Here is a 57,671-nt window from a genome sequence, read left to right as displayed (position 1 = left end):
TCAGTGAAACCCCTGCATTTATAAAGCTGAAGATAATCAGGGTCCAAGAGAAGAACTTCTCATTATGTGTACCGAAGCGACGGCGTACACCTTCAGTCGGGGTATCGACTCGCATTTGACGGAAACGGTGTGAGAAGTAGAGATAGCCGACAAAATAGGCGATGGCGTTGGCTAGGAAGACCATAGTAACGGTAAAACCATCGTTAAACGCCTTACCAGCTGCACCAGTAAAGGTCCAGGCTGAAAATTGAGTCATAAAGGCGGTCGAGCCCACCATCCACCATAGCATCTTACCGCCTCCACGGAAGTAATCACTAGTAGAACGATTTGCAAGGCGTTTAAAGGCAAAGCCGATGCCGACAATCAGGGCAAAATAGCCGAGGATTACAAGGTATTCGTATATCATCTGTCTAACTTTCCTAATGGGTACAGTCAGGCCAATTTTCTGCCTGCGCTCTCTGGCAGGCAGATAAATTAACAAGTCAGTTGTTATCACTTAGATAGGAGCAAGGATTACCAGTGCCACAAAGTGCCATCTTCCAGACGACTCACTGGCAGGTATGAACGTTTGTACTCATACTTGGCAGCTTCCTCTTCATCGAATTCAACCCCTAGCCCAGGTGCATCACTTACCATGATCATGCCGTTCTCGAGCTTCATTTCGTGCTTGAAGATCTTCTGTGAAGCCTCGTTACCAAAGCCAACAAACTCTTGGACACCGTAGTTGTGAGTTGAAATATTGAGGTGCATATGTGCTGCAAAACAGATAGGTGATAAGTCCGGCGCACCGTGTGGGGCGGTGCGAACATTGTAGATAGCGGCAAAGTCAGCGATCTTCTTCATACCAGTGATCCCTCCCGCGTGAGTGGCAGCCGCGCGAATGTAGTCAATCAGCTGGTTTTGAATCAAGTCTTTACAATCCCAGATGGTATTGTAGGTCTCACCCAGTGCTAGAGGAGTTGTAGTATGGTGGCGAATTAACTTGTAGTTATCCTGGTTCTCCGCAATAGAGGCATCTTCGAGGAACAGCAGATTGTAAGGTTCCAGCATCTTGCCCAACTTCGCCGACTCAATAGGTGTTAAGCGACTGTGAACATCGTGGCAGAATTGGGCGCGGTTACCAAAACGCGCTTTCGCTTTGGCAAATAGCTCAGGCACCAGATCAAAGTACTTAGTAGTAGACCACTCCTGCTCTGGCGGTAATGGGCGGTTTCCCTGTAGTTCAAAGTAATCTTTACGATCACCCAGTACACCGTAGGTTTCACTCAGTCCCGGGATAGCGGTCTGCAGTCGGATCGCCTTAAAGCCCTGTTCAATGTACTGTTCTGCAATATCAAGAGTATCTTCGATGGTTTCACCATTTGCATGGGCATAGAGCGTAACACCAGTACGACATTTTCCCCCCAAGAGCTGATAAACCGGCAGGTTTGCAACCTTACCTTTAATATCCCACAGTGCCATATCGATCGCTGCGATGGCAGCCATGTTGATTGGACCACGACGCCAGTACACCCCCATATAGAGGTACTGCCAGATGTCTTCAATCTGGTGTGGGTCACGTCCAATTAAACAAGGTCTTACATGCTCTGTTAGATAGCTTGCCACTGCCATCTCACGACCGTTTACAGTAGCGTCCCCAAGGCCATAGACCCCCTCATCAGTGATCACTTTGACCGTGACAAAGTTACGGCCAGGGTTAGTCACATACACTTTAATATCTTCAATTTTCATAACATCTCTCTATAAATCGGGAATACGCTACAAATAAACATAAGCATTCCAGTAAATCGGTTTGGTAAATCGGTTTACTAATTATGTTCAATGATCATAAGGGTAAAAGTCAAACCGGTTAGTGAGATCTGAGCGACATTTTTGAAATGTTTTCCAAAATTCATGGAAAAGAAGAGAGAGGAAGTAGGGGGTAAACTGCTTAAGAGTTTGGGGAATCCCTCGGTAACCGTCTATCGGCAGTAAGTTTCACTTAATTTACTCACCCGCTAGCTTGAAGGGCTATCAAGCAGCTAACCGTTTTACTCCCATACTTGTATTTACTTTTGTTACCTTTTGGTTGGGGCCGCTAGGCCCCTTTTTTTGGCTGTTTAGTTCAACACCGATATCATTTCACTAGATCTGTCGGTTTTTAACATTACGGAGCCAACCCCCACGTAACCTTGGTCAGTTGTCCCACGAACCAATCAAACGCTTTGCCCTCTTGTCCTTTGTGCCATGCGATTAGGATATCTTGGTTCGGCCTTGGGATTGCGCATTGCTTTTCAATTAACGTTCCTCGATCCAATGACTCTTGGGCAATGTGTCTTGGTAGAAAGCCTACGCCTAGCCCTTTCTTTTGTGCCTTCAGCTTGGATTGCATGGTATTGACTCGGAGCACTTGCTTGCTGATAAACATTCCTGTGTCACGAGCAGGAAGTAACTGAGAAGTATCGGACACTACGACGGCTGGGTACTGGCGCAGACAATCTGCATCGATAACAGGCTCATAATCAGCTAAAGGGTGATCGGGAGATACAGCAAAGACAAAAGAGATCTCACCAATTTTGCAGGTATGAAAAGCCCCTTTGGGTAATTCGCCCGTTGCACCAATCACGATATCAGCACGTCGACTGTGTAAGGCATCCCACCCACCGCCTAGTGCTTCAACACCTAATAATACATCGACATTATGTTCAAGCCGATTGAATTGCCCGACCAAATCCAAGATTGGTTCTTCGGGGATAATAGTGTCGCGAGCAATGCGAATTTCTCGTTCCCAGCCGGAATCTAATTGATGTACCGAATCCACCAGTCGGTTGGTGGCCAGTAGAATTTCTCGACCATGTTCTAAGACCAGTTTTCCTGCTGGCGTCAGCTGCGCTCTTTGTTTCGATCTGTCAAAAAGCGCTATCTGCATTTCATCTTCCAGCTTTTTGATGGTGTAAGTCAGCGCCGATGGCACCTTATAGAGCGATACTGCCGCTGCGGCAAAACTTCCTTTTTTATCAATGGCATCAAGAGCCCGTAAAGCCTCAATTGTGATGGCGTTATGCATGTAAAATCCTTTATTCAAAATATTTGAACTAACTCTTCAAATCATTCCGATTTTCTCTTCAATTTAACACACCTAAACTGACTATCAACGGCTGAGGGGAATGCAATGGCATCGCCTCACGCGGATTGAAAAAATTTGAGGAAATAATCATGAAAGTACTAATTAAAAAACTAGCACAATCAAACGCGGGCTTCGGCGCACTGGCTCTACGCGTTCCAGTTGGCATCATCTTTATCGCGCATGGCGCTCAAAAACTGTTTGGGTGGTTTGGTGGTTACGGCCTTGAAGGAACAGGGCAGTGGATGGCGTCGATTGGCCTTGGCCCTGGCATGTTAATGGCACTCTTAGCGGGTAGCGCAGAATTCTTTGGCGGTCTATTTATCCTGCTAGGTTTACTGACTCGCCCTACCGCTATCGCTCTGGCTTTCACTATGGTCGTTGCCATCTTTAGTGTTCACTTTGAAAACGGCTTATTTATGTCGAATAACGGCTACGAGTTTGGACTAGCACTTTTGGCTGCAAGCGTTTCGCTGGCTTTCTCTGGTGCAGGCAAAGCAGCACTTGATGAAGCTCTCGTGAAAAGATTGGCTTAAGTTATCTGTTAACTGGAGGAATTCACTATGATCACACTACGCCCCGCAAACGATCGTGGCCGCGTAAATTTCGGTTGGTTAGACAGCAAGCACACCTTCTCATTTGGTAGCTACTACGATGCCGAGCACATGGGTTTCTCAGCACTACGAGTGATTAACGATGACTCGGTAAAACCTGGGGCTGGCTTTGATACTCACGGTCACCGCGATATGGAAATCGTTAGCTATGTGCTTGAAGGCACTATTGAGCATAAAGACAGCGAAGGTAACATTCAAAGCCTACCTGCGGGTGAGTTTCAGCTAATGTCAGCTGGTAAGGGTATTTACCATAGTGAGTACAATGGTTCACAACGTGAAACGTTGAAGTTCCTTCAGATTTGGATTGAGCCAAACACCTTTGGCAACAAGCCAGGCTATCAACAAAAAGACTTTGGTAAACAAGCAGGGCTGACTGCAATAGCCACGCCAGACGGCCGCGATGGCACGCTGCATCTCAAGCAAGATGCATCGCTACACCAGTTAATCTTAGAACCAAGGCAGAGTGTGGCTTTTGATATCGAGGGTGATAGAAAAGTGTATGTTCACCAAGTAGTCGGCATATTATCTATCGACGGTGTCGATTTAGAAGCTGGCGATGGCGCTAAGATTGAACAACAAAGCAAGATCACTTTAGTGAATAGCCAAACTGAAACGGTCACGGCTCTACTCTTCGATTTGCCCTAGTACCAGATTATCTGATGAAAAATGGAGGCAGCCGTTTGGCTGCCTTTTTTGTTTCTAGGCACTTTTTATTATTGGATGATAATGTGTTGGTGTTGAACGTCTAACGTACTTTTGCCCCAAACTTTGCTACGAAGCTTCGGAGTAATCATAATTACTTTCTTATGCTCAAGCTGATAACAACATGAATAAATTTTCACTCTGCTAGTGACTCACCCTGAAGACCTACAAATAGTTACAATAATTCAATGGCTTAACAAGGAGTATGCTTGTATAAGCATATCTTTCATTTTTAAAACAAATAATACATGGAAGTACATGATGAATAAGGAATTAATTGCTATTACAGCAGCATCAACTATTTTAGCGGGTTGTGCAAGCACACAAACTCATGATGAGATTTTATACTCAAACCAATTCCAACACACTCATTCTGAATCTCACAGTGATGCCATGAATGTAATGATGATGGCATACGATATTGAGCCAAAGAACCCGAACAACCTTGATGAATTTACAGGTGATTATCACAGTCGTTTAGCGCGCAGAAGTAACGTTACAGGTAGTGCTTTTACAGCTATGAGCTTGCTAGGCGGAGCTGGATTAGGAAGCAGTTTATTAACTGGCGCAGTCCACTCACCTACCGACCAAATGGTAACCCCGATTAAATATCACTCTGTTGTTCGTGTTTTACCAATGTCATCACAACGAGAGCTAGAGCAAGTGAGAAAGCAAAACAGAAGAGATGTTCTTCAATCATTGAAAGTTTCTTTAGATAGCTTAGGTTATAGTACAACACACTATCAGCATAACCTTTCAAGATATATGAATGGTATGTCTGGTTCATATTCTGAAAGCATGGATATACTCGTCCGAAATGACCTAGAGCAATGCGTTGATTTTCACAATAAATTGTCTGATGGTAGTTTTAAGAATTCAGATATTATTCGAAGCACTCAACAGCGTAATTTATTTTTCTCATGCTCTATAATCGTTGAAGATACAGGCTCTCGAATTGTTAACTTATACGATTCATCTACTAATGAGGCAAAGCCTCACTTTGTGTGGACTAATTGGACGTTCCTTGATGTTTCTGGTGCCTGGCATGTTGAAGCATATAATGCTCTATCTATGGATAGTAACACTTACCTTTATTCTCCGTCTTTCTACTGGTTAACCTCACGTAATAACTGGGCTCAAGTTGATGTGGAAACAATGGACCGAGCAATTGAGCATGGCGTGATAACTCCAACTCCTCGATTAAAAGTATTAGATGGTTCTAACACAGTTATACCATTTTCGCTTGATGAAGCTTAGCTCTAATTAAAGTATTAACGGTTGCCTCATATGTGTAAGGGGCAACCTGCACATTCGACTGTTTAACCGCGTGTAACTTATGTAGATAGCTACTAGTAAGGTATTTTTGCAATACCTGAGATAATTCACCTTTTGCTAATTTAGCAATATTATTGACTCAGAAATGCCCCAAAGTTTGTTACACAACTGCTGGGTAATCAAAACTAAATATTATGCTTTAACTGATTTTCCCTTGATTCAATCCTCACTCCATTAAATAAAACAGGTGACCCACCTTAAAAATCTACAAATAGTTACAATAACTCAATAGCTTACTGATCATTACGCACGTATAAGCATATCAATTGTTTTTTGATAACTAATAATATATGGAAGTACATGATGTATAAGACATTAATTGCTATTACAGTAGCATCTACTTTTTTATCAGGTTGTGTCAGCGTACAGAACTATGATGATGCTATCACTTCTACAAACTACAGTTACTCACCATCTGAAACTCATAGCCAAGCTATGAATACGATGATGATGGCTTATAATATTGAACCTAAAAATCCAAACAACTTGGATGAGTTTACTGGTGATTATCACAAACGTTTAGCTAATCGTAGTAACTTAACAGGTGGAGCCTTCACAGCTATGAGCTTGTTGGGAGGTGCCGGGCTTGGAAGTAGCTTGTTTAGTGGTGTTATTCACTCTCCAACTGACAAGATGTACTTTGAAGTTCGCAATCATTCTTTGATTAGAGTGCATACATTAAACTCAATTGAAGAGCTTCCTGATATTGTAAAAAACAATCGAGAGGAAGTTGTTAGCTCGGTTAAGGATGCACTCAAAGCTCTCGATTATGATGTCACTCATTACAGATATGGCTTTGAATTGTACTTGCGCAAAGCCAAAGCTAGATACGTTGATGAAGTTGATCTTTTCGTAAGAAACGACTTAGAGCATTGTCAAACATACCATGCACAAATTAATGATGGCTCACTAACTGCCAATGTTGTGTTCAATAACGTAAGAGAGCGCGATAAGTTCCTTTCTTGTACCATAAAGTTAAGTGAATCATCTTCTAGGTTGGTTGTTGATGGCCAAACAGGGCAATTAAACTATGTTTGGTCGGTACTGCGCCCTCACAACGTTAATGATTCATGGCATGTTGAGACATACAATGCTATGTCTTTAGATGACAAAACCTATTTATATTCCCCTTCATTTCTATGGCTTAATGCTCGTAATCATTGGGCTGAAGTAGATGTAGAAACAATGGATCGAGCAATTGAGCATGGTGTAATAACTCCAACACCTCGATTAAAAGTGTTAGATGGTTCTAACAAAATTATACCGTTTTCGCTTGATGAAGCTTAACTCCAATTAAAGCCTTCAGAGATTGCCTCATATTGGTATGAGGCAATCTACAGTATTCAACTTCTGACCGTTTATTACCTATCCAAGTTACTAGTAAGGTCTTTTTGTCATGCAAGAGCTAATTTAGTGATATCACTAACTCAGAACTGTTCATCTTCGAGCCAACCCATGCCTGCCTGATTTATGCCCCAAAGTGAGTTTAAAAGCTAAAGGCTAGTCATAACTTATTCTTGTGTATTGGTTGCAAGGCTTATGCACGCCCTACACGGTGATAGGGAAACCTATAAATCTCCTTAAAGCCCTAAAGTTTTATAGATAGTTACAATAATTCAATCGCTTATAATCTCATGTGCATGTATAAGCTTATGTCTAATAATTAATTATTGAAAATACATGGAAGTGCATGATGAAAAAGACATTTATTGCTATTACTGCTGCTTCGGCCATTTTGACGGGTTGTGCTAGCGTACAAAATTATGATGAAGTTTTAAATGTAAATACATACTCATATGTCAGTTCTGCTGAACATAGTGACGCTATGAATCTTATGATGAAGGCTTTCGATGTAGAGCCTAAGAATCCGAATAATCTTGATGAGTTCACTGGAGATTACCACAGCCGATTAGCCCGCCGCAGTAACGTAACAGGTGGTGCATTTTCCGCAATGAGTCTTATCGGTGGTGCTGGTTTAGGAACCAGTTTATTAACGGGGGCTATCCACTCGCCTACAGATCAAATGCAGTTTCATGTTAAGTTTCACTGGATGTTCCGTGTACTGCCAGTTGAATCCCATGAATCACTACCAATGGTAGTTGCAAATAATAGAGATGACGTGGTCAGTTCAGTAAGATCTACACTTGATGACCTTGGTTATGATACTACTCACTATAAACACACTTTAGACCTATTTTTAGGTACTAATAAATATTCAGATGAGTCTGATTTTTTTGTTCGAAATGATTTACCCCAATGTGAAGTAATTCATCAGCAAGTATCCAACGGTTCACTAACTTACATGGATACTGTTAGAAGCACAAAAGAAAGCCATCTTTTTAACACCTGTGCTTTTTACCTAAATGATTCAGAATCGCGGCTGGTATATCAGCATAACGACGAAGACAATAGTCAAGCTCAAATGTACTATGTATGGGCAGCACGTCCTTTCCACATAGTTAATAGTGCGTGGCATATTGAAACTTTTAATGCACTAGCACTCGATGATAAAACCTTCTTGTATACACCGTCTTATTACTGGCTACCATCACGTAACAGCTGGGCTGAAGTTGATGTGGATACAATGGACAGTGCTATTGAACACGGTGTAATCTCTCCTACACCTAGACTTAAAGTATTGGATGGTACTGGCTCAGAACTACCATTTGGACTTAATGATGAGGTTTAACTGCTAAGTTAATTGAAAATATGCGCTTCATGAAATTGCGAGGCGCATATTTTGCCATTCTAGCAAGTTCTGGCATTGTTCCGTAATCTACAGCTATTGCAAATACTATAACTCGGAAGTGTTCAGGGCTGTCTTAGCTTGGACATTATGTGCTTTTTCCTGCAACCCTGATTGACCAACAACACTGTAATGGAGGTCGTTATGAGGAAGCAGACATCAAAGAGATGTAGTGGAGTAAAAAACCATTTAAGTTAGAGGAAATCTGGCGGTTCAGAACCCGTTTAGAAATAGAAAATGATCTGATGCAGCTTGCGCTACTTAACCTGGCTATAGTCAGTAAATTGCGAGCTAGCGATCTACTCCAACTTCATGTTTACGACGTAGCTTCACAAGGTGTGATTTATGATCGTGTTCAATGCGTTCAGCAGAAAACGGGGACTGACGTTCATTATGAGATCACACCAAAAACACAGCAAAGTATCAGTCGTTTTATTCATTCATTCTCTCTTGAAGCAAACAGTTATCTCTTTCCTAGCGCCCGCAGAAAGGGGCAGTCTATAAGCTACTCGTATTATCGCTCAATCATCAGATGCTGGGCTGGTAAGCTAGGCCTGAATCCTGATTATTATGGGACGCACTCCATGCGTCGTACAAAAGCCACACTCATTTATGCCAGGACGAAGAACACTAGGGCAGTGCAAATATTGTTGGGCCACTCGAAGTTGGATAACACAATTCGCTATCTTGGTGTTGAGTTAGAAGATGATTTGAGGCTTTCGGAGCAAACTGAATGCTAAGTGGGTTTTTCAGGCTTCTTGATACCTTAAGAAGCCTTTGCCCCTTTCCTTCTTAGCGGCTCATGTTCGACATCTTACCTCAACCGCCATTTCCCCTAGCACAGCTTATAAATAGGTAGGCACCAAAAAGCACTTAAACACACATTTGACACTGATTTTATACGACTCTATTCGCGTTTAACGTTGGTAATATTCCAGAATTTATCTTCATTGAAAATTAACCATATATTTCAATGGTTTTTCATGGTAACGACCAGTGATATGATATCATTTTCTTAACGGGCATAGAGTTATGGGGCATGCATTTCTACGACAAGGGCTAACAGCTCTTGCTAATACAGTAAACCAAGACCCTAATGGTTGGTTTCAGGGACATATTGGTGCTTCAGTGATTGCGGGTACTTTTCTTTTAGACTCTGGTGATCTTAACGCTGAAACCCGAGAAGCCCTCCTTATTCGTCTAAATACAATTGTTGAGCAACACCCTGAATTTTTTCGTGAACTACCTGATAGTCTATTAATTTCCCCTCACTCATTGATCGCGCAATTAGACCAATGCGCAAACAGCCTGAGTCGCTCAGGCCATGGAGTGATATACGGTACTCTTACCTTGAAAACCATTACTGAGGCCCCCGAGCTTGCGCAAGAATCCATATTGAATGCAGTTATTCAACTGATGGAAAATACTAAGCAAGACAAGTGGGATCGCTACTACGGTATTAGGGATTACCGCCAATATCTTAGTGAAACAAAATACTCAGATATCACTATTGAACAGGCGTGCGAAAAAGCCATCTATATGAGTGGTCAAAACGTTTTCCTAGATTCCGATGACCACTTCTTCACTGGCGAAAAAATCCACGGTATTACACATGCTCAGGCCGTAATGGAGCTAAAGCGACTCGGATTTGATGAGTTAGCACATAAAGCAGTAAAACAGGTCTTATTACAACTTGATTTGAATGAAAAACATCCTTCAGTAGGGCTGTCACAACCCAAGCCTAAGGAATTTGATCTTAACCTTCCAGAGCTGTGGTCTGAAGGGTTTACTGAGTTTCATCAGATTAAGTTAGCCTACAGTGCAAATGAAATCTTTAAGGGGCTTGGGGACTCCAGTGTAAGGCCGTCAGCTTTGGCCTCTCTTTGGGGGGCGGTCAATCTAATGACCTAAGTCAATGTGCCCCTGATGGCAAATAAAATCTCGCCATCATAGGGCCGCCTCAAGAATGCACGACAAATCTTGCTCTCCTTCTGAAAAACGCTGGTTTCCTTCAAGTGTAGTGGATGAGTAAATTTGACCACATGAATAGATGTTTGCAAAACCTGAATTAATTCGTGAAATACTAATTTAGCAAACTCACTGATACGGAATTGTCCAAAAGTGAGTTAGTACTGTCGGCTCTAGCTTTGTCGGCTCTAGCTCACTTATACCTCAAACGTGCCCAATCAAAAATTGATAGTTGAGTGAGCTGGCTACTCAATTCAATGATGCTGTGAGTACATGGAATTGTTTGAAACCAATCGACAGTCCGTCTATATCCTGTCTCTATCAATATGATAGCACTGTCAATTAAGATGTTTACTTGACGACTGCAAGCACGTCTCTGAACGAATTATCTCCTAACTATCAATGACTTTTCGACATTTAGCGCCAGTGATCTGCCAAGAAAATTGATAAAAGTGTAATCGTTGTCATCTTTGTTTTAGCGGAATAGAACTTGCTGTGAGAGGGAGTACAGGAAGGCTTTACAGGTAGTAAATAACAGTTCTGTTGCTTCATAAAGTAAGGAGTACTTTTATGGCAGGTAATACAGTAGTTTTAATGATTGTTGTGGGATATTTGTTTTTTTTAATTGGAATAGGCATTTATTCATCAAAGAAAATTGGTGACTCAGAAGATTTTCTGGTTGCAGGAAGAAGGCTTGGACCTTTTTTGATTGCTGGTACTTTGGCGGCGACTGAAATAGGTGGTGGCTCGTCATTAGGGGTGGTCGAAAAGGCCTATGGTGAATGGGGTTTCTCTGCGTTGTGGTATGTTGCGACGATGGGGGTGACATTTACCATCATAGCGTTGGTGGCACCGATGCTAAGGCGGGCAATGGTAAAAACCATCCCTGAGTTTTTCCGAAAGCGATATGACAAACCGTCGGCGCTTTTCACCTCGGTGATTATGATATTACCCCTGATTGGCTTAACGGCAGTACAGTTCATTGCCTCGGGTGTCATTCTATCTGTCATTATGGACTGGGACTACACAACATCCGTTATTGTCATCTCTTGCGTTGTCATCATTTATTCCATGTTGGGTGGTTTATGGTCCGTCTCATTAACTGACTTCACCCAGATGCTAATGATTGTGTTCGGCATGCTTGCTGTCGTGCCTTTTTCACTTGATCTTGTCGGGGGCTGGGATGTTGTTGTTGCCAATACAAGTTCCGAGAGGTTGTCATTTACCCAAGGGATCGGTGTACCCACTATTGTGAGCCTCATATTAATTTACGCCGCTTCTTTTATTTGCGGTCAGGAGGTGACTCAACGCTTATACGCGGCCAAAAATGGTCGGACTGCTTTGGTAGGTAGTTTGCTAACAGCATTGGTGTTTTTTGCTTTTGCTATGATTCCAGCAGCGCTTGGAATCATTGCTCGAACTATGGTTGATTTGGGTATGATAGATGGCTCTGCCATCGTGGAAAATGGTGCGCGCTACGCCCTCCCAACCTTAGCCGTACAAGTGATGCCACCAGTATTGGTTGGGCTTTTATTTGCGGGGATTTCTTCGGCGACGATGTCATCGGCTTCATCTGACTTATTGGGTGCTGGGTCTATTTTTGCCAATGATATTTACAAGGTCTACGTCAATCCCGATGCTGATCAGGCGACGCTGCTGAAAGTGGCACGGTTGACCATACTTGCGATTGGTCTTTTTTCTATTGCCGTCGCTGTGCTAAATACCGGCGCCATTATTTCAATATTGATGTTCTCGTTTAGTCTTCGGGCAGGGGGGACATTAGTTCCTTATTTACTTGGCCATTATTATCAAAAAGGCAGTAAGCAAGGTACTTGGGTATCATTAGGACTAGGCACATTGGGTATTCTTGCCGTGAAATATGAATGGGTAAATTTCTTTGGATTAGATGGTATCTTCCTTGGTTTGTTACTCAGTGCTGTTGGGTATTTCTTGTTCAGCTATATATATCCTAATACAAAACCTATCTCAGACTATAGAGTTGAGCAGCCTGAAGAGTCGGTTGAAGATACTGAGAAGGTTAGCCAACATACAACCAAACACTCCTAATAGCGATTTAAGGCATTCGTGATAAAAAATAATGTTCTAGCCATTGAAGGGGGAAGTTAAGTCTTCTCCCTTATCTAATTAGCTGTATTCTTTACACCGATATTGCTGTCACCTCCACCAATATCATTTTGATAGCCCAAGATATTGTTTTGATATCGTCTTTCCACTTAGTGATACCCGTTATTATCTAGTTGATAAAGCAGGGGATTATTCGGCATGAAAAAAGTGACATGTGTCCCGACGGTGATCCCACTTTTGATGAAAATCCCGACTGCGCTCACGAATCTTTGTCTTAGCCGATCCGTTTCAGCAGTTTGGCGTGTTTGTTGCCTTTTAAGTATTCAAGACATCAATAACGTTCCGTAAAAGCCATTAGGTCGAACGCATGGTGCAGGAATAACAATGAGAATGCGAAAAGGCAAATAACATGATTGAACAATATCTAACGCCTGATACCCCTGCTCAGGCACTTGAATTCAAGCAGCAGCATGGCAGTGAAGCCATCTGGTTTGCAGGCGGATCCAAAATCAATGCAGCACCAACCAAAACCGACAAAACTGTTGCTATTTCTTTGGGCAAACTGAATCTCTCCCATATCGAGCAGCATGGCGATAGCTTGCATATCGGTGCAATGTGCCACATTCAGCAACTGATAGACCACGAACTGGTCCCGGTGGCGTTGAAACAATCTGCAGCCTTTATCTACTCCCGTCACATCCGTAACCAGGCCACTTTGGGCGGTGAAATTGCCGCACGCCAGCCAGAAGCTTTGCTGGTGCCAAGCTTGATTGCCCTGAAAGCCAAATTGAAGCTGGCTAACGGCCAAGAAGTCGATGTTGAAGATTACATCAATAGTGAAGAGCGCGAGCTTATCGCTACCATCATTATCCCAGACAGAAACCTGACTTGTATCGGTTACAACATTGCCCGCTCAGCGGCAGGGTTAGCGATTGTGACTGCTGCGGTATCCATTGATAAGCAAGGGAATAAAGTGATAGCGCTTGATGGCGTGTCACCGTTGCATCAAGGTGCTGCCCGCCCGGTACGCCTTCGTGATGTTGAAGCGCAAGATTTGAAAGGGGAGCTGCTAGAGCAAGCAGTTGCCGATGCCATTTACCCGGAAGCCGATATCCGCGGCAGTGTGGAGTACAAGCGATATATCGCAGGCGTTGTAATCACGGATTTGATGGCTGAATGTCAGCACTTGGTAGAGGAAGCATAATCATGACGATTCAATTTACCTTAAATGGCCGCCCTCAATCTTTGGATTGCCGTCTTGGTGAAAATGTTCAGACATTGCTTCACTCTATGGGCTATCACTCGGTTCGCAACAGTGATGATGGCTGGGGATATGCTGGATCCGATGTGATCTTGCTCAATGGTGAACTGATCAATGCCTCACTATTGATTGCCGCCCAGCTTGAAGGTGCGGAAGTGAAAACCGCGGAGTCTTTGGGTGAGTGGAACCAATTGAGCTTGGTTCAACAGGCGATGATCGATGTGGGTGTGGTGCAATCTGGCTACAACGATCCAGCACTGGCGTTGATCTTGACTGAAATGCTGGAGCGTATTCCACAGCCGAACCGCGATGAAATAGATGATGCGCTATCAGGCTTGTTTAGCCGCGATGCCGGTTATCAGCAGTTCTATGAAGTGGTCGAGTTGGCGGTGAAACGCCTTGGCGATCCTGCCTATACCCAGCAATTTGCCCCAGAATTCCGCGATGACTTGGCTGTGGTCGGCAAGAACTGTCCGAAGATTGACTCGGCGAAGATGGTGCAGGCCAAGCCTTGTTATGTTGAAGACCGCATCCCAGCCAATGCTTGTGTTATCAAGATGCTGAGAAGCCCGCATGCCCATGCATGGATCAAGCATCTGGATGTTTCCAAAGCCGAAGCGCTGCCAGGCGTGGTATCGGTGATCACCCATAAGAACTGTCCAGATATTCCTTACACGCCAGGTGGCCAGAGTGCCCCTGAGCCGTCACCGCTCGATCGTCGCATGTTCGGCCAGAAACTGCGCCATGTGGGTGACCGCGTTGCCGCAGTAGTGGCCGAATCGGTGGAAATTGCCGAGCAGGCATTGAAGCTTATCGCCGTCGAGTACGATGTGCTTGAACCTGTGATGAGTATTGATGAGGCGATGGCTGCCAATGCCCCAATCATTCACAATGAGCCTATCGAGTACGGTGTCGGTGCGCCGGATGACTTGGAAGAGCAGAACCGTCATGCCGATCCGCGTGAAGGTAAGCTGATTGTGAACTTCCCGATTGGTTGCTTCCCGCGCAAGAACATTGCCGCCAGTGTTCGCGGTCATATCGGTGATCTCGACAAGGGCTTTGCCGAAGCCGATGTGATCATCGAGCGTACTTACGAGTCGAAGCAGGTCCAGCAATTACCGGTTGAAACCCATATCTGTTATAGCTACATGGATGGCGACCGCATCGTGATGCACGATTCGACTCAGGTGCCTTGGCACGTACGCCGTCAGGTTGCCAAAATCCTTGATGTGAAGCAGAACAAAGTACACATCGTCAAAGAGCGTGTTGGTGGTGGATACGGCTCGAAGCAAGATATCTTATTGGAAGATGTGTGTGCGTGGGCAACTTGGACCACAGGCCGTCCGGTGTATTTCCATCATACCCGTGAAGAAGAATTCATCTGTAACTCGACCCGCCACGTTGCCAAAGTGACGGTTAAACTCGGCGCTAAGAAAGACGGTACGTTGACCGCGATTGATATGGACTTCCGTGCCAATACCGGCCCTTACGGTAACCACGCGTTGACGGTACCTTCAAACGGCCCTGCTTTGTCACTGCCACTGTACCCGTGTGACAACGTCGACTTCAGGGTAACGACGTACTACTCCAACATTTGTCCAACTGGAGCCTATCAGGGCTACGGTGCGCCGAAAGGTAACTTTGCCCTAACCATGGCGATGGCCGAAATGGCAGAAGAGCTCGGTATCGACCACCTTGATATGGTTGAGAAGAACCGTGTAGTTGAAGGCCAAGAGCTGAAGATCCTTGCGGCTATCGGTGAAGGTAAAATGCCGACCTGTGCTCCGAAAGTTCACAGCTGTGCACTTGAACCTATTCTGCGCGAAGGCCGCAAACTGATTGAGTGGGATAGCCCGAAACAGGATAGCGGTGAGTGGAGAGTAGGCCGTGGTGTGGCGATTATCCAGCAGAAATCCGGTATTCCAGATATCGATCAGGCTAACTGCCAGATCAAGATGGCATCGGACGGGACCTTCATTGTCCACTCAGGTGCTGCCGATATCGGTACCGGTCTCGATACTGTGATCAGTAAACTGACCGCCGAAGTGCTTTGCTGCCCGATGGATGAAATTACCGTTCACTCTGGTGATACCGACCATGCACCGTTTGATAAGGGCGCCTACGCCTCATCAGGGACTTGTTTCTCTGGTAATGCAGCCAAGCGTGCTGCTGAAGCGATGCGCGAGAAAATCCTTAACTACGGTGCGGAAATGCTGGGTGAGCCAGTTGAAGATGTCACCATCGTCGCGCCGGGCCTTGTAAAAGGTAAGCAAGGTGAGGTGAGCTATTTCGATATTGCCCACAAAGCTGAAAGCGGAACCGGCTGGGGACAATTACTGGCTTCAGGCTGTTTCACTACACCGGAATTTGCTTTCCCATACGGCGCTAACTTCGCCGAAGTGGCGGTCAATACCCGTACTGGTGAAATCCGACTTGATAAGTTCCATGCCTTGCTCGACTGCGGTACCCCGGTTAACCCGGATTTGGCCCTTGGTCAGATTTATGGTGCCAGCATGCGAGCCATCGGCCACAGCTTATTTGAAGAGCTGATTTACGATGAGCAAGGTGTGCCTGTGACCCGTGATTTGAAGAGCTATGGCGCGCCGATGATTGGCGATATACCTCGCGACTTCAAAGCGGTGTTGGTACCAAGTGACGATCCGGTTGGCCCTTACGGTGCAAAATCGATTTCTGAAATTGGTGTTAACGGTGCAGCGCCTGCCATAGCCAGTGCGATTCATGATGCATGTGGTGTTTGGATGCGAGACTGGCACTTTACCCCAGAGAAAATTTTACAAGGTCTGAATAAGCTTTAATCAATGCATAAGCGGCTGTTTCCAGGGGATGGGAAATGGCCGTTTTGTTTTTCAGCCACGGTTTACCGGGCTGGTGATATGGCAATTACGCCGTCATGACTTGGCGAGTATCGACTGGTTTCCACTAACTGGAGGCAAGTCAGGGTATCAGCGGGTAGGCAGGCACAGGCTCTGGTAGAGCTTGTTGTAAAGGGCCCAGGAGTTTCTGGCTAGGTTATCGATTCATAGATTACGGATGGAACTGAAATGAAACTGCTTTATAACGTGGAAGACAGGCCTCCTATGGGCGCAGCGATCCTCCTTGCTCTTCAACATATGCTTGCCGCAATGGGGGCGATCATTGCCGTTCCTTTGGTGGTCGGTAGCGCAATTGGCCTACCTACCGATCAAATGGTGATCTTGGTCAATGCTGCCCTGATGGTATCGGGCGTGGTGACTATCATCCAGTGCAAAGGGGTAGGTCCTGTTGGGATCCGGCTCCCGGTGGTGATGGGAACCAGCTTTACCTTTGTCGCCATCTCTATTTCCATTGGGATGGACTCAGGCATTTCCGGGATATTTGGCGCATCACTGATCGGTTCGCTGGTGATGATTATCGGTAGCCGTTTCATGCCACAAATCCGCAAGCTGTTTCCGCCAGTGGTATCCGGCACTGTGGTCGTGTTGATAGGTCTGACAATTTTACCCGTATCTGTCGACTGGTTCGCGGGTGGCTTTGTCGGGCAGGAGCATTACGGTCAAATTAACAACTTGATGCTGGGGTTACTGGTGTTAGTGGTTGTTATCGTCTTGTCGCAGTTGGGAAAAGGGTTGGTCTCTGCCGCCGCCATCGTGATCGGTATGATGGTTGGCTACATTGTAGCGATCTTCATGGGTGTGGTTGACTTTACGCCGGTAAGAGAAGCCAAGTTCTTCTCCTTGCCAGAATTAATACCGTTCGGATTGAGCTTCACCGTCAGTGGCGTTATCGGGATGTCTATCGCTTATCTGGTCACTATCATGGAGTCGACCGGTGACTTCTTGGCCTTGAGTGATGCAACCCATACCAAATTGACCGGGAAGAAACTGTCTAAAGGGATCTTGTGTGACGGTGTTGGTAGTGCCCTTGCCTCTGTATTTGGTGCAACCCCATTTTCATCCTTCAGCCAGAACGTCGGTATTGTATCGATTACCGGTGTAGCCAGCCGCCATGTGGTTGCGGTGACCGGTGTGATCATGTTGATTGCCGGTATGTTCCCGAAACTGGGCGGTATTGTGGTTACGATACCTTCTCCGGTACTCGGGGGAGCTGGACTTGTGATGTTCGCCATGATCATCTCGGCCGGTATCGGCATCCTGTCACGAATTAATTTTACCAAACGCAATATGCTTATCATCGCTGTCGGTGTGGCCTCGGGAATGGCGGTTACCGTTCGTCCTGAAATCTTGACCTATATGCCAGATTCAATGCGCGTCATCCTAGGCTCGGGCATTACTACGGGTTCTTTGGTGGCACTGGGCCTCAATATTGTTTTGGGCATTAACCGTGCTGATGAAGCTGAAAGTGCGAATGAAAAACGTGAAGCGTTGAAAGAGCAAATCAAAGAGTGTGAAGAGTGTGAAAAAGCTCTGGCCGAGGAAGAGGCTGTGCAGTCACGCGAACAACAAGTTTGAGCCCTACAACAGAACGAATTTAATAAAAATAAACGCTGGAAATAACGGTGTCCCTACCACTGACCAGCACAGAAAGATAAGAGGTAATCATGGAATATACCCAATCTATTAAAGCAATTAGAGCGTCTATCATGGATATCGCTAGAGTTGTCGACAAACCGGAAGACATAGAGCAGAACATCCGCTTTATTGAAGATGGTTTGATGTTAGTCGACAACGGGCGTATCGAGTGGATTGGCGAATGGGAGGAGGGTAAAGATAAAATCCCATCGACAGTTCGTATTCGCAGCTACCCTGGCAAGATTGTCATGCCAGGTTTTGTCGATACCCATATCCACTACCCACAGGCCGAAATGGTTGGTGCCTATGGCGAACAACTATTGGAATGGCTGAATAACTACACTTTCCCGACTGAAGCCCGTTATAAAGACAAAGACTACTCTCGCGAAATGTCGAACTTCTTTATCAAGCAGCTATTACGAAACGGTACCACAACCGCCTTGGTGTTTGGCACGGTACACCCTGAATCGGTTGATGCGTTGTTTGAAGAAGCCGAGAAGATAAATATGCGGATGATCGCCGGGAAGGTGATGATGGACCGCAATGCACCGGAGTACCTGCTTGATACCCCAGAAATTGGCTATAACCAAACCAAAGAATTGATAGAGCGTTGGCATAAACGAGGCCGTTTATTGTATGCCATCACGCCGCGTTTTGCGCCGACATCGAGTCCTGAACAGCTAGCCATGGCCGGGCGCCTAAAAGAAGAATATCCAGACACCTATGTTCATACCCATTTATGTGAGAACAAAAATGAAATTGAATGGGTGAAAGAGCTCTATCCTGAGCAAGATGGTTATCTTGATGTCTATCACCACCACGGTTTGACCGGATCAAAGAGTGTGTTTGCCCACTGTATTCACCTTGAAGACGAAGAGTGGGATTGCCTGCAGGACACAGACTCGGCGGTTGCGTTCTGCCCAACGTCGAATCTTTATCTTGGCAGTGGCTTGTTCAAGTTACAGGAAGCCTGGAAACGCAAAGTGAAAGTGGGTATGGGCACAGATATCGGTGCGGGAACAACTTTCAATATGATGCAAACGCTCAATGAAGCCTACAAGGTCATGCAATTACAGCAACACCGCTTGTCGGCATTCGAGGCGTTTTATCTAGCGACGCTAGGTGGGGCGAAAGCACTATCTCTTGATCACCTGATTGGTAACTTCGAGGCAGGAAAAGAGGCTGATTTCGTCATTATCGACCCGTGCTCGACACCATTGCAGCAGCTGCGCTACGACAGTTCTAAAAATCTAGCGGAGAAATTGTTCATGCTAATGACCTTGGGCGATGACCGCAGTATCTACCGAACCTATGTCGATGGCCGCTTAGTATACGAAAGAGGTTAAATTTTACGCAAACGGTTTCGGTGGAAAATAATTTTTTGACAATGCAGGGTGAGTGAAGCGTATAATCGCCGCCAATTTACCTTGCCCAGCCCCGGTTATTTACTCTAGGGATATTCCTATATGGACATTGATGGGTTCTGTTAACTGGGGTTGTGTCGATAAAAGTCAGCAACATTTATTACGTGACGGAGATGTCACAGCCCCTAAAAAGCAATCGATTGCGACGGGGCGGGTTGAGAGGAAGCTCAACATTTTTCAGGTGATTAGGCTAAGTGCCTGACACTAAATTTTACAAGGAATCACATCATGTCTGAAAATAGTTCGATTCATCATGAATCTACAGTAGTAGCAGAAGACACACCCCGAAAAGGCGGGTTGGATGGGTATTTTAAGATTTCCCAGCGCGGCAGTAGTGTAAAGCAAGAAGTGGTTGCCGGTTTGACGACATTCCTGGCAATGGTTTACTCAGTCATTGTTGTACCGAGCATGCTAGGTGCTGCTGGGTTTAACCAAGGAGCGGTATTTATCGCGACTTGTTTGGTTGCCGCGTTTGGTTCGCTGTTAATGGGGCTTTGGGCAAACCTGCCGATGGCTATTGGTTGTGCGATCTCCCTTACTGCGTTTACCGCATTTAGTTTGGTACTGGGGCAGGGGATCAGCATTCCCGTTGCTCTGGGTGCCGTATTCTTAATGGGTGTGGTGTTTACCGCCATTACCGTCACAGGTGTACGTCAGTGGATATTGACTAACTTGCCGTCCGGTATTGCGCACGGGACCGGGATCGGTATTGGTCTGTTCTTGCTATTGATTGCCGCTAATGGTGTTGGCTTGGTGGTGCAGAACCCTCACGCGGGCCTGCCTGTAGCACTGGGTGAATTTACGTCACTGCCTGTAATAATGTCGATTGTTGGTCTAGCTGCGATTTTCGGTCTTGAGAAGCGCCAGATCCCCGGTGGTATTCTGCTGGTGATTGTGGCTATTTCTATCTTCGGTCTGATCTTCGACCCGAACGTAACCTATCAAGGTCTGTTTGCGATGCCATCGTTTGGCGCGGAAGGTGAATCGCTATTGGGCACCATGGATATTATGGGCGCATTGAACCCAATCGTGATCCCAAGTGTGTTGGCATTGGTGATGACCGCTATTTTCGATGCAACCGGTACTATCCGTGCAGTTGCTGGTCAGGCGAATCTGCTGGATAAAGACGGTCAAATCATTGATGGTGGCAAGGCACTGACTTCTGACTCCGTCAGTAGTATTTTTGCTGGTTTTGTTGGCGGTGCGCCAGCGGCTGTATATATCGAATCTGCTGCAGGTACTGCAGCGGGTGGTAAAACGGGCCTGACCGCAACGGTTGTTGGTGGTCTGTTCGTATTGCTACTGTTCTTGTCGCCAATCAGCTATTTGGTCCCTGCTTACGCAACGGCTCCGGCTTTGATGTACGTTGGTCTGCTGATGATGAGCAACGTGAGTAAATTGGATATGGCTGATTCGGTTGATGCATTATCTGGCCTGATGTGTGCTGTGTTCATCGTTCTTACCGGTAACATCGTCACCGGTATCATGCTGGGCTTTGGCTCATTGGTTATTGGCCGTGTTATTTCAGGTGAAGCGAAACGCCTGAACGCGGGTACCGTGATTATCGCTATTGTGCTGGTGGCCTTCTACGCTGGTGGCTGGGCAATTTAATTACCGTCACATCGCGTAACGTTTTAGTCGATATAAGTAACGCCCCTCATTGAAAAATGAGGGGCGTTTTTGTTATCTGACTCGTAAAACGAAAAATCACTTAATTGCGATAGTTATTTATTCTATAAAGTAAGACGTTATTAACTATGTGATGATGAGGTGGGTAGTACTGTATTTATATTATTTATTTTCTTAGTGATGGAATAGGATATCTTCATTAGTTGAGGTAAATAGTAGAGCCTTCTCCTCTTTTATTAATTGTGCCGCAGAGGAAGGCGTCACTGCGCCAACTTCACCTTTTGATCTTAACGTTAATGATTCCCATGCGTAATCTTTATATTTTATTGTCTGGGTGTATTGAATTAATACTTTCACTTTCCCCTCACTTTGTTGTTTTGTTTGCGTGTTGTTATTGTGTTGTTAATCCTAGCGGGGCTAACGGCATTTAGCATCAGGTAAAAATGAAATGTTAGTTTTATGTTGTGATTATTGAGCTTAAGTTGGAGCGGTGTTATTGCTAATGGATGGTAAAAAGGGTGGCGTTGTCGTTTTTCTCGGTATTTTTTTCCCTGTATGTTTTATTGCTGGGATTATTCTTAAGCCGCCAACAGCTGATATGGAAGGGTTTCGTTGGACGCAAACGTCAAATCAAAATGATTGGGAAGTTACTCTACCTAAACAAGAAGGTTTCAGCGATGAGATATTAGTCGATCTGCACAAACAGGTAACCTTGCGAAAAACCAAGAAAGTGCAGTCTTTATTGATAGCGCGGAATGGAAAATTGGTGTTTGAGCAATACTATCCGGTACAAAGTTCTGCGGATGGTACGCCGATGCCAATGTATTATCCTGCCTCGCCTGATACCTATCATCAAATGCGGTCTGTCACTAAAACTATCACCTCAACCTTGATCGGTAATCTGCTCTATCAACAAGCGATACCGAGCAAAGATGTACCATTGTTTGATTATTATCAGGATGAAGTGGTGGCCGATGTTGAGCGCAAGCAGCCCATAACTATAAGACATGCACTCGATTTCAACAGTGGATTAGATTGGAGTGAATGGGGCGCCTATCCAAGTGATGCAATGGGGATGTGGTTATCGCAGGATCCTTACCAGTATATATTTGATAAACAAATGGCCTACCAGCCCAATGAAGTGTTTGTGTATCAAGGTGCAATGAGTGTATTGCTCGGTGGTGTTGTTGAAAACATTACGGGAATGAACCTAAGGCAATATGCAGAACAAGCGTTATTTACTCCGCTTGGTATCAATCATTATGATTGGTTTGCCCATGAAGTGACCGGTGAGTATTTAGGCTCCTCTGGATTGTATTTACGTTCACGTGATCTAGCCAAACTTGGACAGCTTTATCTCAATAAAGGGGAATGGCATGGGCAACGCATCTTTTCGGAAAACTGGGCGGATGCGAGTTTACAACCGAGAGGAAAGTTTTGGCCCAACAAAGCGATAGAATATGGCCACAATTGGTGGTTTCCATTAATTTCCGTTGATGGAGAGAGGCTGACTGTTGCTGGGATGCGCGGTTACGGCGGTCAGGAGATGTTTATTATTCCAGAGTTGAAGCTAGTTATAACGATGACATCCGGGGCTTTTATTGGCCAAGATGAAGATTATCCATTCAAGTTAATCGTCGATTATATTTTGCCCTCACTCGGAATAAAGAAAGCAAAATATATAGGGCTTTTATAGGTTAACGCCAAGAGGTGAAAGATGAATAAGGGGCTGTATATCGCCATGGCTGCTGGCGTGTTGTTTTTTATGATCATTACATTAAGCAGCAAAGAAAGGCAGCCTATTAATGCGGCTTTACCTGATCAGCCTTCGTTCGTGATATCGACCGCATTTGATGGCCGCTGGGAAGGCAAAAGGATTGATATTAGCGGTGATAAAATTTGTTTGGAAACCCGAGTGATCGGCACAATAGAGCAGGGCGAGGTCAAGTTGACCTTGATGTATAACAACACCTTACTTCGCGGTTGGATCTCAGAAGATGGCACGTTGGAACTCTATGCGGATAGTCCGCGCTGGGGGTACCGTTTTACCGGTATGGCACAAAATAACCGTATGACGGAGAATGGAGAGTGACAAATGCACCGTGTAACGGTGAGTGGAATATAGAGAAAAAGGCGCCGTAAATATTCATTTTGTACAGACATTTAGCTTTACGGAAAAGTTATTGGTTTCATCCGCCAGACAAACTGTTTGGCTCAATATCACATTTTCCTTTATTTTGGTGCTTGGCATTAAATACTTTTCACCCCTCGTCGTTTTTTAATATCAGTCATTTTAATTATTAAATGTAATCGACGGGAAGGTATATATGGTATTTGAGAAAGTGTGGTCATGGGTTGGCATAGTAATATTGATATTTGGTACATCAGTCGTGTTTGCGCAGGAATCCGAAAATGAAATTTTAGAGCTTTTTGTCGTTCCTTATCATGTTCAAATTAGTGATGGCGAAACACGGAAAATGTCAGCGAATGCATTTTATGCTGATGGCACCTATGTTCGAGACGTGCAAGGTGTTGAGTGGCGCAGTAGTGATCCCGAGAGTGTTTCGATTGCTCGGAATGGGACAATTTTTGCTGTGAAGCCTGGCGCTGTAAGCATTTATGCAACTTTAAATGGCTTTGAATCAGCCCAGCCCGGAACGGTTATTGTCGGTGAGTCATCGGTTGAACAATTGGATATTGAAATGAACAACACCAATGTCATGGTGGGAAAGACGGTTGATGTTAAGGTGATGGCGACTTTCAGCGATGGTGAAGTAGAAGATATTACCGGCGCTGTGACTTGGCAGCGTGTGACCAATGATGATGCGTTTGAAGTGGATGGGCGCCAGCTGACAGGTTTAAACCAAGGTTATGGGTATTTGATAGCGCATTTTGATGGTAATAAATCAGATGCGGTTCGCATCGATGTTAATGATTCCGGGTACTTGGACTTGATGGTGTTGCCGGGAGCGACGACGATGGCTGTTGATTCAAGTTTCACACCGACCCTTAGAGCGTTTACCTCATCTGGAATGGTTAATATTGATGCTAAAGAGGCAAGCTATGAGATGAGTGTCCCTGGCATTGTCAAAGCGAATAGTGATGGTTCTTTAACGGCAATTGCGAGTGGTGAAGTCGCTGTTTACGCTATTGCGGGCAATATTAAAAGCAGCCAGCCAATGTCAGTGACCGTAGAATAATCCTGCTATCCCCAAGTAACGCTCTAATCGGTACTTGGGGATATGATAGCCCCATAGGCTCACTAAGATTTGAGTCTGTTGTGTTGACTTGACTGCTGTTTTTTATCATTCCTTATTTTAGTGCGTTTGTCGTAATAGCATTGAGTGCTTTACTGACTTTCTCTATCACAGAGCGACACTTTTCATCTTCCATGTGAATGACATGACGGCCTGACAGATAGGTCGGGTTGTTGTACATCACCCAGACATTTTTGCTTTCATCCTCAAACACCAAAAATTTTTGCGGCAGGTCGATAGCCGCTGTTTGTTGGCAGGACATAATGACCGAGCCGACTTTGGGGTTACCGAAGATCAATAGCTCTGTTGGTCGTAAATCAACGCCTACTTTCTTTGCCGACTTGCTGTGCTCTACATGGGCAAAGAGGGTCATGCCTTTATCGTTTAAAACCTGTTTTAGCTTGGCAACGGTTTCTGGGACTGTATAGGGGCTTTTTATTGAAACTAGCCCGTTGTCTGCCAATGCGGGGTAGCTAACATTAATGAAAAATAAAAAGAGTAACAGTTTGATTTTCATTTGTTTATTCTCCATTAATAGAATTATCCGCGCACGTTTTTAACGAAATGAACTATAGCCAAGTACCTTGTAGTCATTTGGGTATAGCTGTGAAGACTAGATTTAGCAACAAGGTCAAGAAAGGACGTTGAGCAAGGGAAGGGGGATCCATGTACATAGGTGAAGCGGCGAAAAAATCCGGTGCTTCGGAACGGGCAATTCGGCTGTATGAGTCCATGGGGCTGCTGAAAGTATCGAGATCAGGAAACTATCGTGTTTTTTCTGAGGCTGATATTGAATTTATTCGTCTGATTAAAGAGGGGCAATCTCTCGGGCTTCATCTTTCAGAGTTGAAAGAGCTGGTTGATGGCGAGCAGGACTTTAATTGGGCCAAAGTGTTGAAGCTTCTTGAAGAGAAGCAAGAGAGCATAGCATCTCAAATAAGAATGCTTGAAGTGCAATATTCACGTGTTGGTGAATACCGCCAAGCGATTAAGCAGTGTGACTCTTGACTCTGACCCTAGGGTCAAGGTTTAAGATGCCTCTAGCCCAAAAAAGGAGGTACTGTGATGAAAAAAGTCTTGGTTATCAACGCGAACCCAAAGCAAGAAAGTTTATGCCAGTCTTTGGCGGAGCACTATGCCAGCATTGCCGGCAAAAAACATGAAATCAAACAAGTGAATCTTGCTGATATGTCGTTCGAGATGGATCTTCAGCAAGGTTATGATAAGGAAACCCTGCTGGAAGAGGATTTGAAAGGCTTTCAGCAAAACGTGACTTGGGCTGAGCACATTGTCATTGTTAGCCCGGTTTGGTGGGGCACGGTGCCAGCCAAATTTAAAGCGGTGATTGATCGGACGTTCCTGCCTGGCTTTGCGTTTAAATATCAAGAGGGCAAATCGATACCGCAAAAGCTTTTGAGCGGGCGGACCTCAGAATTGATCATTACCCTCGATACGCCGCCATTTTGGTATAAGTACGTTCAGGGCAATCCGATTTATAAACAATTGAAGCACACGATTTTGAGTTTCACGGGCATTAAAAATCAAACATCGACCTATTTGGGACCGGTGTTAACTGCAACCGAACAACGCCGTCAGTCGTGGTTTGAGGTCGTTTCCAAGCGGGCGGCACAGCTTTAAAGCTCTTGCTTAAGAGCTCCTGCTTAAGAGCTCTGTAACCACTTTACAACGAAGTCAGCGATGCTATGAGGGGTGTTTAAATCCAAGTAAGGGAGTTGGCATCCTTCTGGTGCAGGCTGATCACTGGCAAAGGCAATAATGTTTTCATCGTTTGGGTAGAAAAGCGGTTTGCCGTAGCTTGGGCGGTGCACTTCTATCTTTGCGATAGGTTGGTCGCGAAACCCTTCAACCAAAATCAGATCAAGCTGGCTGTGATCCAATTGCGATAGGCACTCATCAAGTTGAGGTTCTTCCCGCTCAGGCTCTGGGTATTCGAAATACAACATGTGCCTTTCTTTCGTTGCGAGCAGTGTTTGACTACAACCGGCATGGCGTAAACGATAGCTGTCTTTACCGGGTTTGTCCGAATCGATATTGTGGTGGCTGTGTTTAACTAAGCCAATACGAAACCCCTTAGATTTCAACAGGGGAATGAGGTTTTCGAGAAGGGTTGTTTTACCTGAGCCACTATAGCCGGCAAAGCCAATTACTGGTGCCATTTTGATGTTGAATCGCTTAACAATAATCCCCTGAGTGTAATACTAAACGGAGTCATAGTCTGCCTATATCAGCGCTAACCCAGCCATAAAAGAGCAATACCGAATGATGATAAAATCGGGCGGCAGTGTTTCAAACGGTGTATCAAAGTTAAGCTTATTGAGTTTTTTCTCCAACAACATCATGTTTCCTACTACATTTATTGAGTACAACGCAGGCATCTGCTATTACCTTAAGTAAGGTAACCAAATGCCTTAATCGCTTACCATACAGTTTTTTGACAGGAAGTCGTGGTATTGGTGGTAAGTACTCATAATCGCATCAGGGAGAGTGCAATGTGGGCAACATTGGATTTTGAAGCATCCGGCCTTTCCGGCCAGTCCTACCCAATTGAGGTGGGATACTCATTACCAGACGGTTCTGCAAACAGTCTGCTTATCAACCCGCTCACCGCAGGTGATCCTTGGCAACATTGGGATGATTATGCTGAGCTCGAGATACATCAAATTTCACGCCAGAAGCTTCATAATGAAGGGCTTCAGGTCGTTGATGTATGTCACCATCTCAACGCGGTTTTAGGAAAATATGAGCGTGTTTTTTGCGATAGCCAGTGGGACTTGTTCTGGCTCGGTCGGTTATACCATGCGGCTCATATGAGGCCCTCGTTTACCCTGACGGAAGTTGGTTTGTGGCTGTTGCAGGAAAACGGCATCGATAGGGCACACTTCCAACAGGCGATGGCTGAGCTTGGCCCGGTATCGCATAGTGCTGAATCGGATGCCAAACAGATAAGGATGGCGATCACTCAGCTGACCGAATAAGCCTTTTTACTCAGTAAGGTATTTCAGCTTTCTTCAGCGCCGACAATCCCATTTCTGGTGTGTGAATTATCAGAAGTGGGTATACTGATTGCCAATATTCATTTTTGAGTGAACCTCTTGCACACCTCATCATTTCATCAAGCATCGGCAAGTACATTGTCGCCATCTGTTCGTGCTGCTGTGTTTAATATTTCGATGTCAGACCCTGTGGCCGGTGAGATTCGTGGGCAGTTGGCGCAGTCTAGCAACGAGCGTTTTTCTAAGCTCGCCGCTATTATTCAGCATGCCAGTCCTGATGTGTTGATGTTGTGTGAGTTCGACCACCCCGGAGAAGGCGGTGATGATGGGGCGTTAGAGCGCTTTTGTCAGCATTACTTGGCTTGTTCCCAGTATGGTCAGTCAGCGGTATCTTACCCCTATCGATATTGCCCGCCCTCGAATACCGGGTTGGCAATGGCTAATGATCTTGATGGTGATGGTAAAATCACCTTGCCCAATGACGCCCAAGGGTTTGGGGTGCATCATGGCCATTTCAGCTTTGTGATCCTATCCCGTTTTCCCATTATTGAAGACGAGATAAAAAGTTGGCAAACCTTATTGTGGAAAGACTTACCGGGTCATCAAATGCCAGCAGGTTACTACTCGGATGCGGCCAGCGCTGAATTACGGTTATCTTCTAAAAATCATGTTGTGGTGCCGGTGGATGTCGATGGCAAACACCTTCATCTACTATGTTGCCACCCAACACCGCCGGTGTTTGATGGCCATGAAAAGCGCAATGCCCGCCGTAATCATGACGAGTTGGTATTGCTCAAAAATATTATCGATGGGGCCGATCACCTACTCGATGATAATAACCTTCCGGGAGGCCTGTCACCGGATAGCCGTTTTGTGGTATTGGGTGACTTGAATGCGGATATGGCCGATGGTGATGGCATGAAGAAGGCCATTCGTGATTTGCTACTGCACCCTAAAATTCACCGTACCGTTTCATCAGGCCGAATGACGGCTAAAAGTTTAGGAGGCCGTTTTCATCGACCTTGGCAGCAGCGTCGGGGACGTCCAAGTGAATGGACCCATCTTTCAGGGCTACGTCTTGATTATGCTTTGCCTTCGGCCAACTTGGATGTACTGCAAAGCGGGGTTTTTTGGCCAGACAAGAAAGATCCGCTGCGGTATTTAATTACCGATGAACGCGGCCGCGAGCGCTCGCAGGCAGGTTCAGATCACCGTTTGGTGTGGGTAGATATCGCTCTTAAATAGACTCTTGGGTATAAACCGCCACGAGTGGTTTTATGATGCTTCCTGTCCTAGGCTTTTGAATAAAGGTTGATTCGACAGGGAGATGCACCATGCCTGATTCACACAAACCGCTGGGCGGTGAAGGTTTACGCGGACAAACTGCTGGTAGCACGGCACTGTGTACGGTGGGTAAAACCGGTACAGGCTTGACCTACCGTGGTTATGACATCTCTGACTTGGCAAAGCATGCCGAGTTTGAAGAAGTTGCCTATCTGCTATTGAAGGGAAAACTGCCGACTCGCACTGAGTTGGCGGCATACAAAACCAAGCTGATTTCTTACCGCGGTTTACCGTTGGCATTGAAGTTGGTGCTAGAACAAATTCCTGCCGATGCCCACCCGATGGATGTAATGCGAACAGGCTGCTCTATGCTAGGCAACCTAGAGCAGGAACATGGTTTTACCGAAGAGTATGATAAAGCCGATAGGCTACTGGCTTTGCTGCCGGCCATCATTTGTTACTGGTACCGCTACAGTCACCATGGGGTGAAAATAGAAACCTACTGCGATCAAGACAGTATTGCCGGTTATTTCTTGAAAATGTTGACCGGTGAAACGCCTCCCGATTTACACACCCAGGTGATGCACTGCTCGCTGATCTTATACGCCGAGCATGAGTTTAATGCCTCGACCTTTGCTGGGCGAGTTTGTGCCTCGACGTTATCTGATATCTACTCATGTGTGTGTGCTGCTATCGGTACCCTGAGGGGGCCTTTGCATGGCGGTGCCAATGAGGCTGCCATGGACATGATTGAACAATGGCAAAGCTCGGATGAAGCGGAGGCGGGTATTTTGACGATGCTGGCAAACAAAGACAAGATCATGGGTTTTGGCCACGCTATCTACCGGGAGTCTGATCCCCGTAATGCCTTGATTAAGGTTTGGGCGGAAAAATTGGCTAAAGGTGCCAGTGATCCAGTTCTTTATGATATTTCAGTCAGGGTGGAAGCAGTGATGAAGCGGGAGAAGAACCTGTTCTGTAATGCCGATTTCTTCCACGCTTCCGCGTACCATTTTATGGGGATACCCACCAAGCTATTTACTCCGATTTTTGTGATGAGCAGGGTGACCGGTTGGGCTGCGCACGTGTTTGAGCAACGGGATCATAACCGGATCATTCGGCCGAGCGCTGACTATATAGGTCCTGAACATCAAGATTGGCTACCGATCGATGAGCGTTAATAGTTTGCATTATTCCCACAATGGTTATTGGCAAACCTTGCCCCAAGGCAGGGTGTATTGGCAACCGAACTTTCTGGATTCCAGTTTGGCTGCTCAGTGCTACCGCCAGCTTGACAGTGAGTTGAATTGGCAGCAGCAGAAAATCAGAATGTTCGGCAGGGAAATACTGCAACCGCGGTTGCAAGCCTGGTGCGGTGAGGCGGAGTATACCTACTCAGGCTTAACCATGCAGCCTGACCCTTGGACGCCAACGTTGCAGGCCATTCGCCAGCAGTTGTCTGCTCTTTTGGGGGGCAGCTTCAACTCTGTGCTGGTCAATCAGTACCGCAATGGTGACGATTATATGGGGTGGCATCAGGACAACGAACCGGAACTGGGTGAAGAGCCGGTTATTGCCTCGATCAGCTTAGGGGCGACACGGCGTTTTGTATTAAGGCATAGGCAAAGTAAAGAGAAGAAAGAGTACCTGCTTACCAATGGCTCGCTGCTGGTGATGGCGGGCGAGCTACAGAGATTCTGGCAACATACGGTGCCGAAAACGAAGCGGCCAACAGCGCCTCGCATCAATTTAACCTTTCGGCAGATAATGTGCTAATGCGATGCGCAGGTAACTTCAAGCGGTAGGGTTCAGGGGCTTATTGAAGCACGTTCTTTTTTGCTATTGTTATGGCGATCACAGATGAAAGCATAAATTTACAGTTTCCTGACGTAATGGATTCAATGCTTTGCTAGCGTTCTGGCTAAATGTTTACCGCAATGAGCAGGGAGTCTTCAATGGGTTGGGTTAGCAGTCGGTTACACAGGGCAGTTGTTTCTTCGCTGGTCGCAGGGGCGATGGTCTCCTCACCTCTGCTTTGGGCTGATGTTCAATCAGCCGCAGAGCAAAAATTAACCCTCAGTGCTGGCGATGCCAATGTTATTTCTAGTCGCGAGCAAGCGAGCTTCCAGCAAGATGCCGAGCGTATTCGCCAAACTTATGAAAGCCAGCTTTTTACCCTCCCTGCTTTTAAGATGGGCCACTATGGCTTGCGGATGTATCGCCAGACGCAAGACCCTAAATATCAAGCTGCAATTTGGTCTGATATGGCACGGGTTGCCAGCCGGCTGAATTTCTTCGCGACAGAAGTGTATACCCCCGAGCAAATTGACGCTTATTCCGCAGAGCGACTTGCGCGCTATGACCGCAAAGAAGATGTCAGAAGTGACTTGCGCTATGAAGCGACCAAAGACAAACCAGAATATTACTACCTAGGCGTTGATCTACTGGGTTCAATGGCCCGTGCCAACGAATATGGGTTGAAGCACCGTGAAGATGGAAAGCTCAGAGAAGTGATCCGTCGCTATGATTTCAAAGCGTACGCGACCGATCCTGAAATGATCCGAGCGTGGGCGGCACAGCTGGCCAATCAGGTGTATTGGCTGCGTCAGTTAGGGGAGCAGGATGTGGTTGACGAGTTTACCGCAGCCTTTAAAGAGACTTATCCCGATAGCCAAGATAGCAAGCTGACTGATCAGCAATTTATGAATAAGGTCTATGGCTTAACCCATATCATTTTTGCGGCGACCGAGTATTACCAGCATCCGGTAAAAGAGTCTGACTATCAATGGATCTATGATTACTACCGCGACAACATCGATACCATCATTGCACGCTCGAAAGAAGACGTGATTGCCGAGGTCGGTATTAACTTCCTATTGGCCGGGTTGGAGACTGATCCTGTCGTCGTTAAGGCCCGAAAGGCCATCCAGCGGTCTTTGAACCGACAAGCAGGTATTGTGCCTGCGGTAAATGGCAGTACCGATTTGCTTGATGGCGAACACCGTAATGTGTTGGCGATTATGCTGCTCGATTGGCAAGGGGCGAATGCCGTGCCAACGATCCAGAAGCAGCCGGAAATTTTTACCGGCAAACCTTATGGTTTGATTACGAAGTAAAACCTAACCGCAGAGAAAACGTTTCTAACAACAACGCCCCTTTTGATAGGGGCGTTTGTATTTTAGCCTGATGTTAAAGTAGCTAATAGCCTAGTAGTGATACTTGCCACTGATGCTGTTGACGTTGAAGACCTGTACCTTCATGGATGGTGACCAGTAAACACTGTTCCAACCTGCCTTTAACTTAAGCTGGCGAATAAAATCTTCAGGCTTAGGTAGCTTTTCCCATACTTGTGGCAAGAACAAGGCTTGCAGATGTTGGTCTGATAGGATCACGCCGACTTTTTTATTTTTTAGGTAGTTAATAAGCGCTTGCTCAGAGTCGACGGAGAGATCTTTCGGTTGGGTAAGCACAGACACTTCCACGACCAAGCTATCAAGTTGTTCTTCGACCAGCGGCATAAAGCGGCGGTCTTGGTAAGCACTCGCTCTGGCTTTGTTGTGGACTTCCATCACCAGCGGTGAATGCGCCACGGTGGTACCTAGGCAGCCCTGAAGCTCGCCATCAACAGTAAGGGTAACAAAGCAAGCGCCGGGTTGGAGTAGCTTCTTGCTGTATAAATCTAAACGGGGAGGTTGGGGAATAGTATCCGAAAAGTGGCCACGAATAGCATCGCGAGCCACATCTAAAAGCTGGGTTAACTCACCTTTATTGAGGTTCTGAAACGAGATAGCTGACATATCCTACGACTCTCTCCTTATCTCCGGCGTCGGTGTCGCCTGAGTTTATTAATGTTTTACGTATAAGTGTGTATCCCCTTTGTTTGGCTAACAAAAGCAATGTATTAATGCCTGTCGAACCACAGGCTTGTTCCGGAACGAGCGCAGGCTCGTAGTTATCGATCATTGTGCAGGTTTGGTGGTCTATGCGCTGTGCTTCCGAATAGGAGTGGAAGTGGCTTAGATCACTACTGACAACAAGCAGACAGTCGTCACCTTGCCAGAGGGAATCAATTAGCTTGGCGACATGAGCCGGATGTACATTACTGGTTAAAAGCGGTAACAGGGTGAAGTCATGTAAACATGACTGCAGGAAAGGTAATTGCACTTCGAGGCTGTGCTCAAGGGCATGAACCTGATCCGATACTTCAATATCATCTATTTCCTTCAGCTTTTCAACAAATTGTGTGTCAATTTTTATTTTACCTAATGGCGTTTCGAAATGATCCACAGCAGGGATGGCGCAGCCTTGGAAATAGTAGCGGTGACTGGGGCCAATAAGGATCACTCGGCGAATACGTTCAGCTTCAGGAATAAGGTAACGGTAGGCATCAGCGGCGACATTGCCTGAAAATACATACCCAGCATGCGGAACAATCAAGGCCCGAATAGGGGTGCTGAGTTGGGATGACTTAAGCCATTCATCCATTTGGCTTTTCAAATACTCTGCTGAATGAGAATAGAACCGTCCAGCAACTGCTGGTGGACGCGTATTCATAACATACCTACCGATATAAAGTCTTAAAATCTGGACTAATCTTAAGTATAGGAACAAATACTCACTTGGGTGATTATCATGCGCCAACCTCCTGAATTTTATCTCACAAAATACTGGCATCGGCTTGATGACGGTAGGGTGGTGTGTGATCTTTGTCCACGGCAGTGCCGGTTGAGAGAGGGGAAGCGTGGTGCTTGTTTTGTCAGGCAGGCCCACGAGGGTGAAATAGTCCTGACCAGTTATGGCCGTTCCAGTGGGTTTTGTATCGATCCAATCGAGAAAAAGCCGCTTAATCATTTTTACCCGGGCAGCTCAGTCCTGTCTTTCGGTACTGCAGGGTGCAACCTAGGTTGTAAGTTCTGCCAAAACTGGAATATCAGTAAATCCCGCCAGATAGATACCTTGGGTTCATCGGCGATGCCAGAACAATTAGCTTTGGCCGCGCAGCGTTATGGCTGTGACAGTATTGCCTTTACCTATAACGATCCGGTGATCTTCATGGAGTATGCAGTGGACGCCGCGCAGGCATGCCGTGAGTTAGGTATCCACAGCGTGGCGGTGAGTGCCGGCTATATCTGTGATAAACCACGGGTTGATTTTTACCGCCATATGGACGCGGCCAACATTGACTTGAAAGCGTTTACCGAACGGTTCTATCACAAGATTTGCAGTGGTCATCTTGCACCTGTGCTCGATACCTTGTTATACCTGCGGCATGAAACTGATGTGTGGCTTGAAATTACGACCTTGTTGATCCCTGATGAAAATGACAGCCCGCAAGAAATCGATGCCTTGACCCGTTGGGTGTACGACAACCTAGGCCCTGATATCCCCATCCATTTCAGTGCGTTCCATCCGGATTTTAAAATGCTGGATAAAGCGCCTACACCACCAGAAACGGTGAAGAGAGCACGGGAAATCGCCGTGGCCAATGGACTGCATTATGCCTATGTGGGGAATATTTTCGATGAAACTGGAGACAGTACGTATTGTCCGGGCTGTGGCAAAAATGTCCTTTCCCGTAACTGGTATCAATTGGGAGACTGTCACCTGACCAGCCAGGGACAGTGCCATTATTGTGGCTACCAGTTAGCCGGGCGGTTCAAGCCTATCGAGAAAGCATTTGGACGGCGTCGGATCCCTGTGCAAATTGCCAGCGGATAATGACAGATCTTCGCATAACCGGTGGTCTGGGCTTGTCAGCAGTATAAGCAATCCGATATCTTACCTACCTAATTACAAACACCCGAATGAGAAAGTAACATGTCTGATATGACGATGGAGCAGCTTGCGAGCTACCAGAACCTTGTGATCACCCAGCCGAACTGCCCGTTTTGTGTAAAAGCCAAAGCGATCTTGGATGAGCGTGGCACCGAATACGCCACATTGGTATTGGGCACTGATCTTGCCAAAACCATGATGGTTGATTTCATCGAGCAGCAAACGGGTAATGTTGTACGCACTGTTCCGCAAATCATTTTGGATGGCCAATATATCGGTGGCCACGATGACTTGGTTGCTTTCGTTGAGCGTCAGGTAGAAAATGACGCGTTTGGTGGTTTTGAGCTGTAAGCTCAAGGGGATAGACTACCTCACTCACCAAATGTGATAGAAAAGGCAGCGCAGTGACGCTGCTTTTTTTTGGTTTGATCTAGGCTAAATATCCTGCATTCTTTTCAGGCACGGTTGCTTGGCTCTGGTAAACTGGTATTTCAATTACGTTATATGGATTTATTGGAATGCTCAGTGACCAAGGCTTTTTCTCTCAAGGTTTCAGCGACCAAGGATTGTTCTTCCTGTTGTTGTTAGCCATGGCATCCGCATTGATTATTGGTCATTCGTTTCGATACAACCGTAAAGTCACGCCGGTTTCTTTGATGATTATTGGTGTGCTTTCTGTGATCTCAGTGACCAGCTATACCTTCTTAGGGCATGAACCTAAAAATGCCGTCAAGCGGCCAGCGGTCCCAGAGGCATTGCCTGAAGAAATGCTGATGAGTGCTTCAGAGTTGAATCAGAAACGTATCGAAGAGATCCAAGACAAACTCAGAGAAGATACGCAAAATGGCGAACTGTGGTATGCGCTGGGTAATGCTTATATGTACAGTACTGAGTTTGAGAACGCCGGTACCGCATTTCTTTACGCATTACGGCTAGCTCCTGAGCCCCAATCCAATATCTACTCGGCAATGGCAACGGCCAGTTATTACCAAGAAAAACAGTATTTCACCGTACAGAGTAAGGCTTGGTTGGATCGTGCTTTAGAGTTGGATGAAAACAATATTTCAGCGCTGATGCTATTGGCTTCAGACTACTTCCTCAATGCCCGTTATCAAAAAGCGATTGATACTTGGCAGCAGATCCTTGATACCGAACGCACTGATATTGACAGGGTCGAAGTCATTAATGCGATTAATCGGGCAAAGAATTTTATTTAGTCGCAATTCTTGTTTTAATTACGCCGGATATTGCCATAAAAAAACCAACAGAAAGACTGTTGGTTTTTTATTTCAACAAGCTTGGTTTATATTCCGTTAAGAATATCTTGGTAGATCTTAGAGGCTTCACAACTGTCGCCGGTGCCGTGTGCACCGTCGTAGCGTGAGATCAGCATCATTTTATTGATGTTGCTTTGGTTCATAACAAGGCCTTCAGAGGCTTTTTCTACGTTCAGAGCATTACCGTTGAATACGGTTGCTACAACTTCAATATCTTTAATCGCATCTGGATTATTTGCTTCCACTTCGTATGGGTGCTCAGCCAGGATGGCGAAGTTTGCGTGTTTCCCGAGGTCGATACTGCCGACCTGATCTTCCAGACGAGCTGCGTAAGCGGCATCAATGGTGATGGCGCGCATAGACTCTTTCATCGTCATTTTCTCGGACTCACCGAGCGTTTTACCACTGAGTCCTGTGCGATTTACGGCTGTCCATGCCAGTGCCAGCGGGCGGCCTGGTGCCATTGGGGCATCAGAGTGGAAAGATAGCGTTGCTCCTGCATCGAGGAAAGAGCGTCCGCGGGAAGTGTATTGCGCCCGTTCAGGACCGATCCCATGTAAGCTGTATTGCTCACCCAGTACGTGTAGATAAAATGGGTTAACCGAGAAGTTGGCTCCCAAGTCTGTTGCTCGCTGGATATCTGCCGGATCGGTGTAAGCAAGGTGGTGGAAGCTGGTGCGGTGATCGTCACGTGCCTTCTCTTCATTCAGCTTTTCCATGATATTTACGGCAACTTCTAAGCCGTAGTCACCGTTTGAGTGTACTGTCACTGTGTAGTCGTTGTTCCAGTATGGGCGCATGCTGTTTTCCAGATCTTCTGGGTACTGGATCCATGCCCCTTCGTGACCGTCAGTGTAGCCGTCTTTCATCATCATCAGCTGGGCGTATGCCGCACCATCGGAGAACAGCTTAACTTGGTTTGGCAACCAGCGGGCATATTCGCCGTTGGTCGTAGGGTTTTTAACCGTCTGTTTGACGATGTCAAACGCGACATCTGCATCTTTACCGCTATGGTCATAAACCGTGTTGCCCGCTGGGATCATAAAGTAATCCATCGTAGGTACACCTGAGTCAATGATATTGACCATAGCCGCAGTCATGTCAGCTGGCAGCATTATTCCCGGATCTACAACCGTTGTTACACCGCCGGCCTGGAAATACTCTTTGACACGCTCAATGCCCTCGGCGAATTTCTCTGGTGTTGCAACCAGTTGGAAAAGCATAGGTACGGCAACGTATAAGCCGGTTTCATACGCGTGGCCTTTCTCGTAGTCCATGTAGTTGAAGTGGTTTTCGTCACCTTCCCAGTCTTCAGCTTTTACATCGAACATGTCTAGAGCCGCGGTGTTAAAGAACAGCTCATGGACAGAGCGCTGCCACACCACGATAGGACGATCGGTGCTGATTTCGTCTAGCATCGAACGGTCTAGCTCACCGTGGAAGTAACGATGCCAGCCCCAAGTGACCAGTGGCTCGCCTTCAGGCAGTGATGCTTCAAGCTCTTTTAGGCGGGCAAGGTAGGCTTCTTGACCCACCACACCCTTAACGTCGCCCCATGGTAGGCTCCAGTCAGCGGGTGTGATGAAATGTGCATTGGACACCGCTGCGAATAGCCAAGCATGTGCATGCGGCTCAATCAAACCTGGGGTCAGGATATTTTCAGCGTAGTCGGTATTGTGAGTAAAGCCGTTTGTATTTTGGTACTTTGCCAAAATATCATTCTCTTCCCCGACAGCAATGATTTTACCGTTTTGAACAGCGACAGCATTTGCCTGCTCGATAGCATCGGACATAGTGATGATGTCTTTCGCGGAATAAACAGTGATGGGGGAGCCGCTAGCTTGGGCAAAGAGAGTTGATGATCCTGAGCTACTGTTACTTGAACAAGCCGCCAATCCTGATACCAAGGCAATAGCTAAAGCGGAGAGTTTAATTGTTGTTTTTATAGACATAATTGTTCCACGTGGATAAACAGAGAGTGTTTTCGTGGGTAATTATATTAAAGGTGGGAGATTTCAATGAATCACTACATGCTTGTTAGCGGGGGGAGCTCCCCCGTATAGAGGTAATGTTACGGTTAAACTCGGTAAAAGAGTGACTAACTTAATTCTGACAATAGGGTGGTCAGTTCTGAAATCAACCATTGTTTCGCTTTGCCAAAGCTTTCATTGTGGTGCCATAGCGTGATTCTACGTACACAAAGAGGATCGTCGGTATCAATATTAAATGCTTGGTAGCCGCTATATTCATTATTGAGCATTTTGCGGGGGACTACACCCCATGATGGCTTGTGGCGAATGATCTCTAAGGCCGATTGTGGGGAAAAGGTCTGTTGAACCAATTCAAACCTGTCAGTACGCATAACAATATCGAGGTCAGGGTAGCTGACCATAGGCAGTTTACGTAACTCTGAGTACCCTCGTGTCGCGGGTAATTGTGCTGAGACGTCACTGTTCATCACACAACACATCGTGACATTATCGATGTGCTGAGGGTGGAATTCTTCAGGTAGGTCACGGTTTTGATAAAGGCGCAAAGCGATATCGATAGTCCCTTTTTCCAGTAACAAATCGAGATTGTTGGTTGGGTGGTTCTGCCAATGTACGGCTAGTCCCGGAAACCGAGTGGATAAGGTTTGATCGATGTGGCTTATTTCTTCGAGGGTAGTTAGAAAATCCACCCCGATAACGAGTGAAGATTCAATGTGGTTGGCAACATTTTGGCTGAGTTGGCAAAAAGACTGGTAATTCTGCACCAGGGTTCTGGCTCGGACGTATAGGCTTTCTCCTTCGTCAGTCAACGAAATGAGCCGGCCATTGCGATGAAATAGCTGTATCCCAAGGTCTATTTCTAGGTTGGCGATGGCTTGGCCGATAGAGCTTCGATCGCGGCTCAGCTTACGCCCGGCAGCAGTAAAGGAGCCCGTCTCGACGACAGTCGTGAAGTAATGCAGGTGTTCTATATTTGGGGTGATCATCAAGTCTTCTTTGGTATTGCTAACCATTTCTGAGGGTAGCATAGAGGAAGCAAAAAAAAGCGACATGCCCAGCACGGATGGCTGAATGTTTGAGCGGGTGCAAAGTATTTCGTGAGTGAATGAGGGAAAAAATGAAAAGTTGATACTTTGACGTGATATTTCGCAATCAGTAAATATATCAGTTGATATTCGGTTCTGCTTGGCCGAATGTTAATTCAAATTACTTTTTAACCTGTAAAATTAATCACAAAATCCTGTGCGTAAGATGAAGTTAGAATAGTTCAAGTAGCACCTATTATCCCCCTTATTTATTTGACGCTGCTCTCAGTATCTAAAAAGTAAAAGTACCAAATCAATAGAAATGGGTGATAAGCCCTATTTATCATGAAGTGAGTGATATTGGACATCCTATAATCGACTTGTTAATAATTTGTTTAATATGTTAACTAAAAGGTGTTTAATAAAATGCGACAATCAATTTTTACTCGACTAAGCATATTGCTGATGACACTCAGTTTGTGTTGGAGTGCGGCAGTACAGGCTATTTCACCGTCCAAGACAACGCAGGTTGTGATGCTAGGTACGGGGACACCATTTAATGACGCGAAGCACTCTGGCCAGTCGGTGGCGATAGTCGTGAATGGGGAAGTCTATTTGGTTGATTTTGGGCCCGGCGTGGCGCGTCAAATTGATGCGGCAAGACAGAAAGGCTTTGAAGGTTTTCCCGGAAATACACTGCGCCCGACGTTTATTAAAACCGCTTTTCTTACCCATTTAGACTCTGATCATACAATGGGGATTGCCGATATTATCTTGACGCCCTGGGTACTTGGACGAAAAGAGCCGCTCAATCTATATGGCCCGCCGAATACTAATTTCTTGGTCAACAATACCATTAAGGCGTTTGAGAAAGATATCTCTCATAGAATGAATGGGGCACAGCCTGCCAATCCGAATGGCTATAAGGTGAATACCAATATTGTCCGAGAGCCAGGGGTGATTTATAAAGATGAAAATGTCACGGTAGAAGCCTTCAATGCGCGTCATGGTGACTGGCCTGATGGCTATGCGCTGGGCTACCGCTTTACCACCCCAGATCGAGTGGTTGTGGTGTCAGGAGATACCACTTATGACGAGAAGGTGATCGAGAATTACCGTGGAGCCGATATTCTTATCCATGAAGTCTATAGCATGGAAGGACTCGCCAAGCGTACACCTGACTGGCAGAAGTACCACCAAGCGGCGCACACATCGACCAAGGAGTTGGCAAAAATTGGTGATATTATCAAGCCGCAACTGATGGTCCTAAATCATGTCCTCTACTTTGGTGCCAGCGAATCATCGGTTGATACCGAATTCAGCCAATACTACCAAGGCAAGTATGTTATGGCTCAGGACTTGGATGTGTATTGATAATCGGTGTTTAGATGGGTTGCCAGCATTAGGGTACTGGCAACCATGAAAATAGCTTTACTCAGCCTACAGCTAGCTTTGTTTCTGCATAGCGCAATTTTAGGCTTCTTGGGCTTGCTAAGAAATAGGCTAGGGTCAGTGGTCCCAATCGTCCTATGTACATCAGAATAATGATAATAACCTCGCCTGAGCTTGAAAGACTCGTTGTTAACCCACGAGAAAGGCCGACGGTTCCAAGTGCTGATACCACTTCAAATATCACGTCGAGCATTTGGCCATTTTCACTCAGTAATAAAATAAAAATGGCGAGCCACGTTACTCCGAGGGAGAACATAGTGAGTGCAACGGCCTTACTAATGGTTTCTCTGGCAATTTCACGTTTGAAGACGTAAACCTGTGCATCGCGTCTCAAGTAGCCATAAGTTGATAATATCAGCACCATAAATGTGACCACTTTTATGCCACTTGCGGTGCTTAGGGATCCTCCGCCAATAAACATCAGGGCAAGCACAATCACCGTGGTCGCATCTTCGAGCTGATCTATCGGCAGAGTATTAAAACCTGCTGTTCTCGGTGTGACAGCCTGAAACCAAGACGCGAGCCATTTTCCTGTTTCGCTCAATGGTGCTAACGTATTTGGGTTGTCATATTCAATGAAATAAATGGCAATGAGTGCAACAGTATTAATGATGACGGTACCGACAATCATCATTCGGCTGTAGGTGGTTAACTTCGTCCAACGACGGTGCCGTTTTAAATCCATCCAAACAGAGAAACCGAGCCCGCCAATAATAAATAGTCCTGTAATCGTTAGGTTGACGACGGGATCATCGACGTACGGCATCAAACTGTCGGCGCTTAATGCGAATCCAGCGTTATTGAATGCACTAATAGTGTAAAAGAAACCGTGAAATAGACTAGTTTGCCAACCCAGTTCTGAACTCCAGTAAGTCGCCAATATGCTCATTCCGACGGTTTCTACAACCAGTGCAAACATAAGTACTGATTTTGCCGTCGACACGAGTGTTGAAGAGTCTGTTTGGTTGAACGCTTCTTTGGCGACAGTTCGCTCTAGAAAGCCAATCTTACCGCCAAGTGCGATGAGCGTAACAATCGCAAAGGTCATCAAACCTAGCCCGCCACATTGGATTAGCAGCGCGATAACAGTTTGGCCAAACAGAGTGAATTGTGTTCCTGTATCAACGACGCTCAACCCTGTTACAGTGACGGCTGAGGTGGCGGTGAACAGGCTGTGAATCCAACTGATAGGCTCATGAGTCGCTATTGGCAGTTTGAGTAGTGCAGTGCCAAATAGAATCAATAATAGAAAGCTACCACTTAAAATCAGCGGTGGCGCTGCGAGCCACTTTTTCCCCGCATTGGGTTTACGTTCAAGCGGTGAAAGGGAGGGGTGCCACAACACCATCCTACACCAACCTTGCCGCTAAATACTTTAGCTCAGCCCGGGTACCGCAAAGTAAAATGATATCACTGGCTTGTAAGATAAAACTGTCTGTGATGTCCGTTAAGATACCTTGCCCGCGCTTGACTAATATGGCTTTCACGTTACCTTTTGTATTCCCCAAAACCCGGGAGAGGGGGGTATTATGTAAGGTTTCCTTGATATGAATTTCGACCACATAGAGGTCATGTCCAATGGAAATATAATTGTTGACCATTGGGTAGTTGAGAGCCTGCGCTACTCTCATGCCCATTTCTTCTTCAGGATGAATAATACGCTGCACGCCAAGTTTTGACACAATGGTATGATGGGCCTTTGAACTGGCCTTCACCCAGATATTTTTTACCCCTAAGTTTTTTAGCGCCAAAGTACACAGAAGACTGGACTGCATGTCTTCACCGATAGCGACGACAACGGCTTCACTGTTGGTTAAATCTAATTCTTTGAGCACACTTTCGTCGGTTGAATCGCCAATTATCGCTTGGGTCAGGTCTTCAACATATTTTTCGACAAGTTTTGGGTCTTTATCTACCCCTGTTACAGTATGACCAAGGTGGATCAACTCAAGACTAGCGGCAAGGCCGAATCGCCCTAAGCCAATCACGGTAAAATGAGACATTTCGTCGCCTTATTTTTGCAAAAACGAGGGAGCAGAAGTATCTGAACAATGTGTATTTTCAGCGCTCCCGATTAAGGTGGGTGTAATAACCCGCTCTTCTTAGAGCTGGTCAGTTATGGTTCCTTATTTATATCGGCTGAGACTAATCGGTACCCCAGGCCCAGCTCCGTTTTTATCACCTGCTGCTCATCGGCATTATCATTGAGTTTTTTTCGTAACTGACTCACGAGGATGCGCAAATAATGAGTATCCTCAATATGGCTTTTCCCCCAAATCTGTTCGAGCAAGTCCGTTTGTTTGACGAGTCGTCCTGGTTGGCTAAGAAGCTTTTCCATGAATGCGAACTCTTTTTTGGTGAGCATGACTTCTTGCGCCCCAAGCCAAACTTGGTTGGTACTCTTTTGTAACCTGATTTTCCCAAAGCATTGTGTGTCAGGCTGAATACTGTCATCGACTAAATCACGGACCAAGACCTTAATGCGCACGATTAGCTCTTTAATACCAAAAGGCTTACTCAAATAATCGTTAGCGCCAGCTTCTAATAGGCGAATTTTTTCTTCTTCTTGATCACGGGCTGTTAATATCAACACCGGGGTCTTGCTTGATTGGCGTACCGTTTTGAGTAGGTTTATGCCATCACCGTCAGGCAAACCTAGATCTAAGACAATGACATGTGGAGAATGAACATCAATTTGCTGTTTGGCCGTATTAAGGGAGTCTGCCCCTAGGTATTGAAATCCTTCGGCGGCTAGCGAGATACGTATAAAGGTATGTATTTGTGGTTCATCGTCTACCACAAGAATTTTATAACTCATAGTTAATATCCTTTTTCGGGTTGGGTAAGCAGATGCGCACCATACAACCTTCCGGTACCGCAATAGACGCAATGGTGCCGTTATGGGCATTGATAATCCCTTTGGCTACGGCAAGTCCAAGGCCTGAACCTGAGTCTGTTGTTTTTGTCTTTTCTCCGGTATAGAAAAGATCAAACATACGTTCAGCTTCTCCCGGCATGAGTGATTTTCCCTTGTTTGAAATATCGATCACGACAGTATCTCTTTGCTGGTATACAGCGACTTTTACGGGTTTCTCTTTAGGTGAGAAGCGTAAAGCGTTATCTAATATATTAAATACGGCTTGCTCAACGAGCGAACTACTTACAGAGACAAAAATAGCTTCGCTATTTAGCTCGACACTCGCGTGCCCTGAAGTCTGAGGGCAACGAGCAATGGCGTTATTGATGATAGGGATGAGCGATTCGTGTTTTTTCCGGACCATCATTGAACCATGCTGTAACTTAGTCGCATGAAGAAGGTTCTCAATATACTGGTGTAAGCGGTGGCTTTCTGTTGTTGCGCTATCGAGTAGTTCAGATTTCTCAGCCTCGCTCAACAGAGATAGATACTCCTTCAGCGTCGTTAGATTGCCAATAATGCCAGCAAGGGGAGTGCGTAGATCATGAGATACAGACAGTAAGATCTGGTTGCGTAGCTGGGTTTGCTTTAGTTCATCTTGTTGACGGCGGTAGCGCTCGGCCAATTGGCTGGTTGTGAAAGCAACAAGAATGAAGACAATAAGGTTGATAATATCATCCAGATGGAGCATCTGGAGAGAATAGCGGGGCGTCGTAAACAGGAAGTTGAAGCTCAACGCTTCAATCACAGCAAAAGAGAAGGCTATACGCGAATGGCATTGGAGCGCAATTATCACAATCGATAGCTGTAGTATCAGCAAAATTGCGATGGTAAAGCCTAACTGCGTATCAATCCCCCAAGATACTAGCATTGCAGTGGAAAAAACTGCGAATGACACAAAGTATCGGTTCTGGTGCCAAGATGGTTTCATAAAGAAAAAGTAAAAATGAGTAACATGGAGATACTCTAGCAAACACTGCTCTTGCCTTCGCGTTAAAAAAGCGTAAAAAAACGCCCCGACATGTCGGGGCGTTGTTCATCCACTTAAGACTTTTACATCTTACTGGTCCTCGTTTTTGTAAATGGGTAAATAATCGGTGTAACCCTGCTCATTGCCACCAAATAAAGTAGCCCCATCGAGTGCCGTGAGTTGATGTCTATTCTTCAAACGTGCGACCAAGTCTGGGTTTGACACAAATGGCCGGCCAAAGGCTATGAGGTCAGCGTAGCCTTTATCTAGTATCTCGTCAGCGCGTTCTTGGGTGTAACTACCCGCGACAATAATGGTGTTGGTGAAGTATTCGCGTAATTCAATACGGAAACTTTCAGGGATCACGGGGGCATCATCCCAATCGGCTTCGGATAAATGCAGATAGGCAATATCTCGCGCTTGAAGTTGTTTCGATACTTCAAGGATGGTCGGGACAATATCGGGGCAGTTCATATCTTTGAAAGTAATAAACGGTGCCAGTCTAACGCCGACTTTATCCGCGCCTATTGCGTTAATGACAGCATCAACAACCTCTAGTAAGAATCGGGTTCGGTTCTCACGGGTACCGCCGTAATTGTCGGTGCGGTGATTCGAGTTGGTACGGAGAAATTGGTCGATGAGATATCCATTACCACCATGAATTTCAACACCATTAAAGCCCGATTTAATGGCGCTTTTCGCCGCGTTGGCAAAATCTTGGACCACTCTATCGATATCGGCTTGGGTCATGGCGCGTGGCTGAATGCAATCAACCATGGCACCGTTACCTTGCTCATCGGCAATCCAGACTTGCGTTTCCACTGGCGCTAATGCCGATGGCGCAATGGGCAATTCACCTTGTTGAAAGGTAGGGTGGGAGACGCGACCCACATGCCAAAGCTGACAATATATTGCGGCACCTTGCCGTTTAACGGCTTGGGTAACAAGCTTCCAACCCTCAATCTGTTCGTTGGTGTAGACGCCCGGTGTGAACGAGTAACCTTGTGAATCATCGGAAATTTGTGTCGCTTCTGAGATGATCAACCCAGCGCTTGCCCGCTGCTGGTAGTAGTTCGCCATCATCTGGTTGGGAATATTCCCCGGTTGACTGCTACGGGCGCGTGTCATCGGCGCCATTACCAAGCGGTTTTGAAGTGTCAGGTCTTTTAGTCGGGTTTGTTCGAATAGCTTGCTCATGTGTTTTCCTTACTTCAGTAATGCCACGTTGGTTTTCTTGCTGACGGACTCCATCCAGTTTTTTACCGCCGGCCCCCACTCAATGTCAGGCTCACTAAAGAAGCCACGGAGAATCGAGAAAACAATGGCTTCATCAACAAGGCTTACATGCTGATAAGACGCTAGATTGAGCACTTTACTGACTTGCTGGATAAGCAATTCCACGTCTTTGGCGATAGCCGGGGTATTTTTGAGTAGTGCGTCAAAGTCCAGTTCATCGGTTTCCTTTTTAGCTCGCCATGCTTTTCTTGCCGATTCTGTGTTGAATTCAGCGAGTCCCATACCGGACCAGCGAGGGTAGCCCACTTTTTGTAGCAGAAGAAAAGCACTCTGTTGCCATTTAAGAACGGTTTGTGATGGAAGGTGCGACTCTGTTGAGCTTGCTATCTCTTGGAAGTATTTGATGATATCAAGACTTTCGGCCACAGCTTCGCCATTATCTTTGACCAACACAGGCACTTGCTTACTGCCAATGATGTCGGTGGTGGTTTTATCATCGTCGTAGTCGATGTTGACGATATCCAATGGAATGCTGAGCATACCTGCAACGTAGCGAACTCGGGCACTGAAAGGGCAATGTTCATAGATATAGAGTTTCATGATGTATCCTAATACTCTGCTTGATGAATAATTTGAAATTAGTGGTTGAGGGTTGGTGCAAGCGCAGGCTGGGCGCTTTCGCGGCGATTGGCTTGTGCAATGAACAGTAAGCCAATCACAGGGATGACGATTGCCGCATAAGGGATCAGGCCAAAGGCGGCAACGGTTAAGAAGGTGGCGTGCCAACCAAATTGCAAGCCAATCCAAGTCCCTCCGGGTACACCTAACATGTTGGCCAGAGTGAGGCCTGCGAACATTTGGCCCACCGCACGACCGGCCATTTTTTCAGATACTAAGTTGGTCGCAACCACGGCACCGATACCGTAGAACGGTCCTTGAACTAAGCCGGTAATAACGCGGCTTACCATCAGCACAAAGTAGGTCGGGGCAAATGCAGACAGCACATTACCAGCGATGAACAGCACCATCAGGCCGGCCAGTACAGCTTTCTTGTTAAATCGTGCAAGATAAATGGTGAGCAACGGCCCGCCAACAACGATTGCGAGTGCATAGGCGCTGATCAGGTAACCTGCTTGGCCTTCGGTAATCAAAAGGGAATTTGCAACTTGTGGCAGAATACCGGCGATAACAAATTCAGCAGTGCCAATCGCAAAGGCTGCAAGCGTCAAAATCCATACCTGCAGCGGCATTTTTTCTGTTTTCATGAGGGAGCTCTTTTTTCGTTAAATGTTTGATGCGCCAACGTGGAGAGATGCACATTGGCACACGAATCAGTCTTGCTGAGGGCCCGTTAGCCGAGGAGGGCACCGCCATCAACATCGATGATTGTTCCTGTCATGTAGGTATTATTAATCAGTAATCTATACGCATCGGCGATGTCACTGGCTTGGCCGACTTTTCCAACGGGTAGGGCACGTTGCGTGCGTTGATACATGGCATTTTGGTCTTCTACACTCATGCTTTGATACGCTTCGGTTTTGGTTAAACCTGGGCTTACCGCGTTGATACGAATGGGGGCTAGCTCTTTGGCAAGCACTTTCGTTACAGCTTCGATAGCTGCGTTGACCGCCGTTTTGACATAGGTACTGGTGACCACTTTGCGTGACAGCATGCCTGAAGTGAGGGTAATGGTACCGCCTTGTTTGATATAGCGTGCTGCTTGCTTGGTCGCATTGATTGATCCCCAGAACTTGGTGTCGAATGCGGTTTTGGCTTGGGAAATATCGACATCAACTACTTTGCCTGATGGTGCGTAAGAGCCTGCGGTGATGATGAGGTGATCAAATGCACCAATCGATTCAAAATAGTGGTAAACCGACTGCTCATCACTAATGTCTAGACCTGTCTTTCGGCTTGCCACGTGAACAGTGGTGCTCTCATTTTGAAGTTGCTTGGCAAGCTCTGCGCCAATTCCAGATGTTCCACCGATAACCACATAGACGGTTTTGTCTGATTTCATGATGTCTGTCTCCAGTATTGTTTCGATGGAGTCAGTATATTGGTTCGAATAAATTTGATAATTGGGTAAAATTCAAATTGATTATTCGGCTGAGGTGAACAATCTCGCATTAAGGAGTGATAGTGGACAAGTTTTCGGATATGACACTGTTTGTCAGCATCGTAAAAAACCAGGGCCTTGCGGCGGCAGGAAGAGAGTTGGGCTTGTCGCCAGCCACGGTAACGGCAAGGCTGCAAGCGCTTGAAGATCGGTATGGGGTAAAGCTGCTCAATCGCAGTACACGCCATATCTCGTTGACCGATTCTGGTGTGATGTATCATCAAGCGTGTTTAGAGATCTTAGACAGCGTGAAGGAAACGGAGAACTTGCTGCAAACCGGTACTAAAGAAGTACGTGGTACGTTAAAAATCTCTGCACCGCGGGATATCGGGAAGCAGTATATTTCGCCCATTCTATCGGCGTTTGCCGAGCAGTATCCTGATGTAACCCCTTATCTTTACTTGAACGATAACTTGTCGAATCTGGCTGAGTCTGGATTGGATGTAGTGATCCGCTACGGTGAGCTTGCAGATAGTAATCTGATCTCTCGAAAACTTGCTTCTAGCCGCCGGGTATTGTGCGCCTCCCCGGATTATTTGGCTAAAAAGGGAACGCCAATCACACCGCAGGACTTAGCGGCGCACGATTGCCTAGCGATGGTGCGTAGCAATGAGGAATTGAAAACGTGGCACTTCCAAGACAGCGAGCAACACAACGTCATCACCGTTGTGCCAAAGCGGTTTTCGGATGATGGGGAGGTTATACGTCAATGGGCATTGGATGGGGCTGGTATTGCCCTGAAATCGGTTCTGGACGTACAACAAGATATCAAACAGCAGCGGCTAGTCACGATTTTAAATGGCTATATGAAGAACTTCAATGCGTCCACATCCGCTGTTGGAGCGGATTTGAATGTGATTTATATGAGTCGGCAATATCAACCTAAACGGATTCGTTTGTTCTTGGATTTTCTGATTGAGCATTTTGATAAAGCGATCTGCTCCTCTCACAAATAAAAAAACGCCCCGACATGTCGGGGCGTTGTTCATTTAATTAAGACCTTTAAATCTTATTGGTCGTAGCTCGCTTCACGGGCTTCTGCTTTCTTGTCCCACTCTGGTACGACGGTTTTCAGAAACTCTTCTTTCTCTTGGTTCATTCCATCCATATCCATGCCTAGCGCTTGCTGGGCTTTCAGCTTGGTTGAAATGTCAGGAATTTGAATTTCTTCCGTAATGCCTTTGGTGGCCAGTAGGCGAACCACTTTGGTACGGGCATCACCGGCTTTATCCAATGCAGTACCTAGAACGCGTAGGGCAACTTCTGGTGCGTGCATGTGAACACCGTGAGAGGCAATCGCGTAGTCCCAGCGCCATTGTGCGTGGCGGATATCAGTAAGGATTGGCTTCATTTCCTCTTCGGTAGCCCCTGCATCCCATGCTGCTTTGGCTTCAAAGTGCGCAGCGACAATCTGCTTCTCGGCGCGCAGTTTCATTTCTAGCACTTGCGCTTTACGGGTAGAAACGATGCCTTGTAGTGTTTCTTTGTCTTGGGTATGACAGTTGGCACAGGTATCTTCGAAGCGGTCAAATGGGTTGCCGATCTTGTGATCAGTAAAGACGACGCCGTCTTCGTTCTGTACCTTCGGCATGTGACAGTCGATACAAGTGACATTGTTCTTGCCGTGGATGCCGTCACGCCATGTTTCGTACTCTGGGTGCTGCGCTTTGATCATCGGTGCTTTAGACAGGCCGTGGGTCCAGTCGCTAAAGCCGATTTCATCAAAGTACACTTCCATTTCATCAACGCCAGTGCCTTTATCCCATGGGAATTTCACTGCATTCTTGTTGTGTTTTTGGAAATAGTATTCAACGTGACACTGGCCACAAACTTGTGCCTGCTGGTCAAGGCGAGAGCCATCTTCAAACTTCTTGTCAATGGCTTCCATCGCACGGGCGGCATATGGACGTGACAAGGCCAGGGCTGGTTTACCCTGCTTGAAGTCTTCGCTATTGGTATTGTGGCAGTCGGCACAGCCGATAGCATTGTTGATTTCTGAGCCTAGACGGGCCCATTTACCTTCGAAATAGCCATCTTCGCCACGCTCGTCAATGACACGGGCAACGTCAGGGCTCTTACAGCTCCAACAGGCCATTGGCATTGGGCCAGAGTTTTCGTCTTGTGGGCCGCCGGTACGTAGGGTTTGGCGAACGTCCGCTACCGCATAGAAGTGGCCTCGGGCTTTGTTGTAATCTTTGGCAAAGCCATAGCCAGCCCAAAGGATGACCATATTAGGGTCGCCTTCAAGGGCATCTTCGATCTCTTCGCTTTCCTTAGTTGCTTCCCAAGTTTTGTACTGGTCTGCATGCGCAGCGGAAAAAGCTTCGTTGCGTGCTTCAATTCTTTCTTTTTCAGCAGGTTGTTCTTCGTTTGCTAACGCATTGCCAGAAAGAAATATTGCAGACAGTAATGCTGCAACAGCGGCAGTATTTCTCGTCCATTTATTACTCACGATGTGCACTCCATAATTCTTGTTGTAAATAGAGCCAAGCGTTGTGAAAGCGGCTTTACGATGCAAACAGAATCAGAGTTCTAAATAAGGATATCAGAAAGGGGAGATAACGAGATAAAAGCGATTTGTTTTTTGCTTTGGATCAAAAGCGAAAAGTGAATAACGCGAGGTAGATTAACAATTTACCGATATAACCCTAAAGGGGTATTTACATAACCCTTTAGAGTAGCGCTGTGAATTTCTCATAATGTTATTGTAAAACAACACGTTAGCGTGTTTTTAAGGATTGATCTAAATCAGGAAAAAATCATATTCAATGCTACTTTTGGTGTATTTGTTATTTGTCGCATATTTTCACATCTTGAAATATAGTTTAATACGTTTGTTGAGCGTTGTGGCTTAAGTTGATGCAAATAAGAATTGATTTCAAATGCAATGGATTATTAATTGCGGAAATCAAAGGGGCACTATTGTGCCTAATTTGTAATATCAGCACCGGTTACTTTTTGATTTTAATTAAAAGTAATTGTGGAAGATGAAAAGGTGAAAAATGGGCAATCATAAAGTAGCCCTGAATAGCATGCTGACATTGTTTGTCGCTATGTGTATTTGGGGTTTCTCAATCAATGTTGCCGCAGACTCCCAGAATACAGAAGCCACAGCAGCCAGCTCTTCTGTGACTACTTCGGAGTCCGGCAGACATGTCGTCGAATTCAACCGGGACAGGGATTACGCATGTACCCAGTGCCATAAGGATGAAAAAGACGTTCTCAAAGGTGCGCACAGCGCCGCTATTAACCCGCACACAAATCGTGATGTAACTTGTGTAGATTGCCACAGTAATGTGGGTAACGATCACCGCAACGGCGCATCAGAGGTAACGAAATTTGCACCGGCGCAATCTGTTGCCGGCAGTGAAAAACCGGCGGCTGATGTCGCTTGGATCACGCAGCAAAATGAAACCTGTGTGAATTGTCATGAGCCGGAGAATCTGCGTGAAGTGAACTGGACACACGATGTTCATGCGCTCGATCTCTCATGTGCTTCTTGCCATAACATCCACCCAACGTCTGATCCAATGAAAGGTATCGAGAGAAAGCCAAAAATCAAGCTTTGTGTCGATTGCCACTCTGATCAGATAAAAGCTAAAGAGTAGGGGAGAGATTATGACGTGTTCAAGACGTAACTTCCTGGCCGGCGCCGGGGCAGTCATCTTCACTACAGGGGTGGGAGCCTCTAATTTAGTTGGCGGTCGTAAGACGTTGGCTGCAACCATGGAAGATGGTGTAAAGCGTTATGGGATGGTCCATGACGAAACACTGTGTATCGGTTGTACCGCATGTACTGATGCCTGCCGTGAAGTAAATAATGTCCCTGAAGGGGTTTCACGACTGGAGATTGTCCGCAGTGAGCCGCAGGGCGAATATCCAGATGTTGACTATCAATTTACCCGTATCTCTTGTCAGCATTGTGATAACGCCCCATGTGTCCATGTCTGTCCGACTGGCGCGGCCTTTAAGGATGAAGAAACAGGTATTGTCGCGGTCAACAACTTCAAGTGTGTTGGCTGTGGCTACTGCCTAGCGGCTTGCCCGTATCAGGTTCGCTTCTTCCACCCGGAAACCAAGTCTGCAGACAAGTGTGACTTCTGCCGCGAAACCAACCTCAAGGAAGGCAAGCAGCCAGCCTGTGTGGAGTCGTGTCCGACCAAGGCACTGACATTTGGTGATCTGAATGATCCTAACAGTGAGATCAGCCAGCTCATTACACAGAAGCCGGTTTACCGACAAAAAGTCGAGCTCGGCACCCAGCCTAAGATGTACAAGGTGCCACATGGAAAAGGGGAGATAAAAGGATGAGTACGACATTTGCAGATGCCTTTTATTTTGACTCGCTGGTCTGGGACTGGATCATTGCGGTCTACCTGTTCCTAGCAGGGATGTCAGCTGGTGCCGTGATGATTGCTATTTACCTAAAGCGTAAGGTGATCGAAGGCTACCCAGCTAGCAACGGTATCATCAAGGCAACCGCGATCCTGGCACCATTTGGGATCATTGTTGGTTTGTTGATCCTGGTTTTCCACCTGACCAAGCCATGGTCGTTCTGGAAAATCATGATCTTCTATAACCCGACGTCAGTGATGTCGATGGGTGTGGTGCTATTCCAAGTCTATATGGTTGTATTGTTCGCTTGGATTGCCATCATCTACAAGAACGAGTTGCTGTCACTGCTGGGTGATAGATTGCCTATTGTTGGCAAAGTCATGAAGGTATTGGACCGCTTCGAAAACAGTATTGAGCTGTTCTTGGGCTTCTTGGCATTGGTACTGGCAGCCTACACCGGCTTCCTGTTATCGGCGCTGCAGACCTACCCGATGCTGAATAATCCAGCATTGCCTATCTTGTTCCTGTTCTCGAGCTTGTCCTCCGGTGCCGCAGCTTGTTTGCTGTTTGGCGTGGTATTCTTCAAAGAGTCGGCGAAGAGTGCCAGTGTCAGCTGGGTACACAAGTTTGAGCGTCCCGTGGTGATGTTCGAGCTGTTCGTTATCTTTGCTTTCTTCTCCGGTTTGTATTTCGGCGGGGGGCAAAGTCAGGTCGCAGCACTGTCGGCGATAGGTGGCGGTTTCTGGGCCAGTTGGTTCTGGTACGGAGTGATCGGCATGGGCATGTTGGTGCCGTTAGGACTTAATGCAGTTAGCCCTGCGGGAGTTAAGCACAACAAAGCCTTTATTATGCTGGTGACCACACTAAGTTTGATCGGTGTACTGATGTTACGTACGTTTGTGCTGTATGCTGGGCAAATGACAACCTTATAGGTTGATGTAACAAAGAATAGAATCGCCACAGTTAGCGCTGTGGCGATTTAGTAACAAGGAATATAGATGCTCCCTGAAGTTGGACATTTTTCGTTAATCCTCGGTATGGTGTTTGCCTTGCTTGGTGCCACCATCCCTGCAGTAGGATTAGTCAAAAAGGATTCATACCTTACTCGCTACGCTTGGCCATTAAGTTATGGCGCCTTTGGTTTTATTGGTCTATCAATTGCCTTATTGGGTGTAAGTTTCGCGCTTGATGATTTTTCAATCGCCTATGTTGCTCATCACTCCAACACCCAGCTGCCGATTTTTTTCAAGATTGCTGCCGTCTGGGGGGGCCATGAAGGGTCATTCCTGTTTTGGTTATTTTCTCTGACGTTGTGGACAGCCTGTGTTGCCAGGGCATGTCGGAAACTGGATGAGGCCTTTATCGCCCGGGTACTCATTACGCTATCTGGCCTGATCCTCCTCTTTAGTTTATTTGTATTGCTCACATCAAATCCGTTTGAGCGGTTGTTCCCGACGCCGCTTGAAGGGCGTGATTTGAATCCGATGCTGCAAGATGTCGGATTGATCTTCCACCCGCCAATGCTTTACTTGGGTTATGTCGGTTTTGCGGTCAGTTTTGCTTTTGCCATTGCGGCGTTAACTGGCGATCACGGCAGAGGTGAATGGGCGAAGTGGAGCCGGCCATGGACGTTGGCTGCTTGGGTCTTTCTTACCGGCGGCATTGCGTTGGGCTCTTGGTGGGCATACTACGAGCTAGGTTGGGGAGGCTGGTGGTTCTGGGATCCGGTAGAAAACGCATCCTTGATGCCATGGCTGACTGGTACAGCGTTGGTCCACTCTTTGATGATCACGGAATACCGCAAGGCATTGTCGGGCTGGAGTCTTTTGCTTGCCATTTCTACTTTTTCTCTGAGCTTACTCGGCACCTTTATTGTTCGCTCCGGGGTACTTACGTCTGTGCATGCCTTTGCTGTTGACCCGACTCGTGGTGTGACCTTACTGGCCATGTTGGCATTGATCCTTATTGTTGCCTTGTCACTGTTTGCCATTCGATCTGGTCGCTACTTTGTTGCTGCTAAATTTGGCTTCTTTACCAAAGAAGCCATGTTTATGGTGGGGAACAGCTTGTTTGCAGTCGCGATGCTAACCGTGCTGCTGGGTACATTTTATCCCTTAGTCTTCCAAGCGTTGGGGCTAGGCAATATTTCGGTCGGCGCGCCGTATTTCAACTCGATGTTTGTTCCGATGAGCTTTATCTTATTCCTGTTTATGGGGCTAGGCGTCGTCGTACGTTGGCATAAGGTTGGGCTAGACGATGTGATCACCCGCTCATTGGCTCCGATGTCGGTATCCATTGTTTTGGGAGTCGCTTTATCAGTGATGTTTGAACGAGGGGTGAACATCACGGTGTGTTTGGCCTTCATGACTGCGATTTGGATTACATCAACCGCAGTGCAAGCCATGTACATCAGAATCCGTGCTAGACGTGCGAAAGGAATGAAAGGGGTTGTGTGGAAGCAGGCGGCTATGGTCGTTGCCCATACTGGAGTTGCTGCGACAATCATAGGTGCGACCTTGGTCAGCTTCTATGATCAGGAAATTAGCAGTAAAATGGGGCCTGGAGACAGCGTCACTCTTGATGAATACCATTTCACCTATCAACAGACAGAGTTGCTGGTGGGGCCGAACTATACGGCAGAGCAAGCGAATATCATTGTGACCAAAGAGGATGCGTTGATTGCGACCATCCGCCCTGAGCGTCGCCACTACACCGTACGTACCATGAACATGAGTGAACCGGGTATCGCTTGGTTCTGGCATGGTGATATCTATATTACGCTGGGCGAAAAGCTCAACCGTACTGACTATGCGGTGCGGATCCAATATAAGCCCTATGTTCGCTGGCTATGGCTGGGTAGTATCTTAATGATGATTGGTGGGGCAATGGCGGTGCTTAGCCTTGCTGGCAAGCGGGTATCGCACAAGCTGCAGCAGCCCAAAAAGATTGAAATGATCATGGTTTGGAAGTAGTGATTTGAAAGTACTGGCTTGGAAATAGTGATTTGGAAGTGCTGGTAGGTAATAAATCAAGGTGTACATGCAATGAAAGTAGCTAGCCGTTATCTTCCTTTGGTTGTCGTGGTGGTGATGCTAGTGATCATCAGTTTGGCAATGAAGTTCAGTCAAGAAGGGCATGCCCCCCAGCTTGAAGAAAAGCCAATGCCAGCGTTTAGCTTGCAGCAGTTTGGCTCCTCCGTTGCGGCAGATGAAACATTATTTACCGGGAAATTGCAGCTATTGAACGTTTGGGCCTCTTGGTGTGCGATCTGTAAAAGCGAGCACGGGTTCCTGATGCAGTTGGCGCAACAAGGCGAGATGTCGATTGTTGGGCTTAACTATCGTGATAACCGTCAGTCGGCAATGCGTGAGCTGGCCCAGAGCGGCAACCCTTATCAAGCTGTGTTGTATGATCCCAAAGGATCGTTAGCATTAGATTTGGGCGTGTATGGGACGCCGGAGAGTTATTTGATCGACAGCTATGGCATGATCCGCTACCGCTACCTAGGGGCATTGGATGAAGACGTATGGAAACGGGAATTCGTACCCGTGATCGAGTTTTTGCAACAGGAAGTGCAACAGGAAAARAGAACGAATGGGTAAGGAAGTGATTAGCCGAATGAAGTCATTGTTGGTGGCTATCAGCATGTGTTTATTGGTCGTGAGCGTATCGGCAGTMGCACAAACAGATCAAATTTTTGTAGCTGCTGATACGGATCTAGTTGAGTCAGTCGAGACCTTCCAGTTTCGCTCTTCAGCCGAGCAGCGGCGGGCTATCGAACTGTCGCGTCGCTTGCGTTGTCCTCAGTGCCAGAACCAGAACCTGATTGAGTCTAACTCTCCGGTGGCGAAAGACTTGCGACTCAAGGTCTATCAAATGGTTAATGACGGTGACAGTGACGAAGATGTGATTGAATACATGACATCCCGATTTGGCGATTTCGTGTTGTACAAACCACGTTTAAACCCGCAAACCTACCTGTTGTGGGGAGGCCCCTTCTTATTGCTTGGTTTATTTGGCTCAATCATTTGGGTAACAATTCGGCGCCAGCAGCGAGAGCGATAAATTTGAAGCATGTTACCAATATGGCTAACGTGGGGGGGAATCTTTAAAAGAACAGAGAAAGGTATTGAAGACCATCATGAACTCCCAAAAAGGGAGTAAATGGTTATATTTAGTCATGGCCGTCAAACGGGTCTAATTTGTTCGAAAAAAGTTCGTTATCTTGCCAAGAATTGATACGTGTTCAAATGTTTGGCTTTGTTTACCTTATTAAGTTTTTTACTAGCTTAACTCGGTAGATAAAATGCTTATTTAGAATAACTACAAGAAAGTAATATTTAAAAGAACTATAACAAACGAGCCGTAAAAGTATGTCATTCCTTGAAGGTTTGGTAATAGGTTATCTATTTCTTTTATACTTTTACTCAGTAGTAGCTTTGAGTTTTTCAGTAAAAAAACAAAGAAAAAACTTCCGGATAATAATATTAAAGATAATCTTAAATTTTGAGTTGAAAAATAAAAGCTCAATAGAAAACTTAGAACAGTCATTGCTTTAGCTAAGGTTATTGCGTGTTTTTCACTAGTCATTAAAAAACCTATCTAATTGATGTCTGGATTACTTTTATATAGTAATCCAGATATTTTGTTAGTTACAATGGGTATACATTAAATGCTTACTAAATCTAATATTCTATCGACCAAAAGCATATTGGTACATTAATGAACCAACCTCATAACCTAAACCAGCTGAAAATCCTATTGCCCCCCCAATAATACCACCTCGTGTTGCTCCTATAGATGAGCCTGTCCAAACGGCTCCACCAACAGTGCCAATTGCAGCTCCCCAGTTAAAGCCCTCTAAGGCATTGCCACCATTTACTTGTTGAATTTCATTCATGTTTAATTCACGCATTTTTACTCTCCATATATCTGACATTTTTGTCGGGTTATTGATCTTATATCTTTAATTAGTATCGGTTAATATTTCTGGTTGCACCTATCTCGGTAAAGATAATTGAAGTTAGCCTTTACGATTTTCTGACAAAGTTTATATTTATAGATTTGTCAGTGTGTATTATTAATAATCGCTGGCTAAGTTTACTGTCTCTACGGTTATAGAGTGGAACTATTTATGGCCTCTCAAGGTATCACTTAGTCTTCCAAGCGCTGGGGCTGGGCAATATTTCTGTTGGCGCGCCGTATTTCGACTCGATGTTTGTTCCGATGAGCTTTATCTTATTCCTGTTTATGGGGCTAGGCGTCGTCGTACGCTGGCATAAGGTTGGGCCTCTTGGTGTGCGATCTGTAAAAGCGAGCATGGGTTCCTGATGCAGTTGGCGCAACAAAGCGAGATGTCGATTGTCGGGCTTAACTATCGTGATAACCGTCAGTCGGCAATGCGTGAGCTGGCCCAGAGCGGCAACCCTTATCAAGCTGTGCTGTATGATCCCAAAGGATCGTTAGCATTAGATTTGGGCGTGTATGGGACGCCGGAGAGTTATTTGATCGACAGCCATGGCATGATCCGCTACCGCTACCTAGGGGCATTGGATGAAGACGTATGGAAACGGGAATTCGTACCCGTGATCGAGTTTTTGCAACAGGAAGTGCAACAGGAAAA

The 57,671-nt window shown here is 46.1% G+C and carries 54 protein-coding genes and 1 pseudogene (1 of these 55 running past the window's edge); 35 read left to right on the top strand and 20 right to left on the bottom strand.

The genetic code is table 11. The features are described 5' to 3' along the window. The 3 genes from L4D79_RS16510 to L4D79_RS16500 form a co-directional block, all read right to left on the bottom strand. On the bottom strand, positions 1 to 406 hold the beginning of the coding sequence (locus L4D79_RS16510) for a sodium:solute symporter family protein (RefSeq protein ID WP_428652669.1). The gene continues 1,361 nt to the left of window position 1, outside the view; 406 of the gene's 1,767 nt are visible here — the first part of the coding sequence; the start codon lies at positions 404 to 406; its stop codon lies beyond the left edge, outside the window. 107 nt (positions 407 to 513) lie between these two features. Then, positions 514 to 1,731, bottom strand: coding sequence for a D-mannonate dehydratase ManD (gene manD / locus L4D79_RS16505; RefSeq protein WP_428652668.1), 1,218 nt, complete (start codon positions 1,729 to 1,731; stop codon positions 514 to 516). Positions 1,732 to 2,146: 415 nt separating this feature from the next. Beyond that, on the bottom strand, positions 2,147 to 3,046 hold the full coding sequence (locus L4D79_RS16500) for a LysR family transcriptional regulator (protein WP_428652667.1): 900 nt from the start codon (positions 3,044 to 3,046) through the stop codon (positions 2,147 to 2,149). 149 nt (positions 3,047 to 3,195) lie between these two features. On the opposite strand from L4D79_RS16500, the gene L4D79_RS16495 reads away from it, so the two are divergent. From L4D79_RS16495 to L4D79_RS16435, 13 genes are all read left to right on the top strand, one after another. Further along, positions 3,196 to 3,639 carry a DoxX family protein gene (locus L4D79_RS16495; protein WP_428652666.1) on the top strand — a complete coding sequence of 148 codons (444 nt, stop codon included), beginning with the start codon at positions 3,196 to 3,198 and terminating at the stop codon, positions 3,637 to 3,639. 27 nt (positions 3,640 to 3,666) lie between these two features. Further along, entirely contained in the window at positions 3,667 to 4,362 is a 696-nt protein-coding gene (locus tag L4D79_RS16490; RefSeq protein WP_428652665.1) for a pirin family protein, read from the top strand. Positions 4,363 to 4,680: 318 nt separating this feature from the next. After that, positions 4,681 to 5,676: a hypothetical protein gene (locus L4D79_RS16485; protein WP_428652664.1), complete on the top strand. Its 996-nt coding sequence runs from the start codon at positions 4,681 to 4,683 to the stop codon at positions 5,674 to 5,676. Positions 5,677 to 6,057: 381 nt separating this feature from the next. Next, on the top strand, positions 6,058 to 7,041 hold the full coding sequence (locus L4D79_RS16480) for a hypothetical protein (protein WP_428652663.1): 984 nt from the start codon (positions 6,058 to 6,060) through the stop codon (positions 7,039 to 7,041). 406 nt (positions 7,042 to 7,447) lie between these two features. Next, complete coding sequence (locus L4D79_RS16475) at positions 7,448 to 8,443, top strand: hypothetical protein (RefSeq protein WP_428652662.1); 996 nt, start codon at positions 7,448 to 7,450, stop codon at positions 8,441 to 8,443. 260 nt (positions 8,444 to 8,703) lie between these two features. Continuing rightward, positions 8,704 to 9,240: a tyrosine-type recombinase/integrase gene (locus L4D79_RS16470; protein WP_428653062.1), complete on the top strand. Its 537-nt coding sequence runs from the start codon at positions 8,704 to 8,706 to the stop codon at positions 9,238 to 9,240. Between the two features lie 292 nt (positions 9,241 to 9,532). Continuing rightward, positions 9,533 to 10,411 carry a hypothetical protein gene (locus tag L4D79_RS16465; protein ID WP_428652661.1) on the top strand — a complete coding sequence of 293 codons (879 nt, stop codon included), beginning with the start codon at positions 9,533 to 9,535 and terminating at the stop codon, positions 10,409 to 10,411. Between the two features lie 627 nt (positions 10,412 to 11,038). Continuing rightward, positions 11,039 to 12,535: a sodium:solute symporter family protein gene (locus L4D79_RS16460; protein ID WP_428652660.1), complete on the top strand. Its 1,497-nt coding sequence runs from the start codon at positions 11,039 to 11,041 to the stop codon at positions 12,533 to 12,535. A 427-nt stretch (positions 12,536 to 12,962) separates the two neighbouring features. Further along, complete coding sequence (ygfM, locus tag L4D79_RS16455) at positions 12,963 to 13,757, top strand: molybdopterin-dependent oxidoreductase FAD-binding subunit (RefSeq protein WP_428652659.1); 795 nt, start codon at positions 12,963 to 12,965, stop codon at positions 13,755 to 13,757. A 2-nt stretch (positions 13,758 to 13,759) separates the two neighbouring features. Beyond that, positions 13,760 to 16,630 carry a molybdopterin-dependent oxidoreductase Mo/Fe-S-binding subunit gene (locus L4D79_RS16450; RefSeq protein WP_428652658.1) on the top strand — a complete coding sequence of 957 codons (2,871 nt, stop codon included), beginning with the start codon at positions 13,760 to 13,762 and terminating at the stop codon, positions 16,628 to 16,630. Between the two features lie 246 nt (positions 16,631 to 16,876). Then, positions 16,877 to 18,283 carry a nucleobase:cation symporter-2 family protein gene (locus L4D79_RS16445; RefSeq protein ID WP_428652657.1) on the top strand — a complete coding sequence of 469 codons (1,407 nt, stop codon included), beginning with the start codon at positions 16,877 to 16,879 and terminating at the stop codon, positions 18,281 to 18,283. 89 nt (positions 18,284 to 18,372) lie between these two features. Then, positions 18,373 to 19,689: a guanine deaminase gene (gene guaD / locus L4D79_RS16440; RefSeq protein WP_428652656.1), complete on the top strand. Its 1,317-nt coding sequence runs from the start codon at positions 18,373 to 18,375 to the stop codon at positions 19,687 to 19,689. A gap of 306 nt (positions 19,690 to 19,995) precedes the next feature. Then, a complete protein-coding gene (locus L4D79_RS16435; RefSeq protein WP_428652655.1) occupies positions 19,996 to 21,378 on the top strand; it encodes an NCS2 family permease in 1,383 nt (460 codons plus the stop codon). Positions 21,379 to 21,570: 192 nt separating this feature from the next. On the opposite strand, the gene L4D79_RS16430 is transcribed toward L4D79_RS16435, so the two are convergent. Beyond that, positions 21,571 to 21,753: a hypothetical protein gene (locus L4D79_RS16430; RefSeq protein ID WP_428652654.1), complete on the bottom strand. Its 183-nt coding sequence runs from the start codon at positions 21,751 to 21,753 to the stop codon at positions 21,571 to 21,573. Between the two features lie 145 nt (positions 21,754 to 21,898). Here L4D79_RS16430 and L4D79_RS16425 point away from each other — a divergent pair, with 145 nt between their 5' ends. From L4D79_RS16425 to L4D79_RS16415, 3 genes are all read left to right on the top strand, one after another. Further along, the gene (locus L4D79_RS16425; RefSeq protein ID WP_428652653.1) at positions 21,899 to 23,092 is read left to right on the top strand and encodes a serine hydrolase domain-containing protein; all 1,194 of its coding nucleotides are present in this window, start codon (positions 21,899 to 21,901) and stop codon (positions 23,090 to 23,092) included. Between the two features lie 21 nt (positions 23,093 to 23,113). Next, positions 23,114 to 23,488: a hypothetical protein gene (locus tag L4D79_RS16420; protein WP_428652652.1), complete on the top strand. Its 375-nt coding sequence runs from the start codon at positions 23,114 to 23,116 to the stop codon at positions 23,486 to 23,488. A 235-nt stretch (positions 23,489 to 23,723) separates the two neighbouring features. Continuing rightward, positions 23,724 to 24,596, top strand: coding sequence for an Ig-like domain-containing protein (locus L4D79_RS16415; RefSeq protein ID WP_428652651.1), 873 nt, complete (start codon positions 23,724 to 23,726; stop codon positions 24,594 to 24,596). Positions 24,597 to 24,708: 112 nt separating this feature from the next. Here the strand turns inward: L4D79_RS16415 and L4D79_RS16410 are convergent, their stop codons facing one another. Continuing rightward, on the bottom strand, positions 24,709 to 25,170 hold the full coding sequence (locus tag L4D79_RS16410) for a DUF302 domain-containing protein (protein WP_428652650.1): 462 nt from the start codon (positions 25,168 to 25,170) through the stop codon (positions 24,709 to 24,711). Positions 25,171 to 25,319: 149 nt separating this feature from the next. On the opposite strand from L4D79_RS16410, the gene L4D79_RS16405 reads away from it, so the two are divergent. Next, positions 25,320 to 25,661, top strand: a complete 342-nt coding sequence (locus L4D79_RS16405) for a MerR family transcriptional regulator (protein WP_428652649.1) — start codon at positions 25,320 to 25,322, stop codon at positions 25,659 to 25,661. 57 nt (positions 25,662 to 25,718) lie between these two features. After that, on the top strand, positions 25,719 to 26,291 hold the full coding sequence (locus tag L4D79_RS16400; protein WP_428652648.1) for an NAD(P)H-dependent oxidoreductase: 573 nt from the start codon (positions 25,719 to 25,721) through the stop codon (positions 26,289 to 26,291). A 23-nt stretch (positions 26,292 to 26,314) separates the two neighbouring features. On the opposite strand, the gene mobB is transcribed toward L4D79_RS16400, so the two are convergent. Beyond that, positions 26,315 to 26,830: a molybdopterin-guanine dinucleotide biosynthesis protein B gene (mobB, locus tag L4D79_RS16395; RefSeq protein ID WP_428652647.1), complete on the bottom strand. Its 516-nt coding sequence runs from the start codon at positions 26,828 to 26,830 to the stop codon at positions 26,315 to 26,317. Between the two features lie 333 nt (positions 26,831 to 27,163). Here mobB and L4D79_RS16390 point away from each other — a divergent pair, with 333 nt between their 5' ends. The 5 genes from L4D79_RS16390 to L4D79_RS16370 all read left to right on the top strand — a co-directional run bounded on the left by L4D79_RS16390 (position 27,164) and on the right by L4D79_RS16370 (position 32,067). Continuing rightward, positions 27,164 to 27,649: a hypothetical protein gene (locus tag L4D79_RS16390; protein WP_428652646.1), complete on the top strand. Its 486-nt coding sequence runs from the start codon at positions 27,164 to 27,166 to the stop codon at positions 27,647 to 27,649. 117 nt (positions 27,650 to 27,766) lie between these two features. Then, positions 27,767 to 28,912 carry an endonuclease/exonuclease/phosphatase family protein gene (locus L4D79_RS16385; RefSeq protein ID WP_428652645.1) on the top strand — a complete coding sequence of 382 codons (1,146 nt, stop codon included), beginning with the start codon at positions 27,767 to 27,769 and terminating at the stop codon, positions 28,910 to 28,912. An 89-nt stretch (positions 28,913 to 29,001) separates the two neighbouring features. Beyond that, the gene (gene prpC / locus L4D79_RS16380; protein ID WP_428652644.1) at positions 29,002 to 30,132 is read left to right on the top strand and encodes a bifunctional 2-methylcitrate synthase/citrate synthase; all 1,131 of its coding nucleotides are present in this window, start codon (positions 29,002 to 29,004) and stop codon (positions 30,130 to 30,132) included. Further along, a complete protein-coding gene (locus L4D79_RS16375; protein WP_428652643.1) occupies positions 30,122 to 30,727 on the top strand; it encodes an alpha-ketoglutarate-dependent dioxygenase AlkB family protein in 606 nt (201 codons plus the stop codon). Before prpC ends, L4D79_RS16375 begins: the two co-directional genes overlap by 11 nt. Before the next feature lie 179 nt (positions 30,728 to 30,906). Then, positions 30,907 to 32,067, top strand: a complete 1,161-nt coding sequence (locus L4D79_RS16370) for a DUF3541 domain-containing protein (RefSeq protein ID WP_428652642.1) — start codon at positions 30,907 to 30,909, stop codon at positions 32,065 to 32,067. A gap of 90 nt (positions 32,068 to 32,157) precedes the next feature. Here the strand turns inward: L4D79_RS16370 and amrA are convergent, their stop codons facing one another. Together amrA and amrB are read right to left on the bottom strand one after the other, a co-directional pair. Continuing rightward, positions 32,158 to 32,748 carry an AmmeMemoRadiSam system protein A gene (gene amrA, locus L4D79_RS16365; RefSeq protein ID WP_428652641.1) on the bottom strand — a complete coding sequence of 197 codons (591 nt, stop codon included), beginning with the start codon at positions 32,746 to 32,748 and terminating at the stop codon, positions 32,158 to 32,160. Beyond that, a complete protein-coding gene (gene amrB / locus L4D79_RS16360) occupies positions 32,717 to 33,505 on the bottom strand; it encodes an AmmeMemoRadiSam system protein B (protein WP_428652640.1) in 789 nt (262 codons plus the stop codon). Before amrB ends, amrA begins: the two co-directional genes overlap by 32 nt. A gap of 78 nt (positions 33,506 to 33,583) precedes the next feature. Here amrB and amrS point away from each other — a divergent pair, with 78 nt between their 5' ends. The 3 genes from amrS to L4D79_RS16345 all read left to right on the top strand — a co-directional run bounded on the left by amrS (position 33,584) and on the right by L4D79_RS16345 (position 35,943). Continuing rightward, positions 33,584 to 34,669 (top strand): AmmeMemoRadiSam system radical SAM enzyme, encoded by a 1,086-nt coding sequence (amrS, locus tag L4D79_RS16355; RefSeq protein WP_428652639.1) that lies wholly within the window; start codon positions 33,584 to 33,586, stop codon positions 34,667 to 34,669. A gap of 99 nt (positions 34,670 to 34,768) precedes the next feature. Beyond that, on the top strand, positions 34,769 to 35,077 hold the full coding sequence (locus tag L4D79_RS16350) for a glutaredoxin domain-containing protein (RefSeq protein WP_428652638.1): 309 nt from the start codon (positions 34,769 to 34,771) through the stop codon (positions 35,075 to 35,077). Positions 35,078 to 35,244: 167 nt separating this feature from the next. Further along, entirely contained in the window at positions 35,245 to 35,943 is a 699-nt protein-coding gene (locus L4D79_RS16345) for a TPR domain-containing protein (protein WP_428652637.1), read from the top strand. A gap of 86 nt (positions 35,944 to 36,029) precedes the next feature. Here the strand turns inward: L4D79_RS16345 and L4D79_RS16340 are convergent, their stop codons facing one another. Next, positions 36,030 to 37,955 (bottom strand): amidohydrolase, encoded by a 1,926-nt coding sequence (locus tag L4D79_RS16340; RefSeq protein ID WP_428652636.1) that lies wholly within the window; start codon positions 37,953 to 37,955, stop codon positions 36,030 to 36,032. A gap of 146 nt (positions 37,956 to 38,101) precedes the next feature. After that, positions 38,102 to 38,980, bottom strand: coding sequence for a LysR family transcriptional regulator (locus tag L4D79_RS16335; protein ID WP_428652635.1), 879 nt, complete (start codon positions 38,978 to 38,980; stop codon positions 38,102 to 38,104). A gap of 465 nt (positions 38,981 to 39,445) precedes the next feature. Here L4D79_RS16335 and L4D79_RS16330 point away from each other — a divergent pair, with 465 nt between their 5' ends. After that, on the top strand, positions 39,446 to 40,393 hold the full coding sequence (locus L4D79_RS16330) for an MBL fold metallo-hydrolase (RefSeq protein ID WP_428652634.1): 948 nt from the start codon (positions 39,446 to 39,448) through the stop codon (positions 40,391 to 40,393). Positions 40,394 to 40,454: 61 nt separating this feature from the next. Here L4D79_RS16330 and L4D79_RS16325 read toward each other — a convergent pair whose 3' ends face one another. From L4D79_RS16325 to L4D79_RS16290, 8 genes and pseudogenes are all read right to left on the bottom strand, one after another. Beyond that, positions 40,455 to 41,819 carry a TrkH family potassium uptake protein gene (locus tag L4D79_RS16325; protein WP_428652633.1) on the bottom strand — a complete coding sequence of 455 codons (1,365 nt, stop codon included), beginning with the start codon at positions 41,817 to 41,819 and terminating at the stop codon, positions 40,455 to 40,457. Position 41,820: 1 nt separating this feature from the next. Further along, positions 41,821 to 42,474: a potassium channel family protein gene (locus L4D79_RS16320; RefSeq protein ID WP_428652632.1), complete on the bottom strand. Its 654-nt coding sequence runs from the start codon at positions 42,472 to 42,474 to the stop codon at positions 41,821 to 41,823. A gap of 113 nt (positions 42,475 to 42,587) precedes the next feature. Next, on the bottom strand, positions 42,588 to 43,289 hold the full coding sequence (locus L4D79_RS16315; protein WP_428652631.1) for a response regulator transcription factor: 702 nt from the start codon (positions 43,287 to 43,289) through the stop codon (positions 42,588 to 42,590). Next, complete coding sequence (locus L4D79_RS16310; RefSeq protein WP_428653061.1) at positions 43,279 to 44,319, bottom strand: sensor histidine kinase; 1,041 nt, start codon at positions 44,317 to 44,319, stop codon at positions 43,279 to 43,281. Before L4D79_RS16310 ends, L4D79_RS16315 begins: the two co-directional genes overlap by 11 nt. A 129-nt stretch (positions 44,320 to 44,448) precedes the next feature. Beyond that, positions 44,449 to 45,555 (bottom strand): alkene reductase, encoded by a 1,107-nt coding sequence (locus L4D79_RS16305; protein ID WP_428652630.1) that lies wholly within the window; start codon positions 45,553 to 45,555, stop codon positions 44,449 to 44,451. A gap of 9 nt (positions 45,556 to 45,564) precedes the next feature. Then, positions 45,565 to 46,194: a glutaredoxin 2 gene (grxB, locus tag L4D79_RS16300; RefSeq protein ID WP_428652629.1), complete on the bottom strand. Its 630-nt coding sequence runs from the start codon at positions 46,192 to 46,194 to the stop codon at positions 45,565 to 45,567. Between the two features lie 143 nt (positions 46,195 to 46,337). Further along, positions 46,338 to 46,859 (bottom strand): annotated as a pseudogene (locus L4D79_RS16295) (MFS transporter); the annotation flags it as partial. Between the two features lie 86 nt (positions 46,860 to 46,945). Beyond that, positions 46,946 to 47,614 carry an SDR family oxidoreductase gene (locus L4D79_RS16290; RefSeq protein WP_428652628.1) on the bottom strand — a complete coding sequence of 223 codons (669 nt, stop codon included), beginning with the start codon at positions 47,612 to 47,614 and terminating at the stop codon, positions 46,946 to 46,948. 122 nt (positions 47,615 to 47,736) lie between these two features. Between L4D79_RS16290 and L4D79_RS16285 the strand changes: the two genes are divergently transcribed. Then, positions 47,737 to 48,669, top strand: a complete 933-nt coding sequence (locus tag L4D79_RS16285; protein WP_428652627.1) for a LysR family transcriptional regulator — start codon at positions 47,737 to 47,739, stop codon at positions 48,667 to 48,669. 53 nt (positions 48,670 to 48,722) lie between these two features. On the opposite strand, the gene nrfA is transcribed toward L4D79_RS16285, so the two are convergent. Beyond that, positions 48,723 to 50,165, bottom strand: a complete 1,443-nt coding sequence (gene nrfA / locus L4D79_RS16280; RefSeq protein WP_428652626.1) for an ammonia-forming nitrite reductase cytochrome c552 subunit — start codon at positions 50,163 to 50,165, stop codon at positions 48,723 to 48,725. Positions 50,166 to 50,715: 550 nt separating this feature from the next. On the opposite strand from nrfA, the gene nrfB reads away from it, so the two are divergent. From nrfB to nrfF, 6 genes are all read left to right on the top strand, one after another. Next, positions 50,716 to 51,321 (top strand): cytochrome c nitrite reductase pentaheme subunit, encoded by a 606-nt coding sequence (gene nrfB / locus L4D79_RS16275; RefSeq protein WP_428652625.1) that lies wholly within the window; start codon positions 50,716 to 50,718, stop codon positions 51,319 to 51,321. 10 nt (positions 51,322 to 51,331) lie between these two features. Further along, the gene (nrfC, locus tag L4D79_RS16270) at positions 51,332 to 52,024 is read left to right on the top strand and encodes a cytochrome c nitrite reductase Fe-S protein (protein ID WP_428652624.1); all 693 of its coding nucleotides are present in this window, start codon (positions 51,332 to 51,334) and stop codon (positions 52,022 to 52,024) included. Continuing rightward, a complete protein-coding gene (gene nrfD / locus L4D79_RS16265; RefSeq protein ID WP_428652623.1) occupies positions 52,021 to 52,980 on the top strand; it encodes a cytochrome c nitrite reductase subunit NrfD in 960 nt (319 codons plus the stop codon). Before nrfC ends, nrfD begins: the two co-directional genes overlap by 4 nt. Before the next feature lie 66 nt (positions 52,981 to 53,046). After that, on the top strand, positions 53,047 to 55,020 hold the full coding sequence (locus tag L4D79_RS16260) for a heme lyase CcmF/NrfE family subunit (RefSeq protein ID WP_428652622.1): 1,974 nt from the start codon (positions 53,047 to 53,049) through the stop codon (positions 55,018 to 55,020). Between the two features lie 72 nt (positions 55,021 to 55,092). Next, positions 55,093 to 55,650 carry a DsbE family thiol:disulfide interchange protein gene (locus L4D79_RS16255; RefSeq protein WP_428652621.1) on the top strand — a complete coding sequence of 186 codons (558 nt, stop codon included), beginning with the start codon at positions 55,093 to 55,095 and terminating at the stop codon, positions 55,648 to 55,650. Beyond that, positions 55,643 to 56,113 carry a heme lyase NrfEFG subunit NrfF gene (gene nrfF / locus L4D79_RS16250; protein WP_428652620.1) on the top strand — a complete coding sequence of 157 codons (471 nt, stop codon included), beginning with the start codon at positions 55,643 to 55,645 and terminating at the stop codon, positions 56,111 to 56,113. The genes L4D79_RS16255 and nrfF overlap by 8 nt, the downstream gene beginning before the upstream one ends. A 628-nt stretch (positions 56,114 to 56,741) precedes the next feature. Here the strand turns inward: nrfF and L4D79_RS16245 are convergent. After that, a complete protein-coding gene (locus L4D79_RS16245) occupies positions 56,742 to 56,963 on the bottom strand; it encodes a hypothetical protein (RefSeq protein WP_428652619.1) in 222 nt (73 codons plus the stop codon). A 415-nt stretch (positions 56,964 to 57,378) separates the two neighbouring features. Here L4D79_RS16245 and L4D79_RS16235 point away from each other — a divergent pair. Further along, a partial coding sequence (locus tag L4D79_RS16235; RefSeq protein ID WP_428652618.1) for a redoxin family protein occupies positions 57,379 to 57,671 on the top strand: 293 nt, incomplete at its 3' end.

This window comes from Photobacterium satsumensis (assembly GCF_050336935.1).
In the GTDB taxonomy this organism is placed as follows: domain Bacteria; phylum Pseudomonadota; class Gammaproteobacteria; order Enterobacterales; family Vibrionaceae; genus Photobacterium; species Photobacterium satsumensis.
The sequence above is the reverse complement of the archived record's forward strand: the minus strand, read 5'-3'. Positions and strand labels throughout refer to the sequence as shown.

Coding starts and splice junctions, on each gene's coding strand:
- manD (WP_428652668.1), bottom strand. CDS start 1,731: ATGAAAATTGAAGATATTAAAGTGTATGTGACTAACCCTGGCCGTAAC.
- L4D79_RS16500 (WP_428652667.1), bottom strand. CDS start 3,046: ATGCATAACGCCATCACAATTGAGGCTTTACGGGCTCTTGATGCCATT.
- L4D79_RS16495 (WP_428652666.1), top strand. CDS start 3,196: ATGAAAGTACTAATTAAAAAACTAGCACAATCAAACGCGGGCTTCGGC.
- L4D79_RS16490 (WP_428652665.1), top strand. CDS start 3,667: ATGATCACACTACGCCCCGCAAACGATCGTGGCCGCGTAAATTTCGGT.
- L4D79_RS16485 (WP_428652664.1), top strand. CDS start 4,681: ATGAATAAGGAATTAATTGCTATTACAGCAGCATCAACTATTTTAGCG.
- L4D79_RS16480 (WP_428652663.1), top strand. CDS start 6,058: ATGTATAAGACATTAATTGCTATTACAGTAGCATCTACTTTTTTATCA.
- L4D79_RS16475 (WP_428652662.1), top strand. CDS start 7,448: ATGAAAAAGACATTTATTGCTATTACTGCTGCTTCGGCCATTTTGACG.
- L4D79_RS16465 (WP_428652661.1), top strand. CDS start 9,533: ATGGGGCATGCATTTCTACGACAAGGGCTAACAGCTCTTGCTAATACA.
- L4D79_RS16460 (WP_428652660.1), top strand. CDS start 11,039: ATGGCAGGTAATACAGTAGTTTTAATGATTGTTGTGGGATATTTGTTT.
- ygfM (WP_428652659.1), top strand. CDS start 12,963: ATGATTGAACAATATCTAACGCCTGATACCCCTGCTCAGGCACTTGAA.
- L4D79_RS16450 (WP_428652658.1), top strand. CDS start 13,760: ATGACGATTCAATTTACCTTAAATGGCCGCCCTCAATCTTTGGATTGC.
- L4D79_RS16445 (WP_428652657.1), top strand. CDS start 16,877: ATGAAACTGCTTTATAACGTGGAAGACAGGCCTCCTATGGGCGCAGCG.
- guaD (WP_428652656.1), top strand. CDS start 18,373: ATGGAATATACCCAATCTATTAAAGCAATTAGAGCGTCTATCATGGAT.
- L4D79_RS16435 (WP_428652655.1), top strand. CDS start 19,996: ATGTCTGAAAATAGTTCGATTCATCATGAATCTACAGTAGTAGCAGAA.
- L4D79_RS16425 (WP_428652653.1), top strand. CDS start 21,899: ATGGATGGTAAAAAGGGTGGCGTTGTCGTTTTTCTCGGTATTTTTTTC.
- L4D79_RS16420 (WP_428652652.1), top strand. CDS start 23,114: ATGAATAAGGGGCTGTATATCGCCATGGCTGCTGGCGTGTTGTTTTTT.
- L4D79_RS16415 (WP_428652651.1), top strand. CDS start 23,724: ATGGTATTTGAGAAAGTGTGGTCATGGGTTGGCATAGTAATATTGATA.
- L4D79_RS16410 (WP_428652650.1), bottom strand. CDS start 25,170: ATGAAAATCAAACTGTTACTCTTTTTATTTTTCATTAATGTTAGCTAC.
- L4D79_RS16405 (WP_428652649.1), top strand. CDS start 25,320: ATGTACATAGGTGAAGCGGCGAAAAAATCCGGTGCTTCGGAACGGGCA.
- L4D79_RS16400 (WP_428652648.1), top strand. CDS start 25,719: ATGAAAAAAGTCTTGGTTATCAACGCGAACCCAAAGCAAGAAAGTTTA.
- mobB (WP_428652647.1), bottom strand. CDS start 26,830: ATGGCACCAGTAATTGGCTTTGCCGGCTATAGTGGCTCAGGTAAAACA.
- L4D79_RS16390 (WP_428652646.1), top strand. CDS start 27,164: ATGTGGGCAACATTGGATTTTGAAGCATCCGGCCTTTCCGGCCAGTCC.
- prpC (WP_428652644.1), top strand. CDS start 29,002: ATGCCTGATTCACACAAACCGCTGGGCGGTGAAGGTTTACGCGGACAA.
- L4D79_RS16375 (WP_428652643.1), top strand. CDS start 30,122: ATGAGCGTTAATAGTTTGCATTATTCCCACAATGGTTATTGGCAAACC.
- L4D79_RS16370 (WP_428652642.1), top strand. CDS start 30,907: ATGGGTTGGGTTAGCAGTCGGTTACACAGGGCAGTTGTTTCTTCGCTG.
- amrA (WP_428652641.1), bottom strand. CDS start 32,748: ATGTCAGCTATCTCGTTTCAGAACCTCAATAAAGGTGAGTTAACCCAG.
- amrB (WP_428652640.1), bottom strand. CDS start 33,505: ATGAATACGCGTCCACCAGCAGTTGCTGGACGGTTCTATTCTCATTCA.
- amrS (WP_428652639.1), top strand. CDS start 33,584: ATGCGCCAACCTCCTGAATTTTATCTCACAAAATACTGGCATCGGCTT.
- L4D79_RS16350 (WP_428652638.1), top strand. CDS start 34,769: ATGTCTGATATGACGATGGAGCAGCTTGCGAGCTACCAGAACCTTGTG.
- L4D79_RS16345 (WP_428652637.1), top strand. CDS start 35,245: ATGCTCAGTGACCAAGGCTTTTTCTCTCAAGGTTTCAGCGACCAAGGA.
- L4D79_RS16340 (WP_428652636.1), bottom strand. CDS start 37,955: ATGTCTATAAAAACAACAATTAAACTCTCCGCTTTAGCTATTGCCTTG.
- L4D79_RS16335 (WP_428652635.1), bottom strand. CDS start 38,980: ATGATCACCCCAAATATAGAACACCTGCATTACTTCACGACTGTCGTC.
- L4D79_RS16330 (WP_428652634.1), top strand. CDS start 39,446: ATGCGACAATCAATTTTTACTCGACTAAGCATATTGCTGATGACACTC.
- L4D79_RS16325 (WP_428652633.1), bottom strand. CDS start 41,819: ATGGTGTTGTGGCACCCCTCCCTTTCACCGCTTGAACGTAAACCCAAT.
- L4D79_RS16320 (WP_428652632.1), bottom strand. CDS start 42,474: ATGTCTCATTTTACCGTGATTGGCTTAGGGCGATTCGGCCTTGCCGCT.
- L4D79_RS16315 (WP_428652631.1), bottom strand. CDS start 43,289: ATGAGTTATAAAATTCTTGTGGTAGACGATGAACCACAAATACATACC.
- L4D79_RS16310 (WP_428653061.1), bottom strand. CDS start 44,319: ATGAAACCATCTTGGCACCAGAACCGATACTTTGTGTCATTCGCAGTT.
- L4D79_RS16305 (WP_428652630.1), bottom strand. CDS start 45,555: ATGAGCAAGCTATTCGAACAAACCCGACTAAAAGACCTGACACTTCAA.
- grxB (WP_428652629.1), bottom strand. CDS start 46,194: ATGAAACTCTATATCTATGAACATTGCCCTTTCAGTGCCCGAGTTCGC.
- L4D79_RS16290 (WP_428652628.1), bottom strand. CDS start 47,614: ATGAAATCAGACAAAACCGTCTATGTGGTTATCGGTGGAACATCTGGA.
- nrfB (WP_428652625.1), top strand. CDS start 50,716: ATGGGCAATCATAAAGTAGCCCTGAATAGCATGCTGACATTGTTTGTC.
- nrfC (WP_428652624.1), top strand. CDS start 51,332: ATGACGTGTTCAAGACGTAACTTCCTGGCCGGCGCCGGGGCAGTCATC.
- nrfD (WP_428652623.1), top strand. CDS start 52,021: ATGAGTACGACATTTGCAGATGCCTTTTATTTTGACTCGCTGGTCTGG.
- L4D79_RS16260 (WP_428652622.1), top strand. CDS start 53,047: ATGCTCCCTGAAGTTGGACATTTTTCGTTAATCCTCGGTATGGTGTTT.
- L4D79_RS16245 (WP_428652619.1), bottom strand. CDS start 56,963: ATGCGTGAATTAAACATGAATGAAATTCAACAAGTAAATGGTGGCAAT.